This window comes from Marinobacter sediminum (assembly GCF_023657445.1).
Taxonomy (GTDB): domain Bacteria; phylum Pseudomonadota; class Gammaproteobacteria; order Pseudomonadales; family Oleiphilaceae; genus Marinobacter; species Marinobacter sediminum_A.
Genome location: NZ_JAGTWY010000001.1, coordinates 1,837,038 through 1,893,102, shown reverse-complemented (window position 1 = coordinate 1,893,102; position 56,065 = coordinate 1,837,038). Strand labels below are relative to the sequence as shown.

Sequence of the window (56,065 nt, the reverse complement as noted above, 5' to 3'; positions counted from 1 at the left end):
AGGTGTAGTGATTGTTCTGCTCGTCCTGTTGCCGCACCTGGTCTGTTAGCTCAAGGCCATCCATTTCCGGCATCAGCCAGTCGGCGATCAGAACACTGACGGGGCGCTGTTCGATGAGTTCGAGAGCTGAAGATGCATTGTTGACGATACGTACGTCGCGATAGCCGGCATTTCGCAGGGTGCGTCCAACCACCATACTGCTGAACTTGGCGTCATCGACGACGAGAATGGGTAGGTCCAGGTTTGGCATTGTTATCTACGTCTCACCAGTCCATTGTCAGATGCGGTGCCCTATGCCGGATGCGCCCCGGCGTGGGTCTTGCTATGCTTTGGCACCTTAAACATCCGGGAATTAATTGAGGCCACATTATACCCCTAGTGGCCGTTGGAGAATAACGACCATGCCTTCTTTTGACATTGTTTCTGAAATTGATATGCACGAAGTCACCAATGCGGTGGACCAGGCAAACCGAGAGCTGGGCAATCGCTGGGACTTCAAGAATGTGGAAGCGGACATTGAGCTTGATGACAAGGGCCTCACCATCAGTGCCCAGGAGGAGTTCCAGCTGGAGCAGTTGATGGACATGCTGCGGATGGCCTTTGCCAAACGCAACATAGACGGTCGGGCTCTGTCTGAGGACGGTGAGAGCAAGGCAGGGAAGCTGGTGAAACAGCATTTGCTGCTGAAGCAGGGCATCGAAACGGATATGGCCAAAAAGATCGTGAAAATGATCAAGGACGCCAAGCTCAAGGTTCAGGCCAGTATCCAGGGTGACAAGGTCCGGGTGAATGGCAAGAAGCGGGACGATCTGCAAACTGCGATTGCCCTGCTGAAAGAGGCAGAATTGGATATTCCTCTGCAATTTAATAACTTCCGCGACTGATCCGGGGGATCTATCATTTTATCCAGTGATCGCAGGGCCCTGATCCGGGACGCGCTATACACCTACACCCGCTGGCAAGTCATTGCGCTGCTGTTTCTGGGTTTTTCTGCGGGACTGCCGTTCCTGCTGGTGTTTTCCACACTGAACGCCCGCCTTGCGGATGTGGGCGTGGAAACCGCCACTATCGGGTTCTTCAGTTGGTTGGGGATTACATACTCCATCAAGGTGTTCTGGGCACCTGTGGTGGACAGGCTGAAGCTGCCCATACTGGATAAGCTGCTGGGCAAGCGCCGTAGCTGGATTATTCTTGCCCAGTCGGGTATCGCCACCGGTCTGTATCTGATGGCCCATGTCGACGCCACGACAGCGCCGGAGATGATGGCGCTATGCGGGCTGCTGGTCGCTTTTTCCTCGGCCACTCAGGATGTGGCCATTGATGCCTACCGGATCGAGATTGCTGAAGAGCGGCTGCAGGCGGCACTCGCGGCCACGTACATCTTCGGTTACCGGTTAGCCCTGCTTGTTGCCGGTGCCGGCGCCTTGTACCTGGCGGCGTTCTGGTCCTGGCAGGTCTCATATGAGGTTATGGCCTGCCTTGTCGGGGTTGGTGTGCTCACGGTTCTGGTGGTGCGTGAGCCCCGTATAAACCACTTTTCGGCGGCTCAGGATATTGCCCACAAGATTGAACAGGAGGCGGCTAAACGGACGCACCTCAACCCGCGAATGGCTCGTTTTGTGGGGTGGTTTTACGCCGCCGTTGCGGGTCCTTTCCTTGATTTCTTCCACCGGTACAAGGAGCTCTCCCTTGCCATTCTGTTGATGGTGGCGGTGTACCGGATTTCGGACATTGCCATGGGGGTAATGGCTAACCCGTTCTACCTGGATTTTATGGGATTCAGCAAAACCCAGGTAGCGGATGTCACCAAAGTCTTCGGCTTCTTCATGACCATTGCTGGCTCGCTGATGGGTGGGGTAATGGTGGTACGTTACGGCGTCCGCAGGATCCTGTTGCTGGGTGCGATCATGACGGCGGTGACGAATCTCCTGTTTGTTCTGCTCGCCCAGTATCCACCCAACATAGCGACCCTGGCTGCAGTGGTCAGCGCCGACAACCTCAGTGGCGGCATCGCCAATGTCGCGCTCATTGCCTGGCTGTCCAGCATGACCAGCGCCTCCTTCACGGCGACCCAGTACGCCCTGTTCAGCTCCCTGATGACACTACCCGGCAAGTTTATCGGTGGTTTCTCCGGTATTGTGGTGGCGGATTACGGTTACGCAGAGTTTTTCCTGATTTCAGGCATCATGGGCGTGCCCGCCATCCTGCTGGCGCTTTTCATGATTCGCCAGGGAACACGGCTGGATGCCCTGGCGCCGGATCACTCCGGCAGCAGTGAGGCTCAATCCGGGGAGCCGGCGAAGGGATAGGGGCATGGAGCCAACCAAGGATCAGAAAATCTGGCAAGTGGTACTGTCGATCCCCACGGGAACGGTGGCAAGCTATGGCCAGGTCGCCGACATGGCGGGTCTGGGTCGCCAGGCCCGTTACATCGGCCGTGCCCTCGGAAAGCTTCCCGAGGGACATTCCGTGCCCTGGTACCGGGTACTGAGAAGCAATGGCCAGATCGCCTTCCCGAAAGGCTCAGCGACCTTCCTGAAACAAAAGGACTTACTGGAACAGGAAGGTGTTGAAGTCGCTAATGGTAAGGTGTCAATGCGCCAATTCCGCTGGCAGCCATAGTGTGCTCCGCGCAGCAGACCTCAGCGCATGGCTAATCCAATCAGGATTTAACCTATTGGCCGAATCGGCCTCGGGCCAGCCCCTAAAGCCTCAGGGCCCCATCCACCTCAATTATACGCCCGGAAACATAGTCATTCTCGAAGATAAACGCCGCCGCAGAAGCAATCTCCTCCGGCTTGCCCATGCGCTTCAGAGGAATGCCTGCCACCATTTTCTCAAGTGCCTCCGGCTTCATTGATGCCGTCATCTCGGTCTCGGTAAAGCCCGGAGCGATACCGGCGCAACGGATCCCGTGACGAGCCAGCTCTTTCGCCCATACGGGCACCAGCGCAGATACACCAGCCTTGGCAGCAGAGTAGTTGCTCTGGCCCATGTTGCCGGCACGGGAAATAGAGGCGATATTGATAATCACGCCCGGGTTACCGTGCTTGATCATCTGGGTGGCTGCTTCGCGACCGCACAGGAAGACGCCGGTCAGGTTTACGTCGATTACCGCCTGCCATTGTGACAGCTCCATTCGCTTCTCGATCTGGCCATCCTTGCCTCTGACCAACAGACCATCGCGCAGGATGCCGGCGTTATTGACCAGTCCGTCAAGCTGGCCAAAATCGTTGGCAATGGCTTCAAAGGTTTTCTCAACGTCTTCTTCTTTCGCGACGTTGCAGACATAGGTCCTGGCATCACCACCGGCTTTTTTGCAGGCCTCTGCAGCTTCCTCCAGTTTTTCCGGCATCAGGTCGATGAGGGCCAGTCTGGCGCCTTTGGCTGCCAGGTATTCTGCCATGGCACGGCCGATGCCCTGACCACCGCCGGTAATTGCAATTACGGAATCTTGAAGTTTCATGTTTTGCCCTAACTAACGTTATTAAGTGGTTTTACAGTTGCCGTATGGCTGACTTTTTAATTGGAAGGGCTGGGAGTATACCAGACCTTATAAAACCCATATTCAGACCGTGAGGGCCTGATGTCCGTTTTTCTTTTTCTGTTCATTGTGATGCCAGTCGCCGAGATGGCAGTGCTTATCAAGGTTGGCGGCATTATCGGTGTGATCAATACCATCGGGTTGGTGCTTCTGACGGCTGTTATTGGTGCCTGGTTGCTTCGCCAGCAGGGGCTTGCCACGTTGCTCAAGGCCAATCAGCGCCTGAACAGTGGCGAATTGCCGGCCAAAGAGGTGGCTGAAGGCCTGATTCTGGCGGTGGGCGGCGCTCTGTTGCTGACGCCCGGATTCATTACGGATACCATCGGATTCCTTTGCCTGATACCCGGCACACGCCACTGGTTGGCGGCTCAGGCGCTGAAGCGGATGGTAGTCTCGGGGCAGAGCCGCGGCTTCTATTTTCGTGCGGGAGGCGGCCAGAACCCGTTTGGTCAGGACCCTTTCGGTGATCGCGATAATCCCTTTGGCAGGCAGCGCCCATTCGACCGTGACAGCAACGGCGATATTATCGAAGGTGAGTATCAGGACGAGACCGAATCAGACCGCGATCGCATCGAAAAAAAGTGAAAAAAGTTTGGGCCGGGGTGTTGAAAACCCCTACGCGAGCCCCACATAGGTGTCACAAGTTCGCTGCAGGCTGATAACGGCTGAAAAACAGCAGGTTAGCAGCCGGGCAATTTGGCCGGATGACGCTTTGCTAGTCCGTCCTTTTTAACAGCAAATGTCATTGCCACATTAATCTGACTATTGGAGAAACCGAGCAATGAAAATTCGTCCGCTCCACGACCGTGTTGTCGTACGCCGTAAGGAAGAAGAAGAGAAAACCGCAGGTGGCATCGTGCTGCCGGGTAACGCCAAAGAGAAGCCTTCACAGGGTGAAGTTGTTGCTGTGGGCAACGGCCGCATCCTGGAGAATGGCGAAACCCGTGCTCTGGCGGTCAAGGCGGGTGACACCGTGGTCTTTGGTCAGTATGCCGGAAACACCGTGAAAGTAGACGGTGAAGAGCTGCTCATCATGAGCGAAAACGACATCTATGGCGTGCTTGAGTGATCGCTGAGGCGACTGGCACGAACCCTCATTAATCCGTTTGATTCAATGAATTCGGTTTAACGAACAGGAATAGAAGACATGGCAGCAAAAGAAGTCAAATTCGGTGATAGCGCCCGCAAACGCATGGTCGCAGGTGTCAACATCCTGGCGGATGCGGTCAAGGTAACCCTGGGCCCGAAAGGCCGTAATGTGGTCCTGGAGAAATCCTTCGGTGCTCCGACCGTCACCAAGGACGGCGTTTCTGTCGCCAAAGAAATCGAGCTCAATGACAAGTTCGAGAACATGGGCGCGCAGATGGTCAAGGAAGTTGCTTCCCAGACCAACGATAGCGCTGGTGATGGCACCACGACTGCAACCGTTCTCGCTCAGGCGATCGTTCGCGAGGGCATCAAGGCGGTTTCAGCGGGTATGAACCCGATGGATCTGAAGCGTGGCATCGACAAGGCAACGATCGCTGCGGTCCAGTCGATTCGTGATCTGGCCAAGCCCTGCGATGATAACCGTAACATTTCCCAGGTTGGCACCATCTCCGCCAACGGTGATGAGAGCATCGGTAAGATCATTGCGGATGCGATGGAGCGCGTAGGCAAAGAAGGCGTCATTACTGTTGAGGAAGGTCGTGGCCTGGAAGACGAGCTGGACGTTGTTGAAGGTATGCAGTTTGATCGCGGCTACCTGTCTCCGTACTTCATCAACAACCAGGACAACATGTCTGTTGAGCTGGATGACCCGTTCATCCTGCTGGTAGACAAGAAGGTCTCCAACATTCGCGAACTGCTGCCGGTACTGGAATCTGTCGCGAAGGCTGGCAAGCCGCTGATGATCATCGCTGAAGACATCGAAGGCGAGGCGTTGGCGACTCTGGTAGTGAACAACATGCGTGGCATCGTGAAAGTGGCTGCTGTAAAAGCACCCGGTTTCGGTGACCGTCGTAAGGAAATGCTGCAGGACATTGCCATTCTGACTGGCGGTACTGTCATTTCCGAAGAAGTTGGCCTGACTCTGGAAAACACCACGCTGGACGATCTGGGCACAGCCAAGCGCGTCAACATCACCAAGGAAAACACCACGGTGATCAATGGTGCCGGCGCACAGGGTGACATCGAAGCCCGTGTTGAGCAGATTCGCAAGCAGATCGAAGACAGCTCTTCCGATTACGACAAGGAAAAGCTGCAGGAACGCGTAGCCAAGTTGGCTGGTGGTGTTGCTGTTATCAAGATCGGTGCTGGCTCCGAAGTTGAAATGAAAGAGAAAAAGGCCCGTGTCGAAGACGCGCTGCACTCCACTCGCGCTGCTGTTGAAGAAGGCGTGGTTGCCGGTGGTGGTGTCACCCTGATCCGTGCGATTGCGGCACTGGACGCAGTAGATGCGATCAACGAAGAGCAGAAGGCGGGCGTAAACATCCTGCGCCGCGCGATGGAAGCGCCTCTGCGCCAGATCGTGCAAAACGCCGGTGGCGAGCCGTCTGTTGTTGTAAATAACATTCGTGCTGGCGAAGGTAGCTATGGCTACAATGCGTCCACCGAAGTGTATGGCGATATGCTGGAAATGGGTATCCTGGATCCTGCCAAGGTTACCCGTTCCGCGCTGCAGGCTGCTGCTTCCGTAGCGTCCCTGATCATCACCACCGAGGCGATGGTTGCTGACGAGCCGGATGACGAGCAGTCTGGCGGCGGCATGCCGGACATGGGCGGCATGGGCGGAATGGGAGGCATGGGCGGCATGATGTAATGTCGGCCTGATCCCGGCCACGCCTCCATATCCGGGGTGTGGCATGATCTGCCCTGAAAAACCCCGCGTCGGTTCACACTGGCGCGGGGTTTTTGTTTTTTTGTCATGAACTTGCCTGATGGCTTTGTTAGACTCGGCTTCCGGTCAATGGTCTGTGTGAAGTTGAATGAGTGATACTGAAACCAAATCCTTTCTCCGCCCTGGCAAGGTCATTCTCCTTGTTTTGCTGGCGGCACTCGTTTATCTGACCGCTGTGATTGTTTGGGTACCGGCGGGTTGGCTCTGGCAGCAGGCATCTGCACGAGTAAACCTGCCAAAACAGGTTCAGGTACAGCAGGTATCCGGGCAAGTCTGGGAAGGCACTGCTGGTTTGGTCATTACCGGTTACCCTGTGCGCCTGGACTGGCGTCTGGGCTGGCCCTCGGTGACTGGTTTATCCTTGCCCCTGGCTGTTTCTGTGGCTTCATCACAATCCTTGATTGAGGGGGATGTTACGATCGGTTGGCCAGCGCGCGCAGAGGTGCAGGCTCGCGGCAGGTTGGCCGTTGCAGAGTTTGAAGATCTGATTCGCCGTAGCGGCGGTGCCCTGATTGAAGGTGACGTTACCATTGATCGTCTGGATGTCGTCTGGGCCGACAACCGTGTTTCACAGGCCGAAGGTGTTGGTCGCTGGGCCGGCGGGCAGGTTACCTGGCCTATGGGAAATCAGACAGGCCAGGCGCAGTTCCCGCCGATGCAGGCCAACCTGGATACAACACAGGGTGGGGTGGCCCTCACGGTTGCGGAACAGGGTGGTGACGGCCCGGCTGCAGATGCGAGTATCCTCTGGAATGGAATGATGGAACTGCGGGTGTACAAGCGCATGGTGGATCTGGCCGACCAGCCCTGGTCGGATTCTGCGAGCCCCGGAGATGTGGTCTTCCGGGTCAGGCAGCCCTTGCTGCCAGGGGCGCGTTAAAGTGGCCTTCCTGAACGCCGAAGCACAAGGTCGGGTTTCACGGATTCTGGCGAATCTCCTTTTGCTGGGGCTGGCGCTGTATCTGGGGCTGATGCTTGCGAAGGTAACCTGGATGATTGCCTGGGATGACCAACCGGTCCCTTTGGCTTCGGAAGTCGGCCTTGGCAGCGCGCCTTCGAGGCAGGCCCTGACCTATCCAATGGCCAGTTACGACTTTTTTGGCCGGCCGGCGGAACAGACCGGTGTGGCCGAAGTGGTTAAGCGTTCCGCACCGGAAACAGGCCTGCGGCTGCGCCTTGAGGGTGTCCTTGTGGGACAGCGTCCCGAGGACTCCGGTGCTATAGTTGCAGGAAGTAATGGAGAAACGGCTTATTATCGTGTTGGGGATCTTTTGCCAGGCAATGCCGAGCTGGCTGAGGTGGAGCCCACACGCATATTGATCCGTCGTGGCGGTCGATATGAGTCGCTGACGTTCGAGGAAGCCGATACGTCTGCAATGGTTGCAGAAGTGGCTGAAACGCCGGCAGAATCATCGCCCGATGCATTCCTCGAGAATGCCCGGGCCCAGCTGGACAGTCAGGGAGTGGCGGCTCTCAATAACTATGGGCTGAGCCCGGTGGATGAAAGCGGACAGTCCGGATACGTTTATGATGGCTCAAATGCCATGCTGAATGCAGTGAATCTTCGGGCCGGAGATGTGATTACAGCCATTAACGGCCAGCGGTTGGGTGATATTGAGCAGGACCGATCCCTGCTGGAGAGCTGGCGTGGCCAGGCCCAGCTGGCTATTGAAATTGAGCGTGACGGTTCCATCCTCACCGTAAGTTATGCCATACCCGAGCAGTGGCGCTGATCGGGTTCATCGATACAGGACGAAATCGCCAGATGTATAACCACAAGACCAATATGTTTCGGGCCATTGCGCTGCTTATCTTGCTTCCCCTTATGTCCATGGCACATGGGCAGGAAGAAACCTGGCGGCTGAACCTGAAAGACGCAGATATTCGCGCCTTTGTTACTCAGGTTGCGGACATTACCGGATATAGTTTTGTGATAGACCCACGGGTCAAGGGCAAGGTTACGGTCCTGTCGAGTGCGCCGATGAACAAGGACGAGATCTACGATCTCTTCCTGGCAGTGCTGAATGTGCATGGCTTCACGGCAATTCCCGGTGAGGAAGTTATCAAGATTGTGCAGCAGGTGGATGCCAAACAGTCTGCGGAATCCCTCTCGCGCTTTGCAACAACGCCGTCCGAGCAGCTTATTACCCGGGTCATCCAGATTGACAACGCCAATGCGCTTGAGCTGGTTCCGATCCTGCGTCCGCTGGTTGCGAAATACGGCCACCTGGCAGGCGTGGCGGCGGCCAACGCTCTGATTGTTAGTGATCATGCCTCCAATATTGAGCGCATCGAGCAGATTGTCCGCGAGCTGGACAGCCCGTCCAAGTACGAAGTGGAAGTCATCCAGCTTGACGAAGCCTGGGTTGGCGATATGGTTACTCTCCTGCAAGAACTGGCACCGGACGAGCTCGGCCAGGCCGGAGGAGAAAATAAAGCGCGCAAGTACAGCGTAACTGCCGATGAACGTAGTAATCGTTTGATCCTTCGGGGCGACCAGACCTTCCGGGATAAGATGCGGGGCCTGATCCGGAAACTGGACCAGCCCTCGGCCTCGGGTGGTACCACAAAAGTTATTCGTTTGAAGCATGCAGATGCGAAGAACCTGACCGAGATTCTCAAGGGCGTGATGGGGCAACTCGTCAAGGAAGGTGACGGAGGCTCGGGCGGCGGAGCCAAACCAAACAGCAATTTTGCGGTCTTTGCGGATGAGGGTCTGAATGCCCTGGTGGTCCGCGGTGAGCCATCATTGATGCAGGAAGCTGAAGAAATCGTTGCCCAGCTGGATTTGCGCAGGGCGCAGGTAATGATTGAAGCGGCGATCGTGGAGATCAGTGACGAACTGGGCCAGGATCTGGGCGTCCAGGTTGCCGTGGGTGACCAGTCTGGTGAATCCACGCCGGTGATCGCTTCCAACTTTGGTAATGTGGGCCGCAGCCTCGGCGAGGTGCTGAGCGCAATTCTGACCGGCTCAGCCATTACACCTGCCACCGGCGGCATCACGGTCGGCGCCGGCCAGCGAAACGAGGATGGCGTCAGTTGGGGGATTCTCCTGCAGGCGCTTTCTACCTCGGCGGCTGCAAACCTTCTCTCCACGCCCAGCATCATTACCCTGGATAATCAGGAGTCAGAAATCATCGTTGGCCAGAACGTGCCGTTCCGCACCGGGGAGTCCACAGTTACAGGGGATGGCACCACGAATCCTTTCACCACTATTGAGCGTCGCGACGTCGGTCTGACCCTTAAAGTTACGCCTACCATCAGTGCCGATGGCCTGGTACGGCTGGTCGTTGAGCAAACAACGGAAAACGTGGCTGACAGTATTGAGGATGCTTCAGATATCGTGACCAACAAGCGAGAGATCAAGACCACAGTGCTGGCGGATGATGGCGAGACAATCGTGCTTGGCGGTCTGACCCGGGATGACTATCTGGTGAACAAGAGCAAAGTGCCGTTCCTGGGGGACATTCCGGTGCTGGGGCGTCTCTTCTCCTCTGAGTCCGAGCGCCGGGTAAAGCGGCATCTGCTGGTTTTCCTGCGACCCAAGATCATGTTGGGCAAGGAAGAGGCGGTTGCAGTAACTGCCGACAAGTTTAACAAGCTTTGGGATGTGAATCTGGACGTTCGAAAAAAACTGGGCTTGCCTGACTCAGAAGATCGTCCGGATACCGACGTGCTGTTCAACCCGGGCAGCCACGAGTCGATCAAGTAATACCCGGTATGCACACGGGTTTAACCCCGCCCGTGTGCATCAGGCAGTCAATGGGGGCATCGGGCAATCCATCTGATCTGCCACCAGTCTCATAAGTTCATACTCCCGCACTTCAATCTTTCCATCGTGGGTAATGCAATGCCCGCAGGCGTCAATGATGGCTGGCTTCAATAACGGAGAGAGCCCGTTCAGCGTCTTCAATGCTTCCCTTAGCTGGCGCATGGTTACCTTTTCAAGCACCGGTTGCCTGCTGTTCTGGGTGTCGACAAAGCCCGCCATTGCTTCCATGTAGAGCTTTTCAGCATCTGTCGAAGACGAGCTCCCGGCACGGGCGAGCAGGCTCAGGAGTCGCTGGAGAGCTGGCATGACGGGGCGATACCCCCGATACCTGACTGGGATTTCCCGGCTGGCGTCTGCTCCCAGGTGTCGGGACAGGAAGCTGGTCAGCGCCAGTTCGAACAGACTCACCCGATGATCTGCCGCCACCAGCTTCTGCACATTGCTCATCAATCCCTGTCGTTCCTCCGGGTCCAGTTTCCGCAAGGCGGGCATCGCCAGCTCCAGAGCAGGGAAGCGTACGCCCTCACCAATGGTCTTCAAAGCTGGCACAAGCTTTTCAAGAAGTCCCGGCTCGCTGCCCAGGATGGGATGGGGAGGGATCAGCTCCATCCGCTCATGCTGCTGATCCCGGGAGAGTTCACTGATAAGCAGGGCATAACAAAGCTGGACTGCACCGGCGCGGGTGTAGAGCAGGCTTCGGAATGTCGCTGGCAAGCGTGACAGCAAGCGAACGGCGAAATCCTCTCCCTGGCTGGTGACTGTACCCACGCGTTCGGATAATTTCGAACCGATGGGGCGAACAGCTGACGCTGAAGCCAGCGGCGATGTGCTTTTCCGGCTTAACGGGCTGTAGATCTCAGCCACAGCCTCTGAAAAGCCGGATGCCGGGGCTGGTCGTTTTGTCGCTGTCGCGGAACGGAGGTCCGCACGGGGCTCGGTGTCCCGGAGCCGGCTGCGCAATCTTGCCAGCATACCGGGTTGAATGCTGTTGATACGCTGTTCAATTGGCGGGTGAGAGGCGAGCAGGGAGGTGAACTTCATTCTCGCGCTCTCGCCGAAACACATGTGGTTCATATCGCTGGCATGGCTGGTGGTATCCAGATAACCACCCTTGAGCCCGATCTTGAACAGGGCGCCGGCAATCCCTTCCGGATTGCGAGTGAACTGAACGGACGAGGCATCCGCCAGCATTTCCCGTTGACGGGAAACCGCTGCCTGGATCAGTCGCCCGAAGAACACGCCGACGTAGCCAATAACCAGAAGCGCAATGCCAATCAGCCCCATTGCCGCCTGGCCCCTGCTGTCCCTTGAGGAGCGTGATGAGCGATGGCTGCTGAAAAATGACACGCGGAGCAGGAAGCCGCCGATCTGGCCAATCATCAGGATGCCTGCCAAAAGGGCAATCAGGCGCACATTCAGTCGCATATCGCCGTTGAAGATATGGCTGAACTCGTGTCCGACTACTCCCTGGAGCTCGTCACGGTTCAGCTGGGTAATGGCGCCGTGGGTAACCACCATGACTGCTTCGCCGGGCGTGTAGCCCGCGACAAAGGCGTTAATGCCGGTTTCATTGTCCATGATGTAGAGTTCCGGGACGGGAACACCACTGGCAATGGCCATTTCCTCAACGATGTTCCGTAGTTTCCGCTCATCACCATCCCGGGTGTCCGGATCGATGGGGCGTGCCCCCACCATTTTGGCAACCCGTGTGCCGCCTCCTGCCAGGTCAGCCCAGCGAACCAGAGAGCCTGTGATGATCAGTGTGACCACGGCGACGGCGGTCCAAAGGCCGTGATTGGAAAGCAGCCAGTTGTGGAAGGCCAGCGCCGACGATTCGCTGCGGGTAACGAAATAGCCGACGAGGCAGACGGCGAGCGTGATGAGCGCTACCGCCGTCAGGAACAGGAATACCAGAAGGCTGGTATTGCGCCTGGCAGATGCCTGACGCTGGAAAAAACCGGGGTGTGCCATGCCTCAGGGCCTCAGAAGGCCACTTTCGGTGCTTGGCGAGCCTCAGGAGCCTCCAGCTCCAGTTGTGCCGTTTCCTTGAAGGCAAACATGCCTGCGAGGATATTGTTGGGGAACTGTTCACGGAAGGTGTTATAGGTCATTACACCGTCATTGTAGGCCTGGCGGGCAAAAGCAACTCGATTCTCGGTGCTGGAAAGCTCTTCCATTAATTGCTGGATGGTCTCGTTGGCTTTCAGCTCTGGATAGTTTTCTGCTACCGCGTAGAAATTGGCAAGGGCCTTGGTAAGCAGGTTCTCGGCACCACCGAGGCGCTGAATTTTTGTGCCATCACCCGGATCTTTCGCCGCATCTTGCTGGGCACTGACCGCGTTGTTGCGGGCTTCCATGACCTGAGTGAGCGTGCTCTTCTCATGAGTCAGGTAGGCCTTGGCAGCCTCAACGAGGTTGGGAATGAGGTCGTGTCGGCGCTGAAGTTGTACATCGATCTGCGCAAAACCGTTTTTGAACTGGTTTCGCAGAGAGACGAGGCGGTTATAAATGAATACCAGGTAAATTACAGCGACGGCGATGACAGCCAGGCCGATTAGGGTGGTTCCCATGGAAACTCCTCTGGTGGTTAGTGGGTCAGACGTTATTTTCGACGATTTTCTGATGAAAACCTGTAATGAAAGTCTCAAATTCCCGTGGGGGAAGGGGTTTGCTGAAATAATATCCCTGGGCCAGCTGGCAGCCCCGCTGGCTCAGATAGTATTCCTGTTCTGCTGTTTCAACACCTTCTGCGACAACAGAGAGGTTCAGACTCTTACCGAGATCGATGATGGTGTTGGCGATGCGGGTGTCTTCCTCATTTACGAGCAAGTCCCGAATAAACTGTTTGTCGATTTTCAGGTGCTGAACGGGCATCTGCTTCAGGTAGGTGAGTGAGGAGTAACCGGTGCCGAAATCATCCACAGCTATACTGATTCCCGCCTTGTGCAGCCGATGCAGTTTTTCAACAGCATCGGAAAGATTGGTCATGAAGCTGGTTTCGGTCACTTCCAGTTCGAGCCGGCCTGCCGGAATGCTGTGGCGCTCCAGCGTCTTCAGGATGTCGTCGACGATAGTTTGCTGCCGTAGCTGAACCGCAGAAAGGTTAACTGCAATTCTCAGTGGTGTCCCCTCTGTTGCCCAGCGCGCAGCCTGCCAGCACGCCTGGTCCAGCACCCATTGGCCTATTTCGACGATGGATCCATTGGACTCAGCGACTGGAATGAAGTCATCCGGCGGCACCAGTCCCCGGGTAGGGTGTTTCCATCGCAGAAGCGCTTCGGCACCGATCACCCGTTTGTTTTCCAGGTTGATCTGGGGTTGGTACACCAGGTGGAGCTGATGATTGCTCAGGGCCTGAGAGAGGTCTCTCTCCAATTGCTTACGGTCCCGAATCTCCTGGTCAATGCTGGCGACATAGAACTGCAGATGGTTCCGGCCATCCTGCTTGGCCAGCGTCATGGTCTGTTCGGCGCTTTGCAGTAGCCGGTCGGGTTGATTGGTATCAGAGGGGAACAGCGCGACCCCCATGGTGGCTGTCATGGCGACAGTCTGGTTTTCCACCATCATAGGCGTGCTGATATACCCAAGAATCCTCTCGGCGGTGTCTGCGGCCTGAAAACCGTCCCGCAGGCCTTTTTCCACAATCACAAACTGGTCACTACCGAGCCTGGCCAGCGTGAATCGAGTGCTGCCCAGTTTCGAGGTCAGCCGATCGGCGACTGTTTGGAGAATCATATCGCCGGTGCGAAAGCCACATTGCTCGTTAATGGACTTGAAGTCGTCGATACCGAATACGCTGAGCGATAGAACAGAATTTCTGTTTTTCGCTTCCTCAATGTCCCGCGCCAGTAGCTCCATGAATGTGTCGCGGCTGGGCAAGCCGGTCAACTGGTCATATCGCGAAAGCCGGTTAACCCGATCCTCTGCCTCGCGATGCCGTTTCTGGCTGTCGCCAATCGCGACGAGAAGATTGTTGGTTGCGTTGACCCAGAGGCCCAGTTCATCTCGCTGGTGTCCTTGGGGGATCGCCACGAGCCGGTCATCGGGATGGACAGGATTTACCTGTTTTAAGGAATGAACAATTCGCAGTAGCGGTCGGGTCAGAAGCAAGTGAAAAACAAAATAGATCACCAGCCCGAGAATCAGAGCGGTTGCGACGACGGAGGCGAATGTTACGGTCGCCCGCTCAAGCCAGTTCTTGGCGATCGGCGCGGTGTCATAGTGCACTTCGAGATACCCATAGAGGGTACTTTGATCTCTTTCACGAACCAGCGGAGTCCGGTATATGCGCTCGGCATTGAATATAGGGTCGGTCAATGGTCGGAAAGCTGTTTGCTGAAGAGGTCGGTTACGCGTGCCCAGTGGCTCGCCATCCGGGTGCGTAATGCGGGCCACATGGACTGCCTCCCGCGCAAAGAGGCCATCCACTACCTGTTGTGCCAGCTCCGTATCAATACTGAAAACAGCCTGAGTTGCAGCGTCCTTCACCATGGCGATGGTCTGTGCAGACTGGTGATCCAGGTCACCTGACACACGCCGGGCGTCCAGAATGATCTGCACGGTGCTTACGATCAAACCGCTAATCAGCGCGACCGCAAGAATCCATCGTAAAATACGATAGCCCAGGTGGTTTTCAACCTCGAAGGAGTTTTGCATTCAGGCCTTTCTATAATCCGATTCGTCAGGAAGCCGGTCGTTTCACATCTTCACTTTTGCTTAGGCAGTTGGATGCTGCTGTTTGCTTGTCAGTATGGTTCAGAGACGATGTAACTGCATTGAGTATCGGTAATTTTTTCAGGGAATGCAGACCCTGAGTGTTTCAATTTGTAAGGATTTCGTGCATGACAGATACAAAAACGCCCGCAAAAAGCGGGCGTTTTCTCTGCAGCCGTTATCGGCCGCGGTCTGTCAGCTAATCAGCGTGTCTGATCAGGCCAGATTTTCGTTCACAAAATCCCAGTTAACGAGATTCCAGAACGCTTCGAGGTAATTTGGGCGGGAGTTGCGGTAATCGATGTAGTACGCGTGCTCCCAAACGTCCACGGTCAGTACAGGCTTGTCAGAGCCAGTCAGCGGGGTTTCCGCGTTGCTGGTGTTGGTGATGGCTACGCTGCCGTCAGCCTTCTTTACAAGCCAGGTCCAGCCTGAGCCGAAGTTGTTGGCTGCCTTGTCGTTGAATTCTTTCTTGAAATCTTCGAACGAGCCAAAGGCTTTCTCGATAGCGTCCTTGGCTGCGCCTGTCGGCTCACCGCCACCATTGGGGCTGAGGCAATGCCAGTAGAAGGTGTGGTTCCAGACCTGTGCGGCGTTGTTGAACAGCGGGCCACTGGCACTCTTGATGATGTCCTCAAGAGATTTGTTGGCGTTATCGGTACCTTCAACCAGGCCGTTCAGCTTGGTGACATAGGTGTTGTGGTGCTTGCCGTAATGGTACTCAAGGGTTTCCTGAGAGATGTGCGGTTCCAGAGCGTTCTTTTCGTATGGTAGTGCGGGAAGTTCAAATGCCATGAGATCGTTCTCCCTGTCTCTCTATTTACGTGTATGTACAGTTGGCCAATTTGGGGGCGATTTGAGCTATATCAACCCCTTGGTGTTAAAGAGCTTTTAAACTCGGGGCTGCCGGGCAGGAACTGCGCGCAGTTCCGGACACGCCAAACCAGTTCCTCGTAGCTGTCCGCCAGGATATTCACATGGCCGAGTTTCCGGCCAGGGCGCTCGCCTTTGTTGTATAGATGGAGGTGAGCGTAGGGCAGCTCAAGGATGCGTTCAATGTCGCCATGCTCCCCGATGATGTTGATCATGCAGCTCACTCCACGTGGCTCAACGCTGCCAAGGTGGTGGCCGCTCACTGCCCGGATGTGGTTCTCGAACTGGCTGGTCATTGCCCCTTCGATGCTCCAGTGTCCAGAGTTGTGAACCCGGGGCGCCATTTCGTTTGCAACAAGGCCGTCCGCGGTTTCAAACAGCTCAAGTGTTAATACGCCAACATAGTTCAATTCGTTCAACAGTGCACGGATATAGCGTTTCGCATCGTCCTGGATATGCTTTTCCAGACCGGGTGCAGGTGCGATTGAGTAGCGCAGAATGCCTTCGTGATGGGTGTTCTCCGCCATCGGGTAGAAGGCAAGGTCACCATCCTCTGATCGTACGGCGATCATGGATACTTCGCGCTTGAACTCAACAAACTTCTCGACGATCAGTCGTGGGTGACCAATAGAGGCCCAGGCTTCTGCTGCGTCTTCAGGATTTCTGAGGACTGCCTGGCCCTTGCCGTCGTAGCCTTCCGTATTGGATTTTGCGACTACGGGGCAGCCAAGTTTCTCAGCTGCATCCTCGAGGGCTTTCGCACTGTCCGCAATTTTCCATTCAGGCGTTGGTATGCCCAGTTCGCCAAACAGCGTTTTTTCGGCTTCGCGGTTCTGGCATACCTGCAAGGCGCGGGGGCAGGGGTGAACCGGTTTTTCTTCTGCAAGCTTTTCTGCGACGTCGACCGGCAGGTGCTCGAACTCGTAGGTGACGCGGTCTACCCGTGAGATAAAGTCATCCAGGTACTGGCCGTCCCTGTCGATGATGACTTCGCCCAGGCCGGCGCTTGGGCTGCCAGACATGTCATAGAAAACGAAAGTTTTCGCCAGCGGGTATCCGGCGAGAGCCAGCATGCGCCCGAGTTGACCGGCGCCTAGTACACCAATTCTCATTTGTGTTCCCCAACCTGTTCGGCAGACTACTGAGTTAAATTCATTGATCTCTGGGATCCGGGTTGTCCAGAATCGTTTGCGTCTGTGCTTCGCGGAATTCATCGACGGCCTTGCGCACATCGGCATCGAACGTGCCGATAATCTGGGCCGCCAGCAGACCCGCGTTTGTTGCACCGGCCTTGCCGATTGCCAGAGTGCCTACCGCAATACCGCCGGGCATCTGAACAATAGAAAGCAGTGAGTCGAGACCGTTGAGCGCTTTGGACTGTACGGGAACACCCAATACCGGCAGGGAGGTCTGTGACGCTACCATGCCTGGCAGGTGAGCGGCTCCGCCGGCACCGGCGATGATTGCCTTCAGGCCGCGGCCAGATGCAGTTTTGGCGTAATCAAACAGAAGATCCGGTGTGCGGTGGGCAGAGACGACTTTGGTTTCGTAGGGTACGCCGAGTTTTTCAAGCATGTTGGCGGCGTGTTCCATTGTGGGCCAATCGGATTTGGAGCCCATGATGAGTCCTACAAGCGGCTGCATAAGCAACAGTCCTGTGATAATTGGAAAGCCGGCCATTGTATGTTTTGGCTACTCACCATGCAACAAAGGCCGTTTCTGGTGAATTGGGCCTGTGGAACCGGGGGCTTGAAACCCGGATATTTCACTCAGTTTATAACTGCATGTATTATCAGCCCATCAGGTTAACCCGTCCATATCCAGGAGCTGTAATGGAACCCATCCGTCCAGATGACGATGAACTAAGAGCCGAGGCACCGGTTGGCAATAAGGAAAGAAAGGCGCCCCCGGGTGCGAGGCCAAAGTCTGCATCTGGCGGTGGTCGCGAAAAGCCCCCGGAGCCTGCAAAGTCATCGAAGGGCGGGGGCAACGGAAACGGACGGGGAAGCCTTACCCTGTTGTGGCTGCTGTTGATCGGGCTTTCGGGCGCGGCGGGTGCTGGCTGGTACTCGCAGAATCAGCGGATTCAGTCTTTGGAGGGGCAGTTGGAGGAGGCCGATTACTGGGCCCGCCAAAGCAAGTTGGCTCTGGCCAGGTTTGAGGGAGACCTATCCGAAACGGGTGAGAGTCTGCAGGAGCGGGGAGCCTCGCTTTCAGACCAGATTGCCAACAACAAAAAGCAGTTGGAAACCGCAAATAGCGAAATCGGAAAGTTGTGGGTTGTTTCCAATGAGCGGAACAAGGCCCGGTTGAATGATCACCAGGAACGCCTGGCTGCTTTAGAGAAGGGTCTTGCGGAAGATGGCAAGGCGCTGAATACCGTGAAAGCGTCAATGGAAAAAATGCGGTCTTCGTTTGCGGGTGATCTGTCCGCACTCGAGGATCAGACGCAAACCTCTATTGTGGCGCTGCAGGAGGCCAATCGACAGGCGACGGATCAATTAACGACTCTGAGTAAGCAAATCGCAGGTGTGGATCAGATCGTCGAAAACAGAATTCGTCGGTTTGAACAGGAGCAAAAGCTCGGTATCAGCGGTCTTGAGGGACGGCTCAGCGCGCTCGAGAAAGAGACGGATGCGCTCGCCGGAGATAGTCGTGTGCGGGCGTTGCAGAATGAGCTGGCAAGTGTAAAGAAAACCGTTCAGGCCATAGACTCCTCAAGGGCTCAGCTGACGTCGCGACTGGTTCGGCTGTCCGAGGAAGTGAATACATTGCGGGCGCAGTTGTCAGCGAAATAAGATTGTTTTCAGGAGAGGTGTTCGGGCCGCTGGCTGACTGATTGTAACGGTTTGTATTCATCCCTTGCGGTAGCTCTCATTTCTTCCGTTTTGCAGTTGCTATGATCGGGTAACTCGCGAAACGATGAAGAGTGATTAACAATGAAATCCCGAATGCCTCATACCGCGCCGGCTGCTCCCCGCTTGCTTATCTTGTCGTTTCGGGCCCTGGCCCTCTGTGCTCTTATTTTCGGTTCCGGTTGTACAGTTTACCAATCGATTGGCAAGAGTACGGGGGCATTTCTGCACCCCGTCTCCGGTCATGATTTTGTCCACATTCCCAACGATGAGTGGAACCGGAAGAATGCCCTGATCTATTTTTACCGTACCCATTCCCAGTGGGCGGCGGATGAGATTGAGGCCCCCAGCGTTTACATCGACGACGCACATTATTTCAACCTCCGGAACGACAGCTATACCTGGCTTGAGGTGAGTCCCGGCGAGCGACAGATTGCCATGCGACGACCGCTTCTGGGTCTTGAGGGGATGAACTCGTTCAGCCTGAGCCTGATTGCTGATGCAGCGCTCAAGGTTGAAGCTGGCCGCATCTATTACCTTCGATACAACGAACTGACTGAGCCCGAGCAGGCTCACCCGGATCTTGATCCCGAACATCCCCTTGCTCAGGGTGATTTACAGCTGGTGACACGTGACTACGCCATGCAGGGAAACGAAATTGTCACCACGCGCTTTTTAAACAGTGACCTCCTGGCGCCAAACCACGCCGCTACCTCTATCGTTGAAATCAATGAGGATGAGGATTTTGAGCGCCGAATGGATACGCTTGAGGAACAGCGGGAGCTGGAAATCGAGCGATTGGAGCAAGAGGGAAATTACGAATCTGCCTCATGGTTCTGGCCTTTTGGCGGTGGTCCAACCGTTCCTCTTGAAACCGACCGCAAAATTGAGCAGCTGGAAGAAGACTATGCACAGCTGGAGCGGGCGCGGGAACGGCAGGAAGAGGCTGAGTCCGGGGGTGGTTGGTGGATTTTCTGACGGACTGGCCGAAACGACAGGGAATATGATCTGTTTCACAATTGTCGGTGTGGGCTCTGGTTACTACACTGACAACAGTCGAAACATTCGGGAAGTCAGAAAATGTCACTGAAAGATTCGTTACGGGGCAGGCTGGAGAAACTTGCGGATGAGGTGATTCCTCAGTTACTGGGCACTTGGGGCGATGTTCAGAAACGCCTGGATGACCTGAATTGCTCACTGGCAAATCGGGCGGTACCAGAGTGCAGGCGCTCGAGAGTCAGTGAACTCGCCTTGCGTCAAAAGGCAGAGCAGGCCGGACAGGGAAAGACGGAGCTCAGGGTTTTGAAGGGTGGTCGCAAGTCAGGTTCCGCCAAGTAGGTTTTGTTTAAAAAATGTACCATTTTGAACGGCTTAAAGGTTTCTTGAGAAAATTCCCGGAAAACATTTGACACCGTCAGCCAAATGCTTAAAATGCGCGTCTCACTTGATTGAGACAGCAAGTCTGCCTCAGCAAACAACGCCATGCGTTGCAAGTGGGGGCCTTTGAAAGGCTTTGTGGTTTAACAGCCCGAAAGTGGGTGGTTAGCTCAGCTGGGAGAGCATCGCCCTTACAAGGCGAGGGTCACTGGTTCGATCCCAGTACCACCCACCACTTTCAAAGTGCATCACCGGATCACCCTATCCGGTTCAAGATTCAGGCCCGTGTGGCCAGAATTGATGCGGAGCGGTAGTTCAGCTGGTTAGAATACCGGCCTGTCACGCCGGGGGTCGCGGGTTCGAGTCCCGTCCGCTCCGCCATTTTCCTGGGTGGTTAGCTCAGCTGGGAGAGCATCGCCCTTACAAGGCGAGGGTCACTGGTTCGATCCCAGTACCACCCACCAAGATTCCATAAAAAAGGCAGGCCTCAGGGCCTGCCTTTTTTATTACTTGCCAATCAGCGACTGACCACAGACCCGCACTATATTTCCATTGACGCCGTTTGAGGCCGGGCTGCAGTACCAGGCGATGGCTTCTGCCACGTCTATCGGCTGCCCGCCCTGAGACAGGCTGTTCATCCGCCTTCCCGCCTCGCGGATCGTGATCGGCATGTCGGCGGTCATCTGGGTTTCGATGAAACCCGGCGCGATGGCGTTGATGGTAACGCCATTTTTCATATGTTTTGCCATCGCTTCCACGTAGCCGATCACGCCGCTCTTCGCTGTTGAGTAGTTGGTTTGTCCGAAGTTACCTGCAATGCCGCTGATGGAGGAAATGCAGACGATGCGGCCATTCTCCCGCAGCAGTTCGCGGTGCATGAGCTCCTCGTCGATCACTTCCTCGGCACTCAGGTTGACCGCAATCGTCATATCCCAGAAGTGTTCGGGCATATTGCCCAGAGTTTTATCGCGTGTGATACCGGCATTGTGGATCACCAGGTCCAGACCCTCAAAATGCTCTGCTACGAAATCCGCGATCAGTTTTGGTGCCGCCGTGTCGGTAATATCGCAGGCCAGTGCCTTGCCCTGAATCGCATCAGTCACCTTCTGTAGCTCTTCCATCACAGGGGGGATGTCCAGGCCGATAACGGTTGCGCCGTCGCGAGCCAGAGTCCGGGCAATGGAAGCACCAATGCCTCGGGATGCGCCCGTTACCAGCGCAACTTTGCCGGCCAGTGGCGCAACAGGGTTGGTCGCCGGCGTTGCGGTGCCTTTGCTAATGCGCACAACCTGACCCGAAACATAGGCGGAGCGGGTGGAAAGGAAGAAGCGTACACTGGAATCCAGTTGTTTCTCTGCCCCGGGGGCCATCCACAGCAGGTTGGCTGTAGCGCCTTTCTTTCCGACTTCCTTGCCAGCGCTTCGAACGAAACCTTCCAGAGCCTGCTGCGCTGCTGCCTGAGGAGCATTCCGGCAGGTCTGTGGGTCCTGGCCAATGACCAGGATGCGGGCGTTGGTCCCCAGTTTCTTGATGGTGGGGTGAAAGAAGTCGTACAGGGCGCGGAGGTCATCGGGGCTTTTGATGCCGGTGGCGTCAAATACCAGGGCAGAAAATTTCTGATCGATATCCCCGGTCAATTCGAGGGGCTTGGCCTTGTTTACGGCCTTGGAAGAGTCTTTCAGTGACTCCGTACCACTGGCATGATGAAGTGTTGCTGCACTGGCACCCAGGATGCTTCCCAGCGCTGCAACGGCCTTGCCACCGGCTGCGGCGCCAATCAGTACGTCGCCTTCAATAAAGGGCTGGTCTACGCGCTTCAGGCGCTTGAGTGGGACCGGAGCTGGCAGGCCGAGCGACTGCGCGGCCGTCTTGCCGACCGGAGTGTTGACGAGTCTAAGGTAGAGGTCAGACATAGGTTCTTCCTTGTGGTTGTTTATAGAGCATTGGGTGTAAGTGACCTACAGGTTAAAGAATCCGCCAGTTTTTGGATTGACTCAATGCCTGGGGCGCGTTGTCAGCGCTGCCAATGAGCGTATAGCCTTTCAGGATAGACTGGCCCGATATAGACATTATTTCAAAACAGGAACTCATCATGGCACAGGCACCGAAAACCACCCAAAAGAAGCCAGCAGCTTCCTCCCGGGGTATCCGCCGCGTTGCGATTATCGGCGGCAACCGTATTCCTTTTGCCAAGTCGAACACTGCCTATAGCAAGGTCAGTAACCAGGAGTTGCTGACATCCACCCTACGGGGCCTGGTTGACCGATATAGTCTTCAGGGTCAGCGCATGGGGGAGGTGGCAGCCGGTGCGGTTATCAAGCATTCCCGGGATTTCAATCTGACTCGTGAGTCAGTGATGAGTTGTGGCCTGGCGCTGGAAACGCCTGCTTACGATATTCAGCAGGCTTGCGGCACCGGTCTGGAAGCCGCCATTCTGGTCGCCAACAAGATTGCACTCGGTCAGATAGAGTGTGGTATTGCTGGTGGCGCCGACACCACCTCTGACGCCCCTATTGGGGTGGGTGAGGGGTTACGTGAAATTCTGCTGGACCTGAATCGGGCGAAAACGGTCAGTGAGCGTCTGAAAATTCTGGGCCGTTTCCGGCCTGGCCACCTGGTGCCGGAGATACCTGAAAACGGCGAGCCGCGCACCGGCATGTCCATGGGGGATCATGCCCAGGTGACGGCCCATGAATGGAACATTTCCCGCGAGGATCAGGATCAACTGGCTCTGGAAAGCCATCAGAAACTGGCTCAGGCCTATGAAGACGGTTTCTTCGCAGATCTGATGACCCCTCTGGCAGGGCTGGAGAAAGACAATATTCTGCGTCCGGACACCACACTGGAGAAGCTCGCCACGCTAAAGCCGTGTTTTGATCGCGAGAATGGCACCATGACAGCCGCAAACAGCACAGCACTCACGGATGGTGCTTCCTGCGTGCTTCTTGCCAGCGAAGAATGGGCAAAGGCCAACAACCATAAGGTACGAGCCTGGCTGACATTCTCGGAAGTGGCTGCTGTAGATTTTGTGGACAAAAAGGAGGGGCTGCTCATGGCCCCTGCCTACGCAGTGCCCCGGATGCTTGAGAAAGCGGGCCTGACGCTGCAGGATTTCGATTTTTACGAAATCCATGAGGCCTTTGCCGCGCAGGTTCTATCCACCCTGAAAGCCTGGGAGGACCCTGTCTTCTGCAAGGAGCGCCTGGGGCTGGACAAGCCTCTGGGTAGCGTTGATAGAAGCAGGCTCAACGTCAAGGGTAGCAGCCTGGCTGCCGGTCACCCGTTTGCCGCCACGGGCGGGCGCATTGTGGCAACCCTGGCAAAACTGCTGGAAGAGAAAGGCAGCGGTCGCGGCCTGATTTCGATCTGTGCAGCTGGCGGTCAGGGCGTGACGGCGATTCTGGAGCGCTAAGTTTGCGAAACAACAGAATTTTCCTTTGACAGACCCGGCGTCAGCCTTTAACATGCGCGCCACGTTGATCAGGGATGCCCTGAAAGACAACCAGTTTTGATGCGGGGTGGAGCAGTCTGGTAGCTCGTCGGGCTCATAACCCGAAGGTCGTTGGTTCGAATCCAGCCCCCGCTACCATATAAGAGAAAGGCAGATCGGTTTCTTACTGATCTGCCTTTTTTCGTTTTGGCTGGAAGAAAACTTCTCTGCCTCTCACTGTTACTTTTGAGGGTCTTTCCGTTACGAACTGTAATCGCCCCTAAGCGTACTCAAGTGAAAATATTGAGTTAAAACATGGAGATAAGACGGTTTCTTACCGCTTGCTGACGAAAAATTGACAATTTCGTAACTAGAGAACCGACAAGCTTCACAGTCATAATCTGCACCGTTTTTTACTATTCCTAATGTCGTCAAAAAAATGGTGCAAGAGATATATGAAGCGCGTCATGAAGTTGTCACAGGCATGGATAGCCGCGTTTGTTCTTGGAATTCTGCTCGCAGGGTGTGGGGGTGGTTCTGCCAGCTCCGGATCTTCTGCCGTGTTGAGCTGGAGTGCGCCACTGAAGCGAGTAAACGGTGAAAGTATTCCGATGGCGGAGCTGGACCAGTACGTGATTCGTTATGGTCACGATGCCGGAAACCTGACCGAGAAAGTGATTGTAGTCAACGCGCAGGCAGAAGCCGAGATGTCCTATGAAGTTAATGGGCTGGATAACGGCACCTGGTACTTCACTATTCAGGTTCAGGATACCAACGGTTTGATAAGTGCGCCGTCAGAGGTGGTCAGCAAGTCGATCCAATCGTAGTTTGGTTCCCGCAACTGCCTGAAGCGATGTAGTCTCAGGCCATGTGATTTTCAATCGGAAGCTTCAGGGTGAACACAGAGCCATCGCCCGGTGTTGATGTAACCGATATTTCCCCCCGATGTTTCTCCACCACAATCTTTACAAAAGACAGGCCCAACCCCGTTCCGTGTATGCCCGCCAGTTCGCTGCTTTTCTGGCGCCGATATCGGTCGAACAGGTGGGGCAGTTCTTCCTGGTCGATGCCGCTGCCCTCATCCGCTATCGTCAGGAAGGCCTGGTGTCCGGCTGGAAAGACCTGAATGTCGACGGTTGAGTCCGGCGGGCTGTACTGGACAGCATTGGTCAACAGGTTGATTACTGCGCGTTCCAGCAGCTCTGCATTACCTCGAAGCCATAGATCTTCGGTGCCCTGGAGCCGCAGGTGGATCCCCTTCTCGGCAGCCTGCTCGCTGACGCTGTCCCGGGCGTTCTCTACGATCGCCAGGAACTCACACTCGTAGAACCGTGTCTCTGTAAGTTGCTCTGCACGTGCAAGCTGAACAAATTCTTCCGCCAGATGGTAACTGCGCCGGGCCAGTCGGCCCAGTTGGTCAAGCTGACCCTTCTCGATATGGCTGGGGTCCCGTTTCAGCTGTTCGATCAGGGCTAGCTGGGATACCAGTGGAGAGCGCACGTCGTGGGAAATAAAGTCGATGGCTTCCCGGTGCTGACGCTGTTGTTCACGCAGCTCTGAAATGTCTGAAATGTTGGCGATGATGCCATGCTGTTTGCTTTCAGGCAGCGCAAACGGCGCAAAGTGGATCAGAAAATCCTTGCTCCGGATACGCAGGTCAACGGTTCGGCTCTGTAACAGCGTCAGAGTGTCGGAAACGGTCTCATGCCAGGGGGGCGTATCCCTTGGATCGTGCCCATCGAGGAGGCGGGCGAGTGGAAGGCCGCCGAGGCTGGGCATGGGCTCCTGAAACCACTCTTCGATATGACCATTGGCAAAGCGGATCACGCCCAGTTCATCGGTTACGATGACCCCGTCCGGCATGCGCTCAAAACTGCGGCGGATGAATTGCTGCATGTGATTCATTCGCTCGGTGGCGATCCGCACCCTCTCTATCCGGGCCGATATGTTTTCGCTGGGCTTATTTGCCTTGTCGCCTGTTTCGGGGCTTTCCAGTTTAAGTCTGCTGAGATAGCGCTGAATGGCCTCGCGGCTCAGATCGTTTGGCAGTATCAGACCGAGGATGTATGAGGCATCCCCCCGGAAAACCTTGACCCAGCTCTGGTTGCTCCTGTGCAGCCAATCGCCCGGTTGGAGGTTTTCCGGAATGTCCTCAGGGCTCATGTCTTTTGCGGACAGAGTGTCCTGCCCCTGTTGCAAAAGCCACCCTCTGGGTTGAAACAATGCCTGGAAATGTTCAAGCAATTGGGTTGGATGCCTGCGTGATGGCTCCGGAAGCGCCACTTGTGGACTTCGGGCCAGGTCGTCCAGCTGTCTGTTGAGGAACTGGTTGGTCATTGCGAGGCGAAGCCCGCTGGAAATCGGGAATGCCAGAAAGGGAACGATCAGGGCATTTGCGATTGGTATCCAGAGCCTTGCTCCAAACAACTCTGCGAGGTAACCCCCCAGCAGGACTGCCACCACTGCAAAACAGGCGACGAGCGTTCTGGCGGGGCGCATTCGAGGCAGGACGAGTGCCATGAAAATGATGGTAAGCAGGGTTAGTGCCGGTGACATCCAAGCTGGAGCCGGGCTGATGAGGAGGTCCTGGCTGTATGCCGAGAAGGTGTTTGCGTGAAACTCTACGCCGGACATCGGCCGGCTCAGTCCCGAGAATGGCGTTGGCAGAATGTCTCCAAACCCCGGGGCGGTCGCGCCAATAAACACGGTTTTCCCTTTGAATAACGCTGGCGCCGGCGGCTGGTTGAGTACGTGCACGTAAGAGTGGGTTGGCAATGCCCCGGAGCCTCCGGAGAGGGGGGTGATGTGATAATCGTCGCGAACATTCACGAAGGAAGGGGCTTGGGGCACCTCCGGATTTCGAGGTTTCTCGCCGTTGGCCGCCAACGAAAGGCTGGGCCAGAGTTGTTTGCCGAGGCCGTTAAAAAGATAAAGACCGCGGGCAACGCCATCGACATCCAGCTCAACGTGGGCATGGCCCAGGCCGGAGGCTGCTGAAGCGAGCGGCGCGGCAGGGAGTTGTTCGCTCAAAAGGTAGTTTGAAGTGGGTGGCGACAGGTAAACAGGGAGAATGACATCGCCGTGAGCTTTCATCGCTGCAGCGAGCTCGGGATCATCCGGGGAGGGCTCGGAGAAGAGTATGTCGAAAACGATCGTTTTGGCACCTGCTTCCCTGAGCTTTGTGATCAACTCGGCGTGGATATTCCGCCGCCACGGCCATCGGCCGAGTCGGTCAAGGCTGAGTTCGTCAATGGCGACCAGGACAACATCCTCAGAGGGGGCTGGCGGATATGAGGTCATGGCTTCGTCGAGCAGCCAGAAATCCAGCTGCCGGGGCAATGCGGAAGTCTGGATGATCAGGAGGAGTGCCAGCAGAGTGAGGCCCAGAGTCCAGGGAGTCGTTTTAATTGGTAGCCAATCCCGGTTCATGAGCCCTGCTATCTGTCATGGTCGATCAATGGGTTATTCGAGGTACAGTTCCCTCCCTGGCCCCCAGCGGCTTGTCAGTGGGCCTTCGGTAAGAGCCTTCAGCCGCACAAAATACCGTCTTCCGGGAATAAGACGCAAGGCCGCTGTGGTATCGGCCAGGGTTGCTTCCTTAATAATGTTTTTAAATCCGGGCTCTTCCGAAAGCTGAAGCCGGTACTCTTTGGCTGTATCTACATTCCCCCAGAACACCCGAACCTGGCTGTTTACGTAGTTTACACTGATAATCCGGACTGGCGGCAGGCTGCCATTAACCACCAGCTTGCGTGGTTCGGTGGTGGCTACCGAGTTACCGCCGGCCTCGGTCACTACGCGCCAATAATACTGGCCTGGACTCAACGGCTTTGAGGGCAGGGCGGACGTTTCAGGGGCCCATTCGCTGGTAGTAACAAGTTCCCGGAAGCTGTCGTCCTCGGCAATTTCTACCCGCGCAACTTCGTTGCTGCCATTCAGGCGCCACTGGAATTCCGGCATGTCATCGTTCGCGATGCCGCCATCGACCGGTGAAACCAGGTTTGCGGTTCGTGCCTGAAGATCAATCTCAAATGGCATGACAGAAGGCATGCCTGCTGTTCCGCGGTTATCCAGGGCCGCCAGGTGGACTTCGTAGTCGCCGTTGTCCAGCATGCTGATGTCGAAGCTGTTACCTTTTATCTTCCGGCTCTCGACCCATCGACCGCTCTCCATTTCGAAGATATCCAGGCGATGCATCTGGGCCGGGCTCGGCGTCCAGGTTAATTCAGCCGGAAGCTGCTCGAGCGTCGTCGGTAGCGGATTCATGTCCGGTGCCGGAGGCAGGCGGCGGATTTTGAGTCCAGTGTTACTCTTGGTAGAGACGCTCGCGCTGTATCCGGCGGGTATGCGGCGGGTTTTTCCAGGGGCACCAAAGTCAACAATCCCCTGGGTTACCTGGAGGCTGGTGCCTTTGCGTGAGGTTTGTATGGCGAATGCGGTACCGCGCACGGCTGCGACCGCAGACGGCGTTGATATCTCGAATCGGGCGCCGCCCTCAATGACCGGTTTCACCCGGGTATGCACTTCGCCCTTGTTCAGGCGCAGGCGGATGTCCACCATGCCGGATTTGCCGTATTGGGTAAGGCGGTTGAAGGCGAGGCGGGAGTGAGGCGAAATCCTCACTTTGGAGCCATCGGCCAACTCAACGGTTGCTGTGCCAGAGCTGGAGAATATCTCATCGCCGACACGAATCAGGGTGTCGCGGGTCAATGGTCGCTTGCGGCCATCGGTGCCGGAAATGAACTGGACTGTTCCGGAGATCGACGTAACCCGTGCAGGGTCGGGTTGGCGTTTCAGCCAGGCAAGCGGGATGCGAACGCTGTCGCCCACTGAAACCAGTCCGCTGTCTTCGATGTCGTTATATTGGAGCAACCGGCCAGGCGTGAATCCTGGTGCCAGCAGGTCTCGCGATACTTCGGAAAAGGTTTCTCCCGGACGCAAAGTGTAGGTCCACTCAGGAGTGGTGTTATTGGCTGAATCGGATCTGGATGTCGCGGAGCCCTGAGTGACCGAAAGCTCTGCATGAGCGGATAGCGCCAGTGCGAAGAGTACCGGCGAACACAAAGCCCGAACAATGCGGAGCCAAAAACCCGTTTTACGCATTCGCTGCCCGGTTGGTTTCGGTGGCCTCAGGGGTCTGTTCCGGCTCCCCGGCCTTCATGGCCTCCAGTCGATAGCCGCGCTGGTAAATGGTTTTGATCCGGAAGCCATTCTCGGGGTTCAGGCCCAGCCGACGGCGGAGCCGGCTCATATGGGTATCAACGGTGCGGGTGTTGATGTCCCGGGTGAGTCCCCAAACCCGTTCAAGAAGCATTTCACGGGTAAGCAGTCGGCCCTGGTTCTGAAACAGGAAGAGCGTCAGGTCAAAGTCCTTGTCGGTTAGCGACAGTTCCTCACCGTGCAGCAGGATGTTGCGCTGCTGGGTATTGATTTCAAAAGGGCCAAACTTGAGAACTTCTCGCTCGGTATCCGGGTTACTGCGGCGGGAAAGGGCATTAATGCGTGCCACAAGCTCTGCCGTGCGGGCAGGCTTGGACAGATAGTCATCGGCGCCGGCGTCCAGGGCGCGCACTATATCCGCTTCACTATCCCGCTGGGTCAGGAAGACAACCGGAATTGCCCAGTTGATCTGGGCGCGAACGCTCTCCAGAACATCAATGCCAGTCATGTCCGGAATCTGCCAGTCGAGGATCAGCAGGTCGTAGCTGCGATGCAGAACGGCACTCAGGAAAGACTGGCCCGTGGGGAAGCTGTCGCAATGATGCCCGCGCTCGGACAGAGTCGACACAATGTGCTGGGCCTGTTCATGTTCGTCTTCTAGCAGAGCGATGCGCACGAAGCCTCTCCCGGAGTTTGGTGGTTCTTGATCATGCCAATAACCGGATGGTCAGGCAGACTACCCAGTTATATCAACCAATTATCCCAAAATGTGAGCGTGTATTCAGTATCGTTATGTAGAGTTGCGTAAACGGATGGCAGGCTTTCCGTTGTCGTCGTCCAGAGTTTGTCGGCAGGCTGGGAAATTACTGCAGCCCCAGAACCACCCTTTCTTGCCTTTTCGTCTCACCAGCGGTGAAAAGCAATGGGGGCAGGGCACCGGTTTCTGGCCAGTGCCATCCCGGGGTGCGGAGTCTTCTATGGGACGGGTGCCGTTGCAATCGGGGTAGCGGGTACAGGCGAAGAAGCGCCCGAATTTGCCATCCCGCTCGGTCATCGGGGCGCGACACTTCGGGCAGTGTACCTGTTCCGGTGACGGCTCATTCGCCTCATCAACAGAAGGCGCGCCCTGGGGCTGATGGATAAAGCCCCGTATTTCCTTTTTCAGAGTGTCCAGGAACTTGCGGGGATCGCCCTCACCACGGCGAATGCTTTCCAGTGTGGCTTCCCAGACAGCCGTCCGGTCCGGTTTACTGACTGACTCGGGCAGTGCGCCAATGAGCGCCTTGCCTTTGCTGCCGGCTCGTATGTGGCGGCTGTCGCGATACAGGTAGTCGCGCTTGAACAGTGTGTCGATGATCGCAGCGCGGGTGGCTTCTGTGCCCAGGCCGTCGGTTTCACGGAGAGTTTTGCGCAGTTCAGCGTCGCTTACAAAACGCGCAATATTGGTCATCGCCGACAACAGGGTGGCGTCGGTGAAGTGCTGTGGTGGTTGTGTCTTCCGCTCGGCAATATGGTTGTCTTCGCAGAATACCGGTTCGCCCTGGTTCAGCCGGGGCAGGGGTGCTTTCTCCGGTGCTGACCGGCCCTCACGGAGTTTCAGCTCCAGCGCTTTCCAGCCCGATTCGAGAATCGCGGTTTCGGTCGCGCGAAATCTGTGTTCCGCAACCCGCACGGTCAGGCGACCTTCCCGGTGAATGGCATCGGCGGCAAACTGCATCAGGTAGTAACGGCTGATCAGTCCATATATCTTTTCTTCGGCCTCATTGAGCTTGCCATTGGGGGATGGTCGGCTGGTAGGAATGATGGCGTGGTGCGCATCCACCTGTTTGTCGTTCCAGGCTGTGGTCCGGCGATCAAGATCGGATCTGTCACAGGCTTCTGCCAGATCGGGAGCGACCCTGCCTATCGCCTGGATCACCTGTGCCCGCTGGTTGTAATGGCCTTCTGGCAAATACCGGCAATCCGAGCGGGGATAGGTTATAAGCTGGTGGCGCTCGTAAAGGTTTTGCGCCGTGTCGAGCACGTCCTTGGCCCCCATCCGGAACAGACGCCCGGCTTCAATCTGCAAGGCCGAGAGTGACAAGGGTAACGGCGGTGCCTCCGGGCGATCCCGAAATCGGGATTCGGTGATCTTGCCCGGTCGCCCCTGGACGTCAGCCGCGATTTTTTCCGCCGTGGCCCGGTCCAGCAGTCGGTTTTCTTCATCCAGGTGGTCCTGAAACTGCTCATCAGGCAACCAGCGGGCTGTAAAGGCCTGCTGGTCGGCTTCCTCCTCCTGAGCTCTGAACGTCGCCTCAATCCGGTAATAGGGCTTTGGCTCGAAATGCTCAATGGTGTTGTCCCGCTCCACCACAAGACCCAGAACCGGTGTCTGTACCCGGCCGACAGAGTAAACGCCCTGTTCGCCCTGTTGCTGATAGCTAAGGGTGTAGAAACGGGTAAGGTTGATGCCGTAGAGCCAGTCGGCGCGCTGACGGGCCAGGGCGGAGTGCGAAAGCCGGCGGAATTCGCTGTTATCTTTCGGGCTCCCGATGGCTTTCGCCACAGCGGCCGGCGTCAGGTCGTTGATCAGTATGCGACGGACCGGGGATTTTGTGCCGAAGTAGCGGATGACTTCGTCTACCAGTAACTGTCCTTCGCGGTCCGGGTCGCCGGCATGGGTGATGGTTTCGGCCTGGCGGATCAGGGACTCAAGCACCTTGAGCTGCTGGCGCACGCTATCCTTGGGCATGACCTCCCATTTCTCCGGGAACATGGGGAGATCCTCCTGCCGCCATTTCTTCCAGGCAGGGTTGTAACGGGCGGGCTCGGCCGGTTCCAGAAGGTGGCCGATGCACCAGCTGACCGTGGCTGCGTCTTCCCCTTTGCCACAGCGGATCCAGCCCTGGCCCTTTTGGTGTGGTCCGGGTAAGGCGGCAGCGATGGCGCGGCCAAGACTTGGTTTTTCGGCGATGTACAGGTGCATGGTTGTAAGTGCGGTTGAATCGGGATGGGAATGTGGCTGTTTGGCTCTTTGGTGTCAAGGTTCGGGTGGCTGGCGTTTTGTGTAGTAGACTGGAACCAAAGCAAGACGTTGGAGAGTCGTTGAGTTATGCAGATCCAGAACGCCATCGAAACGAAGTTGAACGCTGCCTTTGATGCTCGCATCCTCCGGGTGGAGAACGAAAGCCATAAGCACAGTGTGCCACCGAATTCAGAAACCCATTTCAAGGTAACGCTGGTTTCTCCGGATTTTGAAGGGCAGATGAAAGTGAAGCGTCATCAGTCGATCTACAAAGTGCTGGCGGAAGAACTCGCCGGCGAGGTACACGCACTCGCGTTGCACCTGTATTCGCCGGAAGAATGGGAGGCTACCGGGCAGTCGGTGCCGGAGTCGCCCAATTGCATGGGGGGATCGAAGAAGGATCCCGCAATGGCAGCCCGTGCCGGCCAGGGAGAAGGTTAATGAGTCAGTTTTTCCAGATCCATCCGGAAACGCCACAGAAGCGACTGATCAATCAGGCTGTCGATATATTGCGTAAGGGTGGGGTCATTGTTTACCCCACCGACTCTGCCTACGCCATTGGTTGTCACCTGGGTGACAAACAGGCCGCAGACCGGATAAAGCGGATTCGTCGACTTGATGACAAACATAATTTCACGCTGGTCTGTCGGGATCTTTCGGATATCGGAGTCTATGCCAAGGTGGACAATACTCAGTACCGGCTGCTGAAGAATTTCACCCCTGGGCCCTACACCTTTATCCTTGATGCCACCAGCGAGGTGCCTCGCCGGCTACTGCACCCCAAGCGGCGTTCCGTGGGGGTTCGGGTACCGGATAACGCCATTGTTCAGGCATTGCTGGGTGAGCTGGGTGAGCCGATCATGAGCAGTACGCTGATCCTGCCCGGAGAATCCGAGCCGATGACCGATCCTTATGAGATCCGGGATACCCTGGAGCATGAGATGGACCTGATCATTGATGGTGGTTTCTGCGGGATGGAAGCAACCACCGTGGTTGATTTTACCGGTGAAGCGCCCGTAGTGACCCGGGTGGGTAAAGGTGATCCCGCACCCTTTGAGGTGTGATTTCTAGGCCCGGGCGTTAAGGTTGAACGCGTAACTCCGGGTGTTGCCTGCCGCTTCGATCTGCTCCGTACCAGCGGAGCGGCGCAGGGTATCGTATCGGTGGACCAGATCCTGTAAGCCGTTGAATTGCTGGTTCTCACTGACCAGCGTATCCAGCAGTGGATTGTTCACCCCATACGCCTGGTTGAGTTTCAGTGCGTTGTCCATGAAGTGCAACGTTGGCTCGCTGGCACTCAGGCGGCTGAACGCTTCCTTGAAGTTCTTGTTGATATTCAGGTCGTTTTCGATCCGGGTTCTCGCATCTTCAGTAATCTTGCCTTCTACCTGAATCGCGCCGGCATCACTTTTGTTCACATTGAGAGCGGTCGCCGGGTGCAGGTTGTATTCGGCAAGTTTGTGCCGCAGTGTTTCGCGCACGAAGGCAAGATCCTGCCCCACCGTTTGCTTGTATTCCGCCATGGCCAGCTTCCTGGATTTCTGGCTGGCAGTATCAGCATTATTCTCCCCTGAAGGCGTAAACCGGTCCTGTCCGGGAGCCCCGATTGCCTCCGGTTTTGGGCTCTCGGCCTTGGTAGTGCCGGCTTCGGCCGTGTTCGCCGGTGTCTGGCGTTTTTCCATTGCCTGCTGAAACTGGGTGCTGGCCCTGATCAGAGAGGTCAGTAAGGACATGGCTGGGTTTCCTCCATCGGCTCCGGTGTCGTTTGCCGAAAAATCGTCGTCTGGATAGACGCAAAGCATTTTCCGGGCCAGATGGGTAGATCCGTGTTCCAGCAACGAGACTGGCCGAATCCGCAGTTCAGGCTGGGACCCCGGCTCATTGAATCGTTCCGGTTTGGCCAGCGCTAGCCCCGGTGATCAGATACGAAGGGGTTGGTCGCCCGCTCCTGTCCGAACGTCGACATGGGGCCGTGGCCGGGAATGAAGGCCACCTCGTCACCCAGCGGGAACAGTTTTTCCCGGATGGAACGAATCAGCGTGGCGTGATCGCCTTTCGGAAAGTCCGTGCGGCCGATGGAGCCATGGAATAACACATCGCCGACCAGCGCGAGTTCCGATGCCTTGTGAAAGAAAACCACGTGCCCGGGTGTATGGCCTGGGCAGTGCAGCACGGCCAGGGTCTGGTTGCCCACCGTCACTTCTTCACCACCCTCCAGCCAGTGATCGGGAGTGAACACTTCCGGTGATGGGAAACCAAACATCTGTGCCTGCTGGGGCAGGCCAACAATCCAGAAATTGTCCTCTCTGTGAGGGCCCTCAATGGCCACATTCAGCGCCCTCGCCAGTTCGGCCGTGCCGCCAGCGTGGTCGATGTGGGCGTGAGTCAGCAGGATTTTCTCTACCGTTACACCTTCCTCGGCTATGGCGGTCCGAATCCGGTCCAGGTCACCGCCGGGGTCGACTACCGCAGCTTTCAGGGTATCTTCGCACCAGATAAGGCTGCAGTTCTGCTGGAAGGGGGTAACGGGGATGATGCGGTATTTCATGAGGGGCACAGCCTCCGGCTGGATAAAAGTGACGGAGGCTAGGGTAACGCGTCTTGGTGGTCTTGCAACCTCAGTTATTTTTCGGTTGGTAGGTCACCACAAACGCCCCGCGAAGATCTCCTTCCGAAAAGCCGGTGGCCTTGTCTTGCGGGTATAGTTCATTGAGCCTGGCCTCGACTCCGGGATCTATGGACTTGCCATGGCAACCAAGGCAAAGCTTCTGAGTTGGAATGGCGCGCATGTACTCAAAGCCTGTTCCCGTATCGGCGTCTGCCACACGCCATGTCTCAACCGGCTTTCCATCCTTTACGGGGTGTTGCTGCATGGCCTTCAGTTGCATTTCCTGCCAGTCAGTCGGTGTATTGCCAGGATTGCGGACGCGTAAACTGGTGCGGCTGATTTGCCACCCATCGTTGCTGTTAGCGGCAGCGATTTCTGGCGCCACCGTATTGCAGACGGCGATACCATTGGTGAGTCCGCCTTCCTTGATTGCGCCCTGCAGCGCCTGCTTCAGGGAGCCGCCAAAGGCCTGTACTTTGGATCGGGCCTCGGCAACCAATTGCTGCTCTTTTGTCTGGTCGGCCTGCTGGGCGACTACTGTTGCGGACAGGAGGGACATTATGACCGCGACCGTTAAAGCTCTCATCTTCATCACTCCTCTTCTGGCGCTTCTTTGATGGAATTGTAATAAGTATATAGCGCGAATAAGCAAGTGAGGATGGAAAGCCGTTCGTTTGCGACGAATTGTCGCTACCCGGGCTATTGGCTTTCTGAGTCCCGTTTGAAAAAAGAGTGAATTAGCCCGGCAGGCGGAATGAGACGGCAACCTTCAGTCCACCGAAAGGGCTTTGTGAGAATTCTGTTCGCCCGTTGTAGCGATCAACGATATCGCAAACAATCGCAAGGCCCAGCCCGTGTCCGGGTGTCTGTTCGTCGAGCCGCGATCCCCGTTTGCCCAATTCACCGATCGAGTCTTCGGCGACGCCAGAGCCATCGTCAGCAACGGCAATTTGCATTTGCCGGTTGTCCTCTGTGAGAGACAATTCGACGCATCGGGAGGACCATTTGCCAGCATTATCGAGAAGATTCCCGAGAATTTCGCTCAGATCGTGCTCTTCAATCGGCCAGCGGCGCTCTTCCGCCATTTTCGTGGACAACTCGAATGACTTTTCGGGATAAAGGCGGCCAAACATCCATAAAAGGTCTCTGGCCTGTTTAACTGGATAAGCGCTTTTTCCGACCTGAGGGCCCGCAAAACGGCTGCGCCGCATCTCTGCTTCCAATTGTTTGTCGATATCGCCGAGCCGGGATCCCATTTCGTGTCTCAGGTCGCCGTCGAGCGCACGGCTCGTATCCTCAAGGATTTGTCTTACCGCTGCGATTGGTGTTTTAACGCTGTGGGACAGGTTTGCAAGCGCATCTCGTGAGCGTTCCAGGCGTCGATCGAGAAAATCGAGGAGCTGATTGAGCTGTTTAACCAGCGGTCGGAATTCTTCGGGAGCATGGACATTAATGCGCGATATTTCACCACTTTGCAGTTTTTTCAGTGAAGCCTGAAGCGATATAACCGGTCTCATTGACAGGGTAATGCCAATCCAGATAACTCCAACAAGCAGCAGAATCAGTAAGATTGACACGATCGCTGTCCAGGCATGTAATTCTGCCTGACTGGCCTGAAGCGCAGCCATGTCCTCCGACACAATGATGACTAAACGCATGTCGTTAACCAGGAGCGATTTTCGAAAGGCCAGAACATCCGAGGGCGCATTGGACGCACCCGTGCCTTGCACCCTGATTGCGCCCTGCTGGTCCGATTTCAGCAACGGGCCCAGCAGTGCCTCCCAGGCTTGCGGTGAGATAATGGTCTGAGTCGGAGACTGAATGGCAAAGGCATGGTGAAAAACTTCCTGAAAATAATCCCCTGTCCGGAGCGTATCTATATTGCCAGCGGATTGGCGAATCTGGTGCTCCAGAAAGGCCACTTCATCTTTTAAACGACTTTCGACGAAATCCCGGGACATTCGCTCAAGCAGGAAACCATGCACAAGCCAGGCGATTCCCATCAGGACGATACCCGACGGCAGCAAGAGGGCGAGAAGCGTTCCTCTGACAGAGGTGGGCTTTCTAAACGGTATCATCAAACAGGTATCCCTGGCCTCGTCGCGTCGCGATCGTCTTGGCGCCCACCAGCTTTCTGAGACGCCGGATATAAGCTTCGATGACGTTTTCAGTCGGGCTTTCGTTCAGGTTATAGAGTTGTTCCATGAGCTGTTCCTTTGAGAACACATGGCCGGGGCGGCTCATCAGGCACCGGAGCAGGCGGAATTCGGTGCCGGTCAGGCTTTGCTCTGAGCCGTCTTCCATTTTCAGGCTCTGGCGATTCTCGTCCAGCTCAAAGTGGCCTGCTTTTACCGAGGACTGCATTCGTCCTTCACTTCGGCGCACAATGGCATTCAGCCTGGCAATCAGCTCTTCAGTCTGAAATGGCTTGGCAAGGTAGTCGTCTGCTCCCGCTTTCAGGCCGTTTACTTTGTCTTGCCAGTCGCTCCGCGCAGTCAGGATCAGCACCGGGAAGTTGGCCTTGCTGGCACGCCATCTGCGGAGCACGTCCAGACCATTTCCATCTGGTAAACCAAGATCCAGAATCGCAACCCTATAGTCTTCCTGCTCGCCCAGAATGATCGCTTCTCTGGCAGTTTTCGTGGTATCCACGCTGAAGCCGGCCTTCTCAAGTTGGCTGGCGAGTCCGTCAGCCAGCAAGCGATCATCCTCTACCAGCAATAATCTCATCAGTCGTTTCCTTATTAATGAAGCCACGGCAAGCATCAGTGTTGCCGATTAACCTGAACTGAGCCTGAACCGTTAATAGTCCGTCATTTTCAGAAAGAATTCAGGTTGGTGGGCGAAGGTGTCAACCGTTTCGTACGAATGTTCAGGTAACTAGCAAACCAATCGGTGTTTGAAGTGAAGCCAAATCACAGGAGAAGTTTGGATGAGCGTATCAAAGTTTGTAATTGCAGCAATGGCTATGTCGGTTTCGGTGTCAGCTCTGGGGGCTGGCGCTCACGGAGGTGGACATGGCGCGTCAAGCGGTGAACCCGGCAAGGCGTCTGAAGCGTCCCGTACGATCTCTGTTGAAATGCATGACAACTACTACGAGCCAGAGGCCATCAATGTGGAGCCGGGAGAAACAATCCGGTTCGTTGTTGAGAACAAAGGCAGCCTGGTGCACGAATTCAATATCGGCACGCCCGCTATGCACGAGTCTCACCAGGAAGAAATGATGATGATGGTCGAGCATGGCGTGATTCAGGGCGGCACGCTCAATCGCCACATGATGAACATGGATATGGGCAATGGCCACAGCATGAAACACGACGATCCGAACAGTGTTCTGCTGGAGCCGGGCAAAAGCAAAGAAGTCGTCTGGAAGTTTGCCGACGAGACCTCCATCGAATTTGCCTGCAACGTCCCCGGGCACTACCAGGCCGGCATGTACGGCGAGGTAAACTTTGAAGGCCGTGCTTACAGCAAGGCTGATACCCAGTAACCAATCAGAAAGAAGCGCCTTTTTGATGGCCAGCCGGATTACTTCGGTTGGTCCGGCCCCGTTTTATATCCGCATTAATCGGAGTTTTATATGAGAGCAAACCTTCCAGTGATGGCGTTAGGCCTTTTGCTGCCGGTAATGGGTTTGGCTGGCGAATACAATTTGACAGTTGATAAGGTCGAAATCGATACAGGAAATTTTGAAAAGGCCGGTATCGGGTACAACGGGAAATCTCCCGGCCCCGTTTTGCGCTTCAAGGAAGGCGAAGAGGTCGAAATCAATGTGACCAATAACCTGGATGAAATGACGTCTATTCACTGGCATGGTTTGATCCTGCCGTTTAGCCAGGATGGCGTGCCGGGGATCAGCTTCCCGGGGATCCAGCCGGGTGAGACATTCACCTACAAATTTCCAGTTGTTCAGGCCGGAACCTACTGGTTTCACAGCCACTCCGGTTTCCAGGAGCCCGACGGGGCTTACGGTGCAATTGTCATTGAGCCCGAGGGGCGTGAGCCGTTCCGCTACAATCGGGAATATGTGATTCAGTTGACCGATAAACACCCTCATTCCGGCAACCGCATCATGCGGAACCTCAAGATGATGCCGGATTACTACAATCGTGAGCAGCAGACGGTAGGCGAGTTCTTCTCAGACGTTTCAAAAAACGGTTTCATGAATACCATGAGCGACCGCCTGGCATGGGGTGACATGCGCATGATGAAGGCGGATGTCGAGGACTTGCAGGGCTTTACCGCACTAATTAACGGCAAGGGACCGGAGCAGAATTGGACCGGGATTTTTGAGCCCGGGGAGCGTATTCGACTGCGGTTTATCAACTCCTCCGCGATGACCTATTTCGACGTTCGGATTCCAGGGCTGAACATGACCGTGGTGCAGGCCGACGGTAACAATGTGCAGCCCGTTAATGTGGATGAATTCCGTATTGGTGTTGCGGAAACGTACGATGTGATTGTTCGGCCCAGAGACGAGCAGGCTTATACGATTTTTGCCGAATCCATGGGTCGGTCAGGGTATGCCAGGGCGACGCTGGCACCTGAAGAGGGGATGACAGCCCCGGTTCCCGGACTGCGCGAACCAGCACGCCTGACCATGGCGGATATGGGCGGCATGCACGGTATGGACCATTCGGACATGTCCGGGATGGATCAGTCAAACGTGGAAGGTATGGATCACTCCAGTATGGCGGGCATGGACCATGGCTCCATGGTGATGTCTGAAGGTGGCGCAAGCGATCCCTTCTACGCCCAGGGCAGTGGTCTGGTCCCGACAGCCGCTAACGGTGGCAAATTCCTGTCTTATGCAGATTTGAAAGCCCAAAAGCCGCTGTATGACGAGCGTGAGCCCACCCGTGAAATCGAACTGCGCCTCACCGGCAATATGGAGCGATACACATGGAGCATCAACGGTGTCAAATACGAAGATGCGGATCCCATTCGCCTCCAATACGGCGAGCGAGTCCGCTTCAAGTTTGTTAATGAGACCATGATGACGCACCCCATGCACCTGCACGGCATGTGGTCCATCGTTGACGTAGGCGCCGACCAGTGGAATCCGGTCAAGCACACGGTGAGTGTGCAACCGGGGACCACGGTTTATATGGAGACAGAAGTGGATGCGCCGGGACAATGGGCTTTCCACTGCCATCTGTCCTATCACGCTGCCGCTGGTATGTTCCGAAAAGTTATTGTTGAGGGCGGTCCCGAAACCAAACAGGCCGCTGCCGAAGGCGCAATTTCTGAAGAGGGGGGTGACGTATGAGTCGCTGGACCTCACTGGTTGGGACCGCTGTATTGGGGCTGAGCGTCTTGCCGGCAGTGGCTTCCGCTCAGGAGCGGATACAGGACACCACCGAACGTAAACAGGCCCTGAAGGTTTGGGGTGCCCAATTCGAGGAGTTCGAGTATCGGTACAGTGACGATGATGAAGAACTGGGCGTATGGAGCGGAGATTTTTTCTACGGCACGGACGAGCTGAAGGGCCGCTGGCTGACGAAGGGAGAATACTCCATCGAAGAGCAGGCCTATGAAAAGCTGGAAAATCAGTTGGTAGCTCAGACACCTGTTTCCGACTTTTTCGACGCCAAGGCTGGTTTAAGATTTGATACACCGGAAGGCCCTGATCGCACCTATGCTGTTCTGGGGATCACGGGGCTTGCCCCTCACTGGTTTGAAATTGATGCGAATCTGTATGTCAGCAAGGATGGAGACACGTCCGCGGAGCTTGATGCCGAATATGAACTGCTGCTGAGCAATCACTGGATTCTTGCGGCCGCTCTGGATGCCTCGGTGGCATTCAGTGAAGACCGGGAAATCGGGGTCGGCAAGGGACTGGTTTCCACTGAAACAGGGATCAGGCTCAGTTACGACCTGATTGATCGTTCTTTCTCGCCCTATGTTGGCGTGGTTCATGAGCGCAAGTATGGAGACACTGCCGATTTCGCTAAAGCGGAAGGTGGCAATGTAGAAGACTGGTTTGCGGTTGTGGGCGCAAGACTCTCCTTCTGATCCGCCAGTGGGCCTCGGACATTCGTCCCTGGCCCTTTTTTTCGAACTATTTGATGTAAATCATATCTCGGTATAAACGGATGCTTTGTCTGCCCGCCTTTTCAGTTGCAGTTCAGGTTCCCATGTTGCGATAGAGGCAATGGAAGCAGGCTAAGAGGTGTAAAACCATGATCAAGGCCCATAAACCAACAAACCAGACGCAATTTCTGCTTCGGCGTAAACTGACCGTAAAAGGACTTGCTGATACCCAGTGGGAGGATTTTGTTGCGGAGCTGAATCATCATCCATGCGTGGATTTTGCCGAGCGCAAAACGACAGATCGGATCTTCGTCACGTTTGATGGCACGCATTGGTCCACTGATGAACTGATCGATCTTATTGAGGCTCACGGAGGCCGTTTGAAAGGCGGTTGGTGGGAGCGCCGAAGGTTGGCGTGGTATCGGTTTGCCGATGACAATGTTCGAGCCAACGCCGACCTTGAGCCCTTCTGCTGTTCAAAAATTCCACCTACGAAGAAGAAATGAAAGCAACGGGACGTTAAAGGGAATGAGCACGGAGTCGGATAGAACCGTACACCACCATTGATGCCTACGATCTGAAAGGAAGGAAATATCATGATGGACGAGAACATGTTTGGTAACACCATGTGGGCCGGGCACTGGCTGTGGATGCTGGTCATTGCCATCGTGGTTGTCATACCGGCCTGGCGAATATGTCAGCGCACCGGGTATCCGGGCTGGATGGGCATCCTGATTCTGATTCCGTTGGTAAACCTGGGTCTGTTGTATTTCATTGCTTTTGCCGATTGGCCTGCGGACAAGACAGGAGCACGGAATGGGTGAGCACCAGCACGATCATCAACATGATCATCACGGACATGAAGACCACGGGGAGCATTCCGTAAAAGACCCAGTGTGCGGGATGTCGGTAGATCCGCACACCGCGGAACATCGCAGCGAGCATGCAGGCAAAACCTGGTATTTCTGTTCTTCCGGGTGCCAGTCAAAGTTTGACGACGATCCGGAGAAGTACCTCAGCGAAGAGAGTGAACCCGCAGGGCCGGTGCCTCCAGGCACCATGTACACCTGCCCGATGCATCCGGAAATCCGTCAGCAAGGGCCCGGCGATTGTCCGATCTGTGGGATGGCCCTTGAGCCGGAAGAAGTGAGTCTTGATGACGGTCCTTCCGAAGAACTCACTGATATGACTCGTCGATTCTGGATCGGTCTGGCCCTGGCGCTCCCTGTTTTTTTGCTGGAAATGGCTGGTCACTTTTTTGCGATTGACAACATTGTGTCGCCGCAAATTTCCAACTGGATTCAGTTGGTTCTGGCGACGCCCGTGGTCGTCTGGTGTGGTGCGCCTTTCTTTGTTCGTGGCTGGAAATCAGTCCTCAGCCGCAACCTGAATATGTTTACGCTGATTGCCATTGGCACAGGCGTTGCGCTGATCTACAGCCTTGTGGCAACGCTGGTGCCACAAGTATTTCCGGATGCCTTCCGGCAGGCGGATGGCTCGGTCGCCGTGTATTTCGAGGCCGCCGCCGTCATCGTGGTGCTGGTTTTGCTGGGGCAGGTGCTTGAGCTCCGGGCCCGGGAGAAAACCTCCGGTGCCATCAAGGCGTTGTTGGACCTTGCCCCGGCCACGGCAAGAAAACTGAGTGATGACGGCAGCGAGTCCGACGTGTCGCTCGATCAGGTGAAGGTGGGCGACCGATTGAGGGTTCGTCCGGGCGATAAAGTGCCACTAGATGGCGAGGTGCTCGAGGGCAGCTCCAACGTGGATGAATCCATGGTCACAGGTGAGCCCCTGGCGGTTAGTAAGAAGACCGGAGACCAGGTCATTGGCGGCAGCATCAATCAGCAAGGCAGCTTCATTCTGCGGGCCGACAAAGTCGGGCGTGACACCATGCTGTCGCAGATTGTCCAGATGGTCGCCAGCGCTCAGCGTAGTCGTGCGCCCATCCAGGGGCTGGCTGACAAAGTGGCCAGCTGGTTCGTACCGGCGGTTATTCTTGTCGCCGTCATTGCCTTCATTGTCTGGTCGATCGTCGGGCCAGCGCCGCCCATGGCCTTTGGCCTCATCGCAGCCGTGAGTGTGTTGATTATTGCCTGTCCATGCGCTTTGGGACTCGCGACCCCGATGTCAATCATGGTCGGGGTTGGGCGAGGCGCCCAGAGTGGCGTTCTGATCAGGGATGCGGAAGCGTTGGAGCGCATGGAGAAAGTAGACACTGTGGTGGTGGATAAAACCGGCACGCTGACCGAGGGCAAGCCTCAGGTGACAAAGCTGGTTCCGGCAGATGGTTTCAGCGATGAGGACCTGATGCGATATGCCGGTGGTCTCGAAAAGGGCAGTGAGCATCCGTTGGCACATGCCATTCTCGAAAAAGCCAAAACCATGGAACTGACATTGCCGGATGCCGAGGATTTTGACTCCCCGAACGGCAAAGGTGTCACCGGCAAGATCGACGGACAAACGGTTTTGCTTGGCAACCGATTGCTGATGGAGTCAGAAAGTGTCGATATCTCAGCTTCTGAGGAAGAAGCAGAGCAGCTGAGAAAAGACGGTGCCACGGTAATCTTCGCGGCCGTAGATGGCAAAATCTGTGGTTTGCTGGCGATTGCAGACCCGGTCAAGGAGACCACGGAAGCGGCAATAACCGCTCTGCAAAAGGAGGGTATTCGGGTGGTCATGCTGACCGGTGACAACCGGACCTCCGCCGAAGCCGTGGCCCGCAAACTCCATATTGATGAAGTGGAAGCGGAAGTGCTACCGGAAGACAAGGGCAAAATCATTCAGCGCCTGAAGGACGAAGGCCGCATTGTTGTCATGGCGGGGGATGGCGTGAACGATGCGCCAGCCCTGGCAACTGCAGACGTCGGTGTCGCCATGGGGACAGGAACCGACGTGGCCATCGAAAGTGCGGGTATTACGCTGCTGCGCGGCGATCTGATGGGCATTGTGGAAGCGCGGCGGTTGTCGCTGGCCACCATGCGCAACATTCGGCAGAACCTGTTTTTTGCCTTCGTTTATAACTCGGCCGGTGTGCCGATTGCCGCAGGTGTGCTTTATCCCTTTGCAGGGATTCTGCTGTCCCCGATTTTTGCGGCTGCGGCGATGTCGCTGTCCTCGGTCAGCGTTATTACGAATGCTCTGCGACTGAGGTTAGTGAAACTATCAGACGACTAGGTTGATGGGGCCTCCCCCGGAAAAAGGAGATTTGTATGTCTTATACAATGGATCGCGTTATTCAGAATGCCGATTTTGCTGAAGTGGATGAACGAACCCGTAAGGCCCTGGCTGATCGCGGGTTTGGGGTTTTGACGGAAATAGACGTCAAGGCCACGATGAAGAAAAAGCTGGATAAGGAGATGCCCGCCTACACAATTCTCGGGGCGTGTAATCCGAACATGGCGTGGGAAGCGATTGGCCTGGAACCTCGGGTAGGGGCAATGCTGCCGTGCAACGTCATTATTCGTGAGACACCTCAGGGAGTCGAAGTCAGTGCTATTGATCCTGTGTCATCCATGACGGCGATCGACAATGAGGCGCTCAAGCAGGTTGCGGGTGAGGTGAGAGATATGCTGTCTCAAGTTGTCACCGCCATCTGAAACGACCAGCTGAAAAGAATTGATTTACAACAATTAAAGGGATGATTCTTGAATAAATTCAGCTTCGATTCAGGTAGATGCCCTTTACTGAAGGTGTCGAAAAATGGATTTCGTTAAGGAGCTTTGACATGAAAGGTTTGACCACAGCAATGGCTGTTTCTTTGATTATCGCTGCGCCGGTCGTCTGGGCGCATGGTTCGGACAACCAGCGGGGGGCAGGTGGCATGATGATGTCCCCGGAACAGATGCAGGAAATGCAGCAGAACATGTCCCGAATGCAGGGTATGACCAGCCAGATGCAGCAAAATCGCGGACAAGACCATCAGGAGCTCATGGAAGAGCATATGGAACGCATGCAAGAGCAGATGCACATGATGCATGACGGCATGATGGGCAACCGGGGCATGATGAGTGGCCAGGGAATGATGAATGGCCAGGGTATGATGAACAATGAGGGAATGATGAACGGTCAAGGTATGCAGGGGAATTCCGGCCAGAACCGCCCTGCGATTAAACCGGAGGATCGCTTCCAGTTTATGGAAAAACGGATGGATCAGATGCAGCTGATGATGGAGCAAATGCTGGAACATCAGCAGCAGCTGCAAGACCGCTTGAAATAACACACTGACCATTCCCGGGGCAGCTACGGGTTACCCCGGGTTTCCAGATCCTTGGAACGTTTTCTCCAGACATTGCTATGTCAATATTCCGGTGCAACGCTTGGTGACACATGTGCACCTCTCTCCTTGAAAGCCCTTCGCTTCGGAGTATGTGGCTCAAAGCTGCCTGTTCCAGAGAGTGAAACATTTTTTCAGCAATTCATTAGTTGTGCTTGAGCAGGTGGGACCGGAGACTCCGGCATGCTCAAAGGCAATGACCAGGCCAATGCTTATGTGTTGTTGGCCACAGCTTGTGGCGGCAACATGGCAACCACCGCTCAGTACACCATTATTCGTGTGGCGTGTACCAACACACTGGCTGTCGGTTTGAAGGGCTCCACTACCAATGCCGTTAAGGAAAAGCACAATACATCGTTTGATGCGGAGCTGGTGAAGAAGCAACTGGGCATCTCCGTCTCCGCCTGGTCCGGAACCGGCGACCGCCTTCGACCTCTTTTAGGATCTTGACGATCTGCGACTCGCTGTACCGTGATTTCTTCATGTCGTTCTCTGTTTGCCTCATTGTGGGCCCGAGAACTCTAATTATGCATGCACCCAGTTTAGGGGATGGTTACAACCAATTGATCAGTGGCTGGTAGACAGCTTCGGCAGCGTCACGTGGAAGAAGGATTTGATTTTGGCTTTCAGGGACGCCGCCATTTGCGCGATGTATTCGCTACGCTCCTGCCGTGCAATCTTTGTGTAGTAATCAACGTCGATGTTGCCTTGTTCGTCCAGTTTCGGTGCCTGGTTAGACATGGTGTTGTGTCCTCATTCGGGAAGTGAATATCTTTTACGGGGCTCATAATAATGAGTACGAGGCTGTTGAAAAAGCGATCCTTTTTCAGCAGAATGGTGAATAAATCTCATCAATCGAGCAGCGTCATGCGCCACCTGCCACCCCTCAATGCGCTTCGGGTATTTGAGTCAGCCGCCAGACACCGCAGCTTTGCCGCAGCTGGCAAGGAACTTTTCGTGACATCGTCTGCGGTCAGTCATCAGATGAAGACGCTTGAAGAATATTTGGGGCTTTCACTCTTTAACCGAAGCAGGCGAACGGTGACGTTGACCCCGGCAGGCGAGCAATACCTCACATCCGTCAGGCACGCGTTCGATGAGATTGAAATGGCCACCCAACGACTGACCGCGAACCAGGAATCCAACGTGGTGAAAATCAGCGTGGCACCCAACTTCCTGACCCGCTGGCTGATGCCACGCATGGCCCGATTCCAGGCCCTGTACCCTGATGTTGAACTGGAGATTAACGCGTCCATGGGGCTGCTGGATTTCGACCGCACCAGTACCGATATGGCGGTCTATTTCGGGAGTGGCGAATGGGACGACATCGAAGTGCATTTCCTGCGCAAAGTTATGCTGGTGCCGGTGTGTAGCCCGCGGCTATTGGACGGTGAGTTACCGCTGGAAAAGCCTGAAGACTTGGCCAAACACACGCTGATCTATGTCAGCAAACGGAAGTGGGAGTGGGAGAACTGGCTGCAACAGTCAGGCGTGGATTTTATATCCGCCCGGGGCAGCCTACAGATGTCCAGCGGGCAACTGGCCACGGCGGCGGCCCAGGAGGGCCTCGGAGTAGCGCTGGCTGATAGCACCCTGACGTCCCGTGAAATTAAATCGGGGAAGTTGGTGGTGCCTTTCGACATCCAGCTGGATACGCACCGGGCCTTCTATCTGGTCTACCGCAAGCAACGTCCGCTGACCATCGGGATGAAAGCCTTCAAGGAATGGCTGATGAGCGAGATGCAGGGCAACGAGTCCGGTGAAATCCCGGAGGAAACCTGATGTACCCCCAAAGCTTATGGCTGAGGGTGGATTCTGATGGAAGTTGGTAGACTGAAAGGCATAGTTAAAACTATTAAAAACAGTAGGTTGTGTGCTTTAGTAGATCTTCGTGGAAGGCTGGCTGGTACCCCCGGCAGGACTCGAACCTGCTACCTTCCCCTTAGGAGGGGGACGCTCTATCCAGATGAGCTACGGGGGCAATTCGGCAAGAAGGGCGGTATGATAGCGGTCTGAAGCTGTTGTCTCAAGGTATTGTCCCGTTTCCCTGTTTTCTTCGGAGAGTGTTTTGCCTGACCCTTTCTCATTGAGCGTTATTGTGCCGGTGTGGATGGAGGCCGCAGGTGTTGAGGATACGTTACGAGCCCTCGCGCCACTCAAGTCCGCCGGCCATGAGGTGATTGTGGTGGATGCCGGAAGCACCGATGGGACCGCCGAACTGGCGCGTCCTTTGTGTGACCGGGTGGTGATTTCAGAAAAGGGCCGTGCCGTTCAGATGAATGCCGGCGCAGTCGTTGCCAAGGGAGACGTTCTGCTGTTTCTCCATGCGGATACAGGTCTTCCTTCCGATGCACTTGAGCATCTTCGCCGTTTTACTTTCAGTCGCCGGGCCTGGGGGCGATTTGATGTCCGTTTGAGTAGTAAACGCGCGTCGTACCGTGTGATTGCCTGGTTTATGAACCGTCGCTCGCGGCTGACGGGGATTTGTACTGGTGATCAGGCCATGTTTATCCGGCGGGATACGTTTGAGGCTCTGGGTGGTTTTCAGCCGTTGCCTCTGATGGAGGATGTGGAATTCTCACGCCGGCTTTGCCTGGTATCCCGGCCTTACTGCATTGCTTCCCCCGTCACGACTGACAGCCGGCGCTGGGAAACACTTGGCACTTGGCGTACGATTTTTTTGATGTGGCGACTGCGATGGCGTTATTGGCGCGGCGAATCGCCGGAATCCCTGGCCCAGGCCTACCGCTCGGATGTCCGTAATGCCTGATTCTGAAGCCCCCAAGACCGTTCTTATGCAATTCGCCAAGTGGCCGGAAGAGGGCCGCGTGAAAACCCGTTTAATGCCCGCTCTGGGTGCCAGTGGCGCCCTCGATGCCCATGTCACCCTCACTCTGGCCGTTCTGGATAACCTGTGTGCTTCGGGCTATCCGGTGCAGTTCTGGTGGGATCGGGAGCTGGATCGTACGCCGGAGGAGGCTCGCTCCATCGTCCTCAACCTCGAGAGTGCGGGCCTGGAACAAAAGGTTCAGAAGGGCGCGACCCTGGGGGATAGGATGCTGGCGGCACTGGGGGAGTCGCTAGAAAGTCATTCCCGCGCTGTTGTGATCGGCAGTGATTGTCCGTCTGTGGATCCGGAGTACGTTCGCCAGGCGGTTGCCCGGCTCGCCGATTTCGATGTGATACTGGGGCCTTCAGATGATGGCGGCTACGTTTTAATTGGTGCCAGCAAGGTGGTTCCGGGCATGCTGGATGACATTCACTGGGGGACCGGGCGTGTCATGGAGCAAACCTGTGAAAGGCTGGAAAAACTGGGGCTCCGTGTGAGTTTGCTGGAGCCCCGGTGGGATGTGGACGAACCCGAGGACTGGGCGCGTTTTCAGCGCCTGCCCAGAATCTAGGTCAGGTGGCCGGTACGGGCGGGCGTTTTACCAGGCGGCTCAGAGTCGTATCCGCATTGAAACCATCCTCTGGGGTGACGACTCGCAAGGCGTGCTCGCGTTCCAGAACTGCTCTTCTGAAAACTTTCAGCAGTGCCTGTTTGCTGACGTTGCTGACGGCCTCAGCCAGCTTCTGCCTGGAATCAAAGCTGTAGGCACCCCGGTCTATTTCGCGCCAATACCGACCTGAAATGTCACCCAGCTGGCGGTCCCTTTCCAGCAATTTGCTGATCACTGCCTGTTTTTCGCGTGTCAGGCCGGCTTCGCTGAGGCTCTCCAACTGTGCTTCAAAATCCCTGGAAAACTGTCGTACAGCCTGGTCGATCTGTTCCTGACCGGCACCCGGTGACTGAACGACGAAGCCCAGAGCCGGAGTTTCCAGCATCTCGAAGGGCGTGGCATAGACAATGTAGCCCAGCTGCCGCCTGGTGCGAATTTCCTCGTAGAAAGGACTGCTGAGAATCTGCGCCAGAAGTCGGAAACGGGCGCGCTCCTGGAAGCCAGTGTTATTCCCCTGCATATAAAGGGTGTAGCCGGTATCCGGATGGTTTACGTCCAGGGCTACCTGTGTTTCTTCCTGAGGCAACTGGCGTACGCGGCTGCGTTCTACCTTGGTGATCGTACTGCCATCAAGGACGATGGCCCGGATCTGCTGTGCAAGGTTAAGGGCATAGGCGCGGGTGAGATTCCCGTGCGCCAGCATGACAGGGTCCACTTGCGACAAAAGAGCGTGGGAGAAAGACTTCAGTTCGTCCAGTGATACCTGTCCGGCGGCAGCCAGCTTATCTTCAGTGTTCCAGGCACCTTCAATCAACGCGGTCTGGACAAACTCGGACGTTTGTTCAACCGGTCGGTTCTTGGTTTTGTTCCGGAGGTTGTCGACCAGCTTCTGGCGAGCGATGTCGAATCGCTGCTGGGTCAGTTGCGGGTCTGCGATCTGGATCAGGATGCGGTTAATCAGGGTGTGCAGTTTGTCACTGTACCCACCGACACGGATCGTTACACCCCTGAGGTGCGGATAAACGCTGTAATCCAGGCCTGCGAGCCGCGCAGAATAAGCCCAGGCATTCAGGTTGGTGTTTATCGCGTCCACCAGTAATTGAGTCAGAACACTGCTACGGGCGGACGCCCGTGCCGCGGGCGTACGAAGACTGATGAAGACATTGGCCTTCGGTGTGTCGAAACGGGTGTCCCGGGCAAACCAGATGTTCAGCCCGTCATGGCTTCCTAGCAGGGTGGGTTTTGCCATGGTTGGGCCGGTGACCATATTGAGGTTTTCCGGCACAAACGGATTGGGGGCGGGTAACCTGAGTTGAGAAGCCAGCGCGGGCTGGCCTTGCCCGCGCAGAGCTGACGGGTCCAGTGGTTTCCGTTGCCACTCGGCGTCGTACCAGCGGGTCTGCTGCGGGGTTTCCAGTTCTGGTTCCGGATCCAGCACAAACACCATCAGGTTGTCCGGTGTCAGCCGGTCAAGAATGTCCCGATATTGCTCCGGAGCATAACGTTCCATCAGCCAGGGTGCGCTGAGGATGTCCTCGGGCGGGTAGTGCTGAAGCTGACGGGAAAGGGCCATAGCCTCATGAACCGGCTCACCCTGTTCCCGAAAGCGGAAGTCGATGCGTGCCAGCTGCTGCATTTCTTCAAAACGCTGCTTGCTGATGCCCTGACTGCGGATGGTGTCGATATAGTCGAATACCAGAGGCAGGATTCCGTCCTGCTGGCGAAGGCCTTCTGGTGTGAGGGACATGCTGATTTCCAGTGTGGCGCTCTCGCCCGTATCCATGCCAAGGCCTGCAGACAGGCTCTCGACCAGGCCAGCTCGCTTGAGGACATCAAACAGGCTGCCAGGGCCTTCGTGGCCGAGGAGGTTGGCGACATAGCTGACCGGCTTGGTGTGGTAGTTGTCTTCCTGGGATGGAATCGGGAAGGACAGCGTCAGGCTTCGTACATCCTTGATGGCATCTGCGGTGACCTTTGCCGGCAGTTCATCCCGGCTGTAAAAACTTGCCGGATGGCGCTTGGGTGCCAGTTTACGGTTCTCGATGCTACCGAAACGCCCCTGAATCATCTGCTCCAGCTCATCGAGCGACTGCGGGCCATAGACCGCAAGAGTCATCACGTTTGAGGAGTAATGGTTTTTCCAGAAATTGACAAGGTCAGGTCTGAGAGGATTCTCTTCAGTATTCTCAAGGGTACTCAGATTGCCCACCGCAAACTGACTGAACGCATGGTCGGGATTGCTGACGGCTTTTTTTACAGAGTAAAAACGGCGCCCGTCTTCTTTCCGTTTGGCGCTGAATTCTGAGTGAACTGCATTGCGTTCCCGGTCAACCAGGTCGGCAGTAAACAAGGGAGCTGAAAACTGCTGGGCAAAACGGTCCAGGGCAGGCTCCAGGAACTGCGCCTGCACGTCAAAGAAGTAGTTGGTGTCCTGAAAGGAGGTAAAAGCGTTGTGGCTCCCGCCATGGCTCTTGATGAACTGCTGATATTCACCAGCTTCCGGGTACATTTCCGTCCCCAGAAACAACATATGTTCCAGAAAGTGCGCGAGGCCCTCGCGGTCCTTCGGGTCGTCACCGCTGCCCACTGCGACATTCATGGATGCCGCGGCTTTGTCTGCCCCATCGTCTGACACGAGTATGGCACGTAGCCCGTTGTCCAGTTCAATCAATCGATACTGGTTGTCATCGTTAGGGCTCTTGACGGGTACCCCGGCGGCCAGGGCGAATGCACTGCCCAGCAACAAGGTGAGCAGCACAAGTACTTTGGTGACGGGCAGGTGTGATCTGGCATTACATAATGTACCAGTGCTCATAGGGCCTCTTTTATCCGGTGATAAATCAGAAATCATTAGTGCATTAGTGCATTAGTGCATTAGTGCATTACGCGTGCCTTCAGGCTGCTGGTCGAGCGTTTTCCGGGCAAGGTCTGCCGCTTTTTCGGCGTCCAGCTGACCCGAAGCAATACGTTCTAATACGGTGGACATGATGGCAACGGACTGGCGGTAATCGGAAAATTCTGCCTGGAATGCCGAGTCTATCGCTTCGTACACGGCCTGGATCTTTTCGTCTCTGGAGCCGGAATTTGCAGCGGTGTCGTTGATGGCCTTGAGGCAGGCGCGGGCGATGGTGATGTAGCGTTCGGCATTCGGGTTGTCTTTCTGCATGATGTGATTTCCGAAAGGTCTGGATTTCCTGTGATTTATGATGACGCCGAAGGGCGCAATAAGTTCCTGATTATGTCATTGCCAGCGGGGTGTTTCATTGCTTTCCGGTAATCCGTTTTCGGGGCAGGCAGGGATGAATTCCTGTGCTAGTCTCAGTAACACTGTGTTTACATTCCGTACAGGCCTTCATGGGAAATTGCTGAACGGAGTTAGAGTAATGGCTCTAATAAAAACAAAGGCTTAAAGAGTAAATACTCTAAAAAAGTTCGATACATAAAGGTTGCAATTAAGTACAATGCCGACGTTTCCGGAAAGCTCTACGACTTTAGTCGAACGAGGCCGGCATGGACAGACAACAACTAAGCAACAAGCAGGGTGGATAATTGATGAACTACTTCCTGACGGGCGGGACCGGATTTATTGGCCGTTTTCTCGTGGAAAAACTGCTGGCACGCGGGGGTACTGTTTACGTTCTGGTACGTGAGCAGTCCCAGGGCAAACTCGATATTCTGAGAGAACGCTGGGGTGCAGATGAATCTCAGGTCAAGGCCGTCACTGGCGATCTGACCAGCCCAAATCTTGGTATCGACGCCAAGACCATGAAGTCCCTGAAGGGCACGATTGATCATTTCTTCCATCTGGCTGCCGTTTATGACATGGGTGCCGACGAAGAGGCCCAGCAGGCTACCAACATTGAAGGGACTCGCGCCGCCGTCAATGCGGCTGAAGCGATGGGTGCCAAACACTTCCATCATGTTTCTTCTATTGCGGCGGCCGGCCTGTTCAAGGGCACTTTCCGGGAGGACATGTTTGAGGAGGCGGAAAAGCTTGATCATCCGTACCTTTCGACCAAGCACGAATCTGAGAAAGTGGTGCGGGAAGAGTGCAAAGTACCTTTCCGTATTTACCGTCCCGGTATGGTTATTGGCCATTCGAAAACCGGTGAAATGGACAAGGTGGACGGCCCCTATTATTTCTTCAAGATGATCCAGAAAATCCGCAACGCGTTGCCCCAGTGGGTGCCGACAATCGGTATCGAGGGTGGTCGCCTGAATATTGTGCCGGTGGATTTTGTGGTCAACGCCATGGACCACATTGCCCATCTGGAAGGTGAAGATGGCAACTGCTTCCACCTGGTGGATTCTGATCCGTACAAAGTCGGCGAAATACTCAACATTTTTTCCGAAGCCGGCCACGCGCCCAAGATGGGGATGCGTATCGATTCCCGTATGTTCGGCTTTATTCCGCCGTTCATTCGACAGAGCCTGAAGAGTCTGCCGCCTGTCAAACGCCTCACCAGCGCGGTGCTCGACGACATGGGTATTCCGCCTTCGGTCATGTCGTTTATCAATTACCCAACCCGGTTTGATGCGCGGGAAACAGAGCGCGTGCTCAAGGACACGGGCATTGAAGTGCCGCGCCTTCCGGATTATTCCGCGGTGATCTGGGATCATTGGGAGCGCAATCTGGATCCTGATCTTTTCAAGGACCGCACGCTGCGGGGAACCGTTGAGGGACGGGTATGCGTAGTGACCGGCGCGACCTCGGGTATTGGTTTGGCTACTGCTCAGAAGCTGGCGGATGCGGGTGCCATTCTGGTTATTGGTGCACGCAAGCCGGAGCGACTGCATGAGGTAGCTGCGGAGCTCGAATCCAGAGGCGCCAGCGTGCACGCGTACCAGTGCGACTTCTCCGAAATGGAAGACGCTGACCGGTTCGTGAAGACGGTCCTGGACAACCATGGTGCCGTCGATGTCCTGGTGAACAATGCTGGCCGCTCCATTCGCCGTTCACTGGATTTGTCCTTTGACCGATTCCATGACTTTGAACGCACCATGCAGCTGAACTATTTCGGTTCCGTGCGCCTGATTATGGGTTTTGCTCCGGCCATGCTGGAACGTCGTCGCGGTCACGTAATCAACATCTCTTCTATTGGCGTGCTGACCAATGCGCCACGGTTCTCGGCGTATGTCGCGTCCAAGTCTGCGCTGGATGCGTTCAGTCGCTGTGCGGCTGCAGAGTGGTCGGACCGCAATGTGACCTTCACCACCATTAACATGCCGCTGGTGAAGACTCCCATGATCGCGCCTACCAAGATCTACGATTCGGTACCGACGCTGACGCCGGACGAAGCAGCAGATATGGTGGCCGAAGCGATTGTGTACCGCCCGAAGCGTATTGCTACCCGTCTTGGTATCTTTGCGCAGGTGCTGCATGCACTGGCTCCGAAAATGGGTGAAATCGTAATGAACACCGGTTACCGGATGTTCCCGGATTCCCCGTCAGCGGTGGGCAGCAAGTCTGGCCAGAAGCCCAAGGTGTCGTCCGAGCAGGTGGCGTTCGCAGCCATTATGCGTGGCATCTACTGGTAAGTTTTGGCAGTCGTTCAATAAAAAACCCCGCTTCGGCGGGGTTTTTTATGTTGGCTACTCTGTGGCTTCCGGGATAATCGGAGGTGGAAAACCACCCAGGTCCTTCCAGCGATTCACAATGCCGCAAAAAAGGTCTGCAGTCTTTTCCGCATCGTAGGCGGCAGAGTGGGCTTCCTTGTTGTTGAATGGGATACCGGCGATCTTGCAGGCCTGGGCCAGCACCGTGTGGCCATAGGCGAGTCCGGCAAGAGTGGCCGTATCGAATGTGGAGAACGGGTGGAATGGGTTACGTTTGATGTCCGAGCGCATGGCGGCCGCAAACACAAAATTGTGGTCAAATGTCGCATTATGGCCAACAAGTACAGCGCGCTTGCAGTCGTGGTTTTTTACCGCCTTGCGGATAGGGCTGAAGATTTCGCTCAGGCCTTCCCGTTCAGGTACTGCTTCCCGTTCCGGGTTCCAGGGGTCGATGCCGGTAAAATCCAGCGCCGATTGCTCCAGATTGGCACCTTCGAACGGATCAATCTGTTGTACGTGAGTTTCGGCACGGTGCAGATAGCCGTCGTCGTCCATGGTCAGCAGCACCGCGGCCACTTCCAGTAAGGCATCCCGCTCCGGGTTGAATCCGGCGGTTTCCACGTCAACTACGACGGGCAAAAAGCCGCGAAAGCGGCGGGACATTGGATGCGGTTCTTTATTTTCTTCAGTCACTAAAACTCCGGTCGTGGCCGTGTGATGTAAAGTCAGGGTGTTTACGCCAGGCGCCAGTTAACGGTTTCACCCGCTTTCAGTGGCACGATGTTGCCGTCTGCCAGAGGCAGCTGAGCCGGCATGGTCCAAGGTTCCCGAACCAGGGTAACGGTGTCGGTATTTCTCGGTAGACCATAGAAGTCCGCGCCGTTGAAGCTTGCGAAGGCTTCCAGTTTGTCCAGAATGCCCAGTTCCTCAAAAATATCTGCATATAGCCCGATGGCGCCATAGGCGGAGTAGCAACCGGCGCAGCCGCAGGCAGCTTCCTTCCGGTCTTTGGCATGAGGCGCGGAATCGGTGCCGAGGAAGAAGCGTTTGTCACCGCTGGCGACGGCTTCCCTCAGGGCCTGCTGATGCCGGTTGCGCTTGAGGATAGGCAGGCAGTATAAGTGCGGGCGAATACCGCCAACCAGCATATGGTTGCGGTTATACATCAGGTGTTGCGGGGTCAGCGTGGCCGCCAGGTTTTCGCCCTTGTGCTGCCGTACAAACTCGGCTGAGTCCGCTGTGGTAATGTGTTCCAGGACTACTTTCAGACCCGGGAAGGCTTCCAGGGTAGGGGCGAGCACCCTTTCGAGAAACACCTTCTCGCGGTCGAAAATGTCGATATCCGGGTCGGTCACTTCACCGTGTACCAGCAGCAACATGCCGCAGTCGGCCATAGCTTCCAGCACCGGGTAGATGTTGCGGATATCTTTCACACCGGATGCAGAGTTGGTGGTGGCACCGGCCGGATACAGTTTGGCGGCCACTACACCGGCCGCCTTGGCATCGCGAATGGTTTCTGCGGTTGTGCTCTCGGTCAGATAAAGCGTCATCAGGGGCTGGAACTCGGTGCCTGTGGCGGCTGCCAGGATTCGCTCCCGGTAGGCTGTCGCTTCCGCGGTGGTGGTCACCGGCGGCACCAGGTTGGGCATGATGATCGCGCGCCCGAAACAGGCGGCAGTAGCGGGTACCACACTCGTGAGAATGTCTTCATCACGAACGTGCAGGTGCCAGTCGTCCGGGCGGGTAAGGGTGAGCTGATCGGTCATGGATGTTTCCGCAATGCCATCGGTGGGCCTCGGCCCTGAAAATTTTGCGAATTATATCAGAAGGCGTGAATGTTTGTTTTTGTATACCGGCCTAAAGAACCAGACCGCTTGGCCGTTATAAATTGAAACACCTGAAGTCTCCGGACACATTGGTAACCTGTTATGGCATTCAGCCTTCACAAACACACACTGAGCCTGCTGGGCGCGTTGGCGCTGGTCTCCGGCGTGCCGCTTCTCGGACACGCGGCAAGCTATGGTGCGGGCATTGAAAACAGTCAGTGGTATCTGGCTGAATCCATTTTCGAGTGTTCACTGGTGCATGAAGTTCCCGGCTATGGCAAGGCAGTGTTCCGGCACCAGGCCGGAGAGAGCCTGTCTTTCTTCCTGGAATCAGACCACCCGATGATGCGGCCCGGTCGTGGTTCTCTGGTTGTTGAGGCGCCAGCCTGGCGACCCGGTGTTGTGCCCAGACCCCTTGGCTCTGTGAACGTTTCTGACGGTAACCGACCGGTGCTTCTGGATACCCGTCAGGCGATGGTTCTTGCCCAGGGACTGCTTGAGGGCATGAGGCCTACGGTCACCCGAGAATCCTGGTTTGATGGCAGCCCTGTGAGGGTTCAGGTATCAAATATTAACTTTTCCGGTCAGTTCGAGCGCTATCGTGCCTGCACAGCTAACCTTCTGCCGGTGAACTATGATCAGATTCGCCGTTCCCGCATCCCCTTTAACAGCGGCAGTGCCAGTCTTTCCGGGGCGGATCGCAAGCTCCTGGACAACATTGTG

General features: G+C 55.8%; 53 protein-coding genes and 5 tRNA genes (2 of these 58 only partly in view). 34 read left to right on the top strand and 24 right to left on the bottom strand.

Going from position 1 to position 56,065, the window contains the following annotated elements; translation table 11 throughout:
- Positions 1-250: the 5' portion of a response regulator gene (locus tag KFJ24_RS09030; protein ID WP_250830745.1), read on the bottom strand. 722 nt of this gene lie to the left of the window's left edge; the window shows 250 of its 972 coding nt (coding positions 1-250); its start codon is at positions 248-250; the stop codon falls past the left edge of the window.
- Positions 251-401: 151 nt separating this feature from the next.
- On the opposite strand from KFJ24_RS09030, the gene KFJ24_RS09025 reads away from it, so the two are divergent.
- Genes KFJ24_RS09025 through KFJ24_RS09015 form a run of 3 tightly spaced genes read left to right on the top strand, consistent with a single transcriptional unit; the run spans position 402 to position 2,622 of the window.
- Entirely contained in the window at positions 402-884 is a 483-nt protein-coding gene (locus KFJ24_RS09025) for a YajQ family cyclic di-GMP-binding protein (protein WP_250830744.1), read from the top strand.
- A gap of 12 nt (positions 885-896) precedes the next feature.
- On the top strand, positions 897-2,309 hold the full coding sequence (locus KFJ24_RS09020) for an AmpG family muropeptide MFS transporter (protein WP_434968037.1): 1,413 nt from the start codon (positions 897-899) through the stop codon (positions 2,307-2,309).
- Positions 2,310-2,313: 4 nt separating this feature from the next.
- Complete coding sequence (locus tag KFJ24_RS09015) at positions 2,314-2,622, top strand: MGMT family protein (protein WP_250830743.1); 309 nt, start codon at positions 2,314-2,316, stop codon at positions 2,620-2,622.
- Positions 2,623-2,704: 82 nt separating this feature from the next.
- Here KFJ24_RS09015 and KFJ24_RS09010 read toward each other — a convergent pair whose 3' ends face one another.
- Complete coding sequence (locus KFJ24_RS09010; RefSeq protein WP_250830742.1) at positions 2,705-3,466, bottom strand: SDR family oxidoreductase; 762 nt, start codon at positions 3,464-3,466, stop codon at positions 2,705-2,707.
- Between the two features lie 120 nt (positions 3,467-3,586).
- Here KFJ24_RS09010 and KFJ24_RS09005 point away from each other — a divergent pair, with 120 nt between their 5' ends.
- The 6 genes from KFJ24_RS09005 to gspD all read left to right on the top strand — a co-directional run bounded on the left by KFJ24_RS09005 (position 3,587) and on the right by gspD (position 10,134).
- Complete coding sequence (locus KFJ24_RS09005) at positions 3,587-4,129, top strand: FxsA family protein (RefSeq protein ID WP_250830741.1); 543 nt, start codon at positions 3,587-3,589, stop codon at positions 4,127-4,129.
- Between the two features lie 196 nt (positions 4,130-4,325).
- On the top strand, positions 4,326-4,613 hold the full coding sequence (groES, locus tag KFJ24_RS09000) for a co-chaperone GroES (protein WP_070965642.1): 288 nt from the start codon (positions 4,326-4,328) through the stop codon (positions 4,611-4,613).
- A gap of 78 nt (positions 4,614-4,691) precedes the next feature.
- Positions 4,692-6,344 carry a chaperonin GroEL gene (groL, locus tag KFJ24_RS08995; RefSeq protein ID WP_250830740.1) on the top strand — a complete coding sequence of 551 codons (1,653 nt, stop codon included), beginning with the start codon at positions 4,692-4,694 and terminating at the stop codon, positions 6,342-6,344.
- Positions 6,345-6,510: 166 nt separating this feature from the next.
- Positions 6,511-7,302 (top strand): type II secretion system protein N, encoded by a 792-nt coding sequence (gene gspN, locus KFJ24_RS08990; RefSeq protein ID WP_250830739.1) that lies wholly within the window; start codon positions 6,511-6,513, stop codon positions 7,300-7,302.
- Between the two features lies 1 nt (position 7,303).
- Entirely contained in the window at positions 7,304-8,155 is an 852-nt protein-coding gene (locus KFJ24_RS08985; protein WP_250830738.1) for a type II secretion system protein N, read from the top strand.
- 32 nt (positions 8,156-8,187) lie between these two features.
- The gene (gene gspD / locus KFJ24_RS08980) at positions 8,188-10,134 is read left to right on the top strand and encodes a type II secretion system secretin GspD (protein ID WP_250830737.1); all 1,947 of its coding nucleotides are present in this window, start codon (positions 8,188-8,190) and stop codon (positions 10,132-10,134) included.
- Positions 10,135-10,173: 39 nt separating this feature from the next.
- Here gspD and KFJ24_RS08975 read toward each other — a convergent pair whose 3' ends face one another.
- From KFJ24_RS08975 to purE, 6 genes are all read right to left on the bottom strand, one after another.
- On the bottom strand, positions 10,174-12,165 hold the full coding sequence (locus KFJ24_RS08975) for a M48 family metallopeptidase (protein ID WP_250830736.1): 1,992 nt from the start codon (positions 12,163-12,165) through the stop codon (positions 10,174-10,176).
- 11 nt (positions 12,166-12,176) lie between these two features.
- Positions 12,177-12,764 carry a LemA family protein gene (locus KFJ24_RS08970; RefSeq protein WP_250830735.1) on the bottom strand — a complete coding sequence of 196 codons (588 nt, stop codon included), beginning with the start codon at positions 12,762-12,764 and terminating at the stop codon, positions 12,177-12,179.
- Between the two features lie 25 nt (positions 12,765-12,789).
- On the bottom strand, positions 12,790-14,850 hold the full coding sequence (locus KFJ24_RS08965; RefSeq protein ID WP_250830734.1) for a putative bifunctional diguanylate cyclase/phosphodiesterase: 2,061 nt from the start codon (positions 14,848-14,850) through the stop codon (positions 12,790-12,792).
- A 273-nt stretch (positions 14,851-15,123) separates the two neighbouring features.
- Positions 15,124-15,702 (bottom strand): superoxide dismutase [Fe], encoded by a 579-nt coding sequence (sodB, locus tag KFJ24_RS08960; protein WP_250830733.1) that lies wholly within the window; start codon positions 15,700-15,702, stop codon positions 15,124-15,126.
- 71 nt (positions 15,703-15,773) lie between these two features.
- Positions 15,774-16,892 carry a 5-(carboxyamino)imidazole ribonucleotide synthase gene (locus tag KFJ24_RS08955; RefSeq protein WP_250830732.1) on the bottom strand — a complete coding sequence of 373 codons (1,119 nt, stop codon included), beginning with the start codon at positions 16,890-16,892 and terminating at the stop codon, positions 15,774-15,776.
- 40 nt (positions 16,893-16,932) lie between these two features.
- Positions 16,933-17,424, bottom strand: coding sequence for a 5-(carboxyamino)imidazole ribonucleotide mutase (gene purE / locus KFJ24_RS08950; protein ID WP_250830731.1), 492 nt, complete (start codon positions 17,422-17,424; stop codon positions 16,933-16,935).
- Positions 17,425-17,612: 188 nt separating this feature from the next.
- On the opposite strand from purE, the gene KFJ24_RS08945 reads away from it, so the two are divergent.
- The 6 genes from KFJ24_RS08945 (at position 17,613) to KFJ24_RS08920 (ending at position 20,476) form a co-directional block, all read left to right on the top strand.
- The gene (locus KFJ24_RS08945) at positions 17,613-18,578 is read left to right on the top strand and encodes a hypothetical protein (RefSeq protein WP_250830730.1); all 966 of its coding nucleotides are present in this window, start codon (positions 17,613-17,615) and stop codon (positions 18,576-18,578) included.
- A gap of 141 nt (positions 18,579-18,719) precedes the next feature.
- Positions 18,720-19,613, top strand: coding sequence for a DUF2846 domain-containing protein (locus tag KFJ24_RS08940; RefSeq protein ID WP_250830729.1), 894 nt, complete (start codon positions 18,720-18,722; stop codon positions 19,611-19,613).
- 102 nt (positions 19,614-19,715) lie between these two features.
- Positions 19,716-19,973, top strand: a complete 258-nt coding sequence (locus KFJ24_RS08935; RefSeq protein WP_250830728.1) for a hypothetical protein — start codon at positions 19,716-19,718, stop codon at positions 19,971-19,973.
- A gap of 198 nt (positions 19,974-20,171) precedes the next feature.
- Positions 20,172-20,247 (top strand) — tRNA-Val (locus KFJ24_RS08930).
- A 69-nt stretch (positions 20,248-20,316) separates the two neighbouring features.
- A tRNA-Asp gene (locus KFJ24_RS08925) sits at positions 20,317-20,393 on the top strand.
- Positions 20,394-20,400: 7 nt separating this feature from the next.
- A tRNA-Val gene (locus tag KFJ24_RS08920) sits at positions 20,401-20,476 on the top strand.
- Positions 20,477-20,518: 42 nt separating this feature from the next.
- Here KFJ24_RS08920 and KFJ24_RS08915 read toward each other — a convergent pair.
- The gene (locus KFJ24_RS08915) at positions 20,519-21,925 is read right to left on the bottom strand and encodes a 3-oxoacyl-ACP reductase (protein WP_250830727.1); all 1,407 of its coding nucleotides are present in this window, start codon (positions 21,923-21,925) and stop codon (positions 20,519-20,521) included.
- A 179-nt stretch (positions 21,926-22,104) separates the two neighbouring features.
- Between KFJ24_RS08915 and KFJ24_RS08910 the strand changes: the two genes are divergently transcribed.
- From KFJ24_RS08910 to KFJ24_RS08900, 3 genes are all read left to right on the top strand, one after another.
- Positions 22,105-23,424: an acetyl-CoA C-acetyltransferase gene (locus KFJ24_RS08910; protein ID WP_250830726.1), complete on the top strand. Its 1,320-nt coding sequence runs from the start codon at positions 22,105-22,107 to the stop codon at positions 23,422-23,424.
- Positions 23,425-23,524: 100 nt separating this feature from the next.
- Positions 23,525-23,601: transfer RNA gene (locus KFJ24_RS08905), tRNA-Met, on the top strand.
- Positions 23,602-23,909: 308 nt separating this feature from the next.
- Positions 23,910-24,269 (top strand): fibronectin type III domain-containing protein, encoded by a 360-nt coding sequence (locus tag KFJ24_RS08900; RefSeq protein WP_250830725.1) that lies wholly within the window; start codon positions 23,910-23,912, stop codon positions 24,267-24,269.
- Between the two features lie 34 nt (positions 24,270-24,303).
- Here KFJ24_RS08900 and KFJ24_RS08895 read toward each other — a convergent pair whose 3' ends face one another.
- From KFJ24_RS08895 to KFJ24_RS08880, 4 genes are all read right to left on the bottom strand, one after another.
- Positions 24,304-26,871, bottom strand: a complete 2,568-nt coding sequence (locus KFJ24_RS08895) for a CHASE2 domain-containing protein (protein WP_250830724.1) — start codon at positions 26,869-26,871, stop codon at positions 24,304-24,306.
- A 33-nt stretch (positions 26,872-26,904) separates the two neighbouring features.
- Entirely contained in the window at positions 26,905-28,545 is a 1,641-nt protein-coding gene (locus tag KFJ24_RS08890) for a FecR family protein (RefSeq protein WP_250830723.1), read from the bottom strand.
- Entirely contained in the window at positions 28,538-29,278 is a 741-nt protein-coding gene (locus tag KFJ24_RS08885; RefSeq protein ID WP_250830722.1) for a response regulator transcription factor, read from the bottom strand. The genes KFJ24_RS08890 and KFJ24_RS08885 overlap by 8 nt, the downstream gene beginning before the upstream one ends.
- A gap of 114 nt (positions 29,279-29,392) precedes the next feature.
- Positions 29,393-31,567: a DNA topoisomerase III gene (locus KFJ24_RS08880; RefSeq protein WP_250830720.1), complete on the bottom strand. Its 2,175-nt coding sequence runs from the start codon at positions 31,565-31,567 to the stop codon at positions 29,393-29,395.
- A 126-nt stretch (positions 31,568-31,693) separates the two neighbouring features.
- Here KFJ24_RS08880 and KFJ24_RS08875 point away from each other — a divergent pair, with 126 nt between their 5' ends.
- On the top strand, positions 31,694-32,047 hold the full coding sequence (locus KFJ24_RS08875) for a BolA family protein (protein ID WP_250830719.1): 354 nt from the start codon (positions 31,694-31,696) through the stop codon (positions 32,045-32,047).
- The gene (locus tag KFJ24_RS08870; RefSeq protein WP_250830718.1) at positions 32,047-32,670 is read left to right on the top strand and encodes an L-threonylcarbamoyladenylate synthase; all 624 of its coding nucleotides are present in this window, start codon (positions 32,047-32,049) and stop codon (positions 32,668-32,670) included. Before KFJ24_RS08875 ends, KFJ24_RS08870 begins: the two co-directional genes overlap by 1 nt.
- A 3-nt stretch (positions 32,671-32,673) precedes the next feature.
- Here KFJ24_RS08870 and KFJ24_RS08865 read toward each other — a convergent pair whose 3' ends face one another.
- The 5 genes from KFJ24_RS08865 to KFJ24_RS08845 form a co-directional block, all read right to left on the bottom strand.
- Positions 32,674-33,339, bottom strand: coding sequence for a hypothetical protein (locus tag KFJ24_RS08865; RefSeq protein WP_250830717.1), 666 nt, complete (start codon positions 33,337-33,339; stop codon positions 32,674-32,676).
- A gap of 173 nt (positions 33,340-33,512) precedes the next feature.
- Entirely contained in the window at positions 33,513-34,154 is a 642-nt protein-coding gene (locus tag KFJ24_RS08860) for an MBL fold metallo-hydrolase (RefSeq protein WP_250830715.1), read from the bottom strand.
- Positions 34,155-34,224: 70 nt separating this feature from the next.
- Positions 34,225-34,800 (bottom strand): Tll0287-like domain-containing protein, encoded by a 576-nt coding sequence (locus tag KFJ24_RS08855; protein WP_250830714.1) that lies wholly within the window; start codon positions 34,798-34,800, stop codon positions 34,225-34,227.
- Between the two features lie 151 nt (positions 34,801-34,951).
- The gene (locus KFJ24_RS08850) at positions 34,952-36,292 is read right to left on the bottom strand and encodes an ATP-binding protein (RefSeq protein ID WP_250830712.1); all 1,341 of its coding nucleotides are present in this window, start codon (positions 36,290-36,292) and stop codon (positions 34,952-34,954) included.
- A complete protein-coding gene (locus tag KFJ24_RS08845) occupies positions 36,279-36,944 on the bottom strand; it encodes a response regulator transcription factor (protein ID WP_250830711.1) in 666 nt (221 codons plus the stop codon). The genes KFJ24_RS08850 and KFJ24_RS08845 overlap by 14 nt, the downstream gene beginning before the upstream one ends.
- Positions 36,945-37,146: 202 nt before the next feature.
- Here KFJ24_RS08845 and KFJ24_RS08840 point away from each other — a divergent pair, with 202 nt between their 5' ends.
- The 9 genes from KFJ24_RS08840 (at position 37,147) to KFJ24_RS08800 (ending at position 44,970) form a co-directional block, all read left to right on the top strand.
- Positions 37,147-37,704 carry a cupredoxin domain-containing protein gene (locus tag KFJ24_RS08840; protein WP_250830710.1) on the top strand — a complete coding sequence of 186 codons (558 nt, stop codon included), beginning with the start codon at positions 37,147-37,149 and terminating at the stop codon, positions 37,702-37,704.
- A 90-nt stretch (positions 37,705-37,794) separates the two neighbouring features.
- Complete coding sequence (locus KFJ24_RS08835) at positions 37,795-39,483, top strand: copper resistance system multicopper oxidase (RefSeq protein ID WP_250830709.1); 1,689 nt, start codon at positions 37,795-37,797, stop codon at positions 39,481-39,483.
- Complete coding sequence (locus tag KFJ24_RS08830; RefSeq protein ID WP_250830708.1) at positions 39,480-40,229, top strand: copper resistance protein B; 750 nt, start codon at positions 39,480-39,482, stop codon at positions 40,227-40,229. Before KFJ24_RS08835 ends, KFJ24_RS08830 begins: the two co-directional genes overlap by 4 nt.
- A 167-nt stretch (positions 40,230-40,396) precedes the next feature.
- Complete coding sequence (locus KFJ24_RS08825; RefSeq protein WP_250830707.1) at positions 40,397-40,753, top strand: hypothetical protein; 357 nt, start codon at positions 40,397-40,399, stop codon at positions 40,751-40,753.
- A gap of 90 nt (positions 40,754-40,843) precedes the next feature.
- Positions 40,844-41,071 carry a hypothetical protein gene (locus tag KFJ24_RS08820; protein ID WP_250830706.1) on the top strand — a complete coding sequence of 76 codons (228 nt, stop codon included), beginning with the start codon at positions 40,844-40,846 and terminating at the stop codon, positions 41,069-41,071.
- Entirely contained in the window at positions 41,064-43,421 is a 2,358-nt protein-coding gene (locus tag KFJ24_RS08815; RefSeq protein WP_250830705.1) for a heavy metal translocating P-type ATPase, read from the top strand. The genes KFJ24_RS08820 and KFJ24_RS08815 overlap by 8 nt, the downstream gene beginning before the upstream one ends.
- Before the next feature lie 35 nt (positions 43,422-43,456).
- Positions 43,457-43,843 carry a DUF302 domain-containing protein gene (locus KFJ24_RS08810; RefSeq protein WP_250830704.1) on the top strand — a complete coding sequence of 129 codons (387 nt, stop codon included), beginning with the start codon at positions 43,457-43,459 and terminating at the stop codon, positions 43,841-43,843.
- Between the two features lie 128 nt (positions 43,844-43,971).
- A complete protein-coding gene (locus KFJ24_RS08805) occupies positions 43,972-44,463 on the top strand; it encodes a DUF4175 domain-containing protein (protein WP_250830703.1) in 492 nt (163 codons plus the stop codon).
- 240 nt (positions 44,464-44,703) lie between these two features.
- Positions 44,704-44,970 carry a DUF932 domain-containing protein gene (locus tag KFJ24_RS08800; RefSeq protein ID WP_434968006.1) on the top strand — a complete coding sequence of 89 codons (267 nt, stop codon included), beginning with the start codon at positions 44,704-44,706 and terminating at the stop codon, positions 44,968-44,970.
- A gap of 117 nt (positions 44,971-45,087) precedes the next feature.
- Here KFJ24_RS08800 and KFJ24_RS08795 read toward each other — a convergent pair whose 3' ends face one another.
- Positions 45,088-45,261: an RSP_7527 family protein gene (locus KFJ24_RS08795; RefSeq protein ID WP_250830701.1), complete on the bottom strand. Its 174-nt coding sequence runs from the start codon at positions 45,259-45,261 to the stop codon at positions 45,088-45,090.
- 126 nt (positions 45,262-45,387) lie between these two features.
- On the opposite strand from KFJ24_RS08795, the gene gcvA reads away from it, so the two are divergent.
- Positions 45,388-46,302 carry a transcriptional regulator GcvA gene (gene gcvA, locus KFJ24_RS08790; protein ID WP_250830700.1) on the top strand — a complete coding sequence of 305 codons (915 nt, stop codon included), beginning with the start codon at positions 45,388-45,390 and terminating at the stop codon, positions 46,300-46,302.
- A 122-nt stretch (positions 46,303-46,424) separates the two neighbouring features.
- On the opposite strand, the gene KFJ24_RS08785 is transcribed toward gcvA, so the two are convergent.
- A tRNA-Arg gene (locus KFJ24_RS08785) sits at positions 46,425-46,501 on the bottom strand.
- 87 nt (positions 46,502-46,588) lie between these two features.
- On the opposite strand from KFJ24_RS08785, the gene KFJ24_RS08780 reads away from it, so the two are divergent.
- Together KFJ24_RS08780 and KFJ24_RS08775 are read left to right on the top strand one after the other, a co-directional pair.
- A complete protein-coding gene (locus KFJ24_RS08780) occupies positions 46,589-47,290 on the top strand; it encodes a TIGR04283 family arsenosugar biosynthesis glycosyltransferase (RefSeq protein WP_250830698.1) in 702 nt (233 codons plus the stop codon).
- On the top strand, positions 47,283-47,921 hold the full coding sequence (locus KFJ24_RS08775) for a TIGR04282 family arsenosugar biosynthesis glycosyltransferase (RefSeq protein ID WP_250830696.1): 639 nt from the start codon (positions 47,283-47,285) through the stop codon (positions 47,919-47,921). Before KFJ24_RS08780 ends, KFJ24_RS08775 begins: the two co-directional genes overlap by 8 nt.
- Position 47,922: 1 nt before the next feature.
- Here the strand turns inward: KFJ24_RS08775 and KFJ24_RS08770 are convergent, their stop codons facing one another.
- Positions 47,923-50,775 carry an insulinase family protein gene (locus tag KFJ24_RS08770; RefSeq protein ID WP_250830695.1) on the bottom strand — a complete coding sequence of 951 codons (2,853 nt, stop codon included), beginning with the start codon at positions 50,773-50,775 and terminating at the stop codon, positions 47,923-47,925.
- Positions 50,776-50,826: 51 nt separating this feature from the next.
- Positions 50,827-51,126, bottom strand: coding sequence for a hypothetical protein (locus KFJ24_RS08765; protein ID WP_250830694.1), 300 nt, complete (start codon positions 51,124-51,126; stop codon positions 50,827-50,829).
- 386 nt (positions 51,127-51,512) lie between these two features.
- Here KFJ24_RS08765 and KFJ24_RS08760 point away from each other — a divergent pair, with 386 nt between their 5' ends.
- Positions 51,513-53,498, top strand: a complete 1,986-nt coding sequence (locus KFJ24_RS08760) for an SDR family oxidoreductase (RefSeq protein WP_250830692.1) — start codon at positions 51,513-51,515, stop codon at positions 53,496-53,498.
- A gap of 54 nt (positions 53,499-53,552) precedes the next feature.
- On the opposite strand, the gene rnt is transcribed toward KFJ24_RS08760, so the two are convergent.
- Both rnt and pyrC read right to left on the bottom strand, forming a co-directional pair.
- The gene (gene rnt, locus KFJ24_RS08755) at positions 53,553-54,209 is read right to left on the bottom strand and encodes a ribonuclease T (RefSeq protein WP_250830690.1); all 657 of its coding nucleotides are present in this window, start codon (positions 54,207-54,209) and stop codon (positions 53,553-53,555) included.
- 41 nt (positions 54,210-54,250) lie between these two features.
- On the bottom strand, positions 54,251-55,282 hold the full coding sequence (gene pyrC, locus KFJ24_RS08750; RefSeq protein WP_250830689.1) for a dihydroorotase: 1,032 nt from the start codon (positions 55,280-55,282) through the stop codon (positions 54,251-54,253).
- 162 nt (positions 55,283-55,444) lie between these two features.
- Here pyrC and KFJ24_RS08745 point away from each other — a divergent pair, with 162 nt between their 5' ends.
- On the top strand, positions 55,445-56,065 hold the 5' portion of the coding sequence (locus tag KFJ24_RS08745) for a flagellar protein MotY (protein ID WP_250830688.1). The gene runs 297 nt beyond the window's last position; the window shows 621 of its 918 coding nt (coding positions 1-621); it begins with the start codon at positions 55,445-55,447; its stop codon lies off the right edge, out of view.

Excerpts from the sequence above, each read along its gene's own strand:
- KFJ24_RS08770 (WP_250830695.1), bottom strand. The coding sequence starts at position 50,775 with ATGAGCACTGGTACATTATGTAATGCCAGATCACACCTGCCCGTCACC.
- gspN (WP_250830739.1), top strand. The coding sequence starts at position 6,511 with ATGAGTGATACTGAAACCAAATCCTTTCTCCGCCCTGGCAAGGTCATT.
- KFJ24_RS08765 (WP_250830694.1), bottom strand. The coding sequence starts at position 51,126 with ATGCAGAAAGACAACCCGAATGCCGAACGCTACATCACCATCGCCCGC.
- KFJ24_RS08800 (WP_434968006.1), top strand. The coding sequence starts at position 44,704 with ATGCTCAAAGGCAATGACCAGGCCAATGCTTATGTGTTGTTGGCCACA.
- KFJ24_RS08895 (WP_250830724.1), bottom strand. The coding sequence starts at position 26,871 with ATGAACCGGGATTGGCTACCAATTAAAACGACTCCCTGGACTCTGGGC.
- KFJ24_RS09025 (WP_250830744.1), top strand. The coding sequence starts at position 402 with ATGCCTTCTTTTGACATTGTTTCTGAAATTGATATGCACGAAGTCACC.
- KFJ24_RS08795 (WP_250830701.1), bottom strand. The coding sequence starts at position 45,261 with ATGTCTAACCAGGCACCGAAACTGGACGAACAAGGCAACATCGACGTT.
- KFJ24_RS08975 (WP_250830736.1), bottom strand. The coding sequence starts at position 12,165 with ATGGCACACCCCGGTTTTTTCCAGCGTCAGGCATCTGCCAGGCGCAAT.
- KFJ24_RS08915 (WP_250830727.1), bottom strand. The coding sequence starts at position 21,925 with ATGTCTGACCTCTACCTTAGACTCGTCAACACTCCGGTCGGCAAGACG.
- groES (WP_070965642.1), top strand. The coding sequence starts at position 4,326 with ATGAAAATTCGTCCGCTCCACGACCGTGTTGTCGTACGCCGTAAGGAA.
- KFJ24_RS08865 (WP_250830717.1), bottom strand. The coding sequence starts at position 33,339 with ATGTCCTTACTGACCTCTCTGATCAGGGCCAGCACCCAGTTTCAGCAG.
- KFJ24_RS09005 (WP_250830741.1), top strand. The coding sequence starts at position 3,587 with ATGTCCGTTTTTCTTTTTCTGTTCATTGTGATGCCAGTCGCCGAGATG.
- KFJ24_RS08900 (WP_250830725.1), top strand. The coding sequence starts at position 23,910 with ATGAAGTTGTCACAGGCATGGATAGCCGCGTTTGTTCTTGGAATTCTG.
- KFJ24_RS08805 (WP_250830703.1), top strand. The coding sequence starts at position 43,972 with ATGAAAGGTTTGACCACAGCAATGGCTGTTTCTTTGATTATCGCTGCG.
- KFJ24_RS08910 (WP_250830726.1), top strand. The coding sequence starts at position 22,105 with ATGGCACAGGCACCGAAAACCACCCAAAAGAAGCCAGCAGCTTCCTCC.
- KFJ24_RS08840 (WP_250830710.1), top strand. The coding sequence starts at position 37,147 with ATGAGCGTATCAAAGTTTGTAATTGCAGCAATGGCTATGTCGGTTTCG.
- gspD (WP_250830737.1), top strand. The coding sequence starts at position 8,188 with ATGTATAACCACAAGACCAATATGTTTCGGGCCATTGCGCTGCTTATC.
- KFJ24_RS08835 (WP_250830709.1), top strand. The coding sequence starts at position 37,795 with ATGAGAGCAAACCTTCCAGTGATGGCGTTAGGCCTTTTGCTGCCGGTA.
- KFJ24_RS08810 (WP_250830704.1), top strand. The coding sequence starts at position 43,457 with ATGTCTTATACAATGGATCGCGTTATTCAGAATGCCGATTTTGCTGAA.
- KFJ24_RS08965 (WP_250830734.1), bottom strand. The coding sequence starts at position 14,850 with ATGCAAAACTCCTTCGAGGTTGAAAACCACCTGGGCTATCGTATTTTA.
- KFJ24_RS08945 (WP_250830730.1), top strand. The coding sequence starts at position 17,613 with ATGGAACCCATCCGTCCAGATGACGATGAACTAAGAGCCGAGGCACCG.
- KFJ24_RS08890 (WP_250830723.1), bottom strand. The coding sequence starts at position 28,545 with ATGCGTAAAACGGGTTTTTGGCTCCGCATTGTTCGGGCTTTGTGTTCG.
- KFJ24_RS08935 (WP_250830728.1), top strand. The coding sequence starts at position 19,716 with ATGTCACTGAAAGATTCGTTACGGGGCAGGCTGGAGAAACTTGCGGAT.
- KFJ24_RS08870 (WP_250830718.1), top strand. The coding sequence starts at position 32,047 with ATGAGTCAGTTTTTCCAGATCCATCCGGAAACGCCACAGAAGCGACTG.
- KFJ24_RS08875 (WP_250830719.1), top strand. The coding sequence starts at position 31,694 with ATGCAGATCCAGAACGCCATCGAAACGAAGTTGAACGCTGCCTTTGAT.
- KFJ24_RS08775 (WP_250830696.1), top strand. The coding sequence starts at position 47,283 with ATGCCTGATTCTGAAGCCCCCAAGACCGTTCTTATGCAATTCGCCAAG.
- groL (WP_250830740.1), top strand. The coding sequence starts at position 4,692 with ATGGCAGCAAAAGAAGTCAAATTCGGTGATAGCGCCCGCAAACGCATG.
- KFJ24_RS09010 (WP_250830742.1), bottom strand. The coding sequence starts at position 3,466 with ATGAAACTTCAAGATTCCGTAATTGCAATTACCGGCGGTGGTCAGGGC.
- KFJ24_RS08815 (WP_250830705.1), top strand. The coding sequence starts at position 41,064 with ATGGGTGAGCACCAGCACGATCATCAACATGATCATCACGGACATGAA.
- KFJ24_RS08940 (WP_250830729.1), top strand. The coding sequence starts at position 18,720 with ATGAAATCCCGAATGCCTCATACCGCGCCGGCTGCTCCCCGCTTGCTT.
- KFJ24_RS08970 (WP_250830735.1), bottom strand. The coding sequence starts at position 12,764 with ATGGGAACCACCCTAATCGGCCTGGCTGTCATCGCCGTCGCTGTAATT.
- KFJ24_RS08760 (WP_250830692.1), top strand. The coding sequence starts at position 51,513 with ATGAACTACTTCCTGACGGGCGGGACCGGATTTATTGGCCGTTTTCTC.
- KFJ24_RS08955 (WP_250830732.1), bottom strand. The coding sequence starts at position 16,892 with ATGAGAATTGGTGTACTAGGCGCCGGTCAACTCGGGCGCATGCTGGCT.
- gcvA (WP_250830700.1), top strand. The coding sequence starts at position 45,388 with ATGCGCCACCTGCCACCCCTCAATGCGCTTCGGGTATTTGAGTCAGCC.
- sodB (WP_250830733.1), bottom strand. The coding sequence starts at position 15,702 with ATGGCATTTGAACTTCCCGCACTACCATACGAAAAGAACGCTCTGGAA.
- KFJ24_RS08850 (WP_250830712.1), bottom strand. The coding sequence starts at position 36,292 with ATGATACCGTTTAGAAAGCCCACCTCTGTCAGAGGAACGCTTCTCGCC.
- KFJ24_RS08820 (WP_250830706.1), top strand. The coding sequence starts at position 40,844 with ATGATGGACGAGAACATGTTTGGTAACACCATGTGGGCCGGGCACTGG.
- KFJ24_RS09015 (WP_250830743.1), top strand. The coding sequence starts at position 2,314 with ATGGAGCCAACCAAGGATCAGAAAATCTGGCAAGTGGTACTGTCGATC.
- KFJ24_RS08825 (WP_250830707.1), top strand. The coding sequence starts at position 40,397 with ATGATCAAGGCCCATAAACCAACAAACCAGACGCAATTTCTGCTTCGG.
- KFJ24_RS08845 (WP_250830711.1), bottom strand. The coding sequence starts at position 36,944 with ATGAGATTATTGCTGGTAGAGGATGATCGCTTGCTGGCTGACGGACTC.
- KFJ24_RS08830 (WP_250830708.1), top strand. The coding sequence starts at position 39,480 with ATGAGTCGCTGGACCTCACTGGTTGGGACCGCTGTATTGGGGCTGAGC.
- KFJ24_RS08855 (WP_250830714.1), bottom strand. The coding sequence starts at position 34,800 with ATGAGAGCTTTAACGGTCGCGGTCATAATGTCCCTCCTGTCCGCAACA.
- purE (WP_250830731.1), bottom strand. The coding sequence starts at position 17,424 with ATGCAGCCGCTTGTAGGACTCATCATGGGCTCCAAATCCGATTGGCCC.
- pyrC (WP_250830689.1), bottom strand. The coding sequence starts at position 55,282 with ATGACCGATCAGCTCACCCTTACCCGCCCGGACGACTGGCACCTGCAC.
- KFJ24_RS08860 (WP_250830715.1), bottom strand. The coding sequence starts at position 34,154 with ATGAAATACCGCATCATCCCCGTTACCCCCTTCCAGCAGAACTGCAGC.
- KFJ24_RS08880 (WP_250830720.1), bottom strand. The coding sequence starts at position 31,567 with ATGCACCTGTACATCGCCGAAAAACCAAGTCTTGGCCGCGCCATCGCT.